At 70.0% G+C, this 55251-nt stretch carries 52 protein-coding genes and 2 pseudogenes; 18 read left to right on the forward strand and 36 right to left on the reverse strand.

Going from position 1 to position 55251, the window contains the following annotated elements; all coding sequences use genetic code 11:
• Positions 1–98 precede the first annotated feature (98 nt).
• From ACH4K4_RS35870 to ACH4K4_RS35885, 4 genes are all read left to right on the forward strand, one after another.
• The gene (locus ACH4K4_RS35870) at positions 99–488 is read left to right on the forward strand and encodes a hypothetical protein (protein WP_398173585.1); all 390 of its coding nucleotides are present in this window, start codon (positions 99–101) and stop codon (positions 486–488) included.
• On the forward strand, positions 485–943 hold the full coding sequence (locus ACH4K4_RS35875; protein WP_398173587.1) for a DUF5994 family protein: 459 nt from the start codon (positions 485–487) through the stop codon (positions 941–943). Before ACH4K4_RS35870 ends, ACH4K4_RS35875 begins: the two co-directional genes overlap by 4 nt.
• 111 nt (positions 944–1054) lie before the next feature.
• Positions 1055–2056, forward strand: a complete 1002-nt coding sequence (locus ACH4K4_RS35880; protein ID WP_398173589.1) for an acyl-CoA desaturase — start codon at positions 1055–1057, stop codon at positions 2054–2056.
• 204 nt (positions 2057–2260) lie between these two features.
• Complete coding sequence (locus tag ACH4K4_RS35885) at positions 2261–2578, forward strand: hypothetical protein (RefSeq protein WP_398173591.1); 318 nt, start codon at positions 2261–2263, stop codon at positions 2576–2578.
• Between the two features lie 141 nt (positions 2579–2719).
• Here ACH4K4_RS35885 and ACH4K4_RS35890 read toward each other — a convergent pair whose 3' ends face one another.
• The 5 genes from ACH4K4_RS35890 to ACH4K4_RS35910 all read right to left on the reverse strand — a co-directional run bounded on the left by ACH4K4_RS35890 (position 2720) and on the right by ACH4K4_RS35910 (position 6623).
• Positions 2720–2887, reverse strand: a complete 168-nt coding sequence (locus ACH4K4_RS35890; protein WP_398173593.1) for a CsbD family protein — start codon at positions 2885–2887, stop codon at positions 2720–2722.
• Between the two features lie 93 nt (positions 2888–2980).
• Positions 2981–4423, reverse strand: a complete 1443-nt coding sequence (locus ACH4K4_RS35895) for a PP2C family protein-serine/threonine phosphatase (RefSeq protein ID WP_398173595.1) — start codon at positions 4421–4423, stop codon at positions 2981–2983.
• 19 nt (positions 4424–4442) lie between these two features.
• Positions 4443–5069, reverse strand: a complete 627-nt coding sequence (locus ACH4K4_RS35900; protein ID WP_398173597.1) for a hypothetical protein — start codon at positions 5067–5069, stop codon at positions 4443–4445.
• Positions 5066–5446 carry an STAS domain-containing protein gene (locus tag ACH4K4_RS35905; protein ID WP_398173599.1) on the reverse strand — a complete coding sequence of 127 codons (381 nt, stop codon included), beginning with the start codon at positions 5444–5446 and terminating at the stop codon, positions 5066–5068. The genes ACH4K4_RS35900 and ACH4K4_RS35905 overlap by 4 nt, the downstream gene beginning before the upstream one ends.
• Before the next feature lie 616 nt (positions 5447–6062).
• Complete coding sequence (locus ACH4K4_RS35910; protein WP_398173601.1) at positions 6063–6623, reverse strand: DUF5994 family protein; 561 nt, start codon at positions 6621–6623, stop codon at positions 6063–6065.
• Positions 6624–7011: 388 nt separating this feature from the next.
• Here ACH4K4_RS35910 and ACH4K4_RS35915 point away from each other — a divergent pair, with 388 nt between their 5' ends.
• Entirely contained in the window at positions 7012–7482 is a 471-nt protein-coding gene (locus tag ACH4K4_RS35915) for a DUF5994 family protein (protein ID WP_398173603.1), read from the forward strand.
• A 115-nt stretch (positions 7483–7597) separates the two neighbouring features.
• Here the strand turns inward: ACH4K4_RS35915 and ACH4K4_RS35920 are convergent, their stop codons facing one another.
• Positions 7598–7780 carry a hypothetical protein gene (locus tag ACH4K4_RS35920; protein ID WP_398173605.1) on the reverse strand — a complete coding sequence of 61 codons (183 nt, stop codon included), beginning with the start codon at positions 7778–7780 and terminating at the stop codon, positions 7598–7600.
• 373 nt (positions 7781–8153) lie between these two features.
• Positions 8154–9080 (reverse strand): phosphotransferase family protein, encoded by a 927-nt coding sequence (locus tag ACH4K4_RS35925; protein WP_398173607.1) that lies wholly within the window; start codon positions 9078–9080, stop codon positions 8154–8156.
• 178 nt (positions 9081–9258) lie between these two features.
• On the opposite strand from ACH4K4_RS35925, the gene ACH4K4_RS35930 reads away from it, so the two are divergent.
• A complete protein-coding gene (locus ACH4K4_RS35930; protein ID WP_398173609.1) occupies positions 9259–9561 on the forward strand; it encodes an ArsR/SmtB family transcription factor in 303 nt (100 codons plus the stop codon).
• Positions 9558–9950, forward strand: a complete 393-nt coding sequence (locus ACH4K4_RS35935; protein WP_398173611.1) for a VOC family protein — start codon at positions 9558–9560, stop codon at positions 9948–9950. The genes ACH4K4_RS35930 and ACH4K4_RS35935 overlap by 4 nt, the downstream gene beginning before the upstream one ends.
• A gap of 483 nt (positions 9951–10433) precedes the next feature.
• Here the strand turns inward: ACH4K4_RS35935 and ACH4K4_RS35940 are convergent, their stop codons facing one another.
• A complete protein-coding gene (locus ACH4K4_RS35940; protein ID WP_398173613.1) occupies positions 10434–11279 on the reverse strand; it encodes a helix-turn-helix domain-containing protein in 846 nt (281 codons plus the stop codon).
• Positions 11280–11372: 93 nt separating this feature from the next.
• Between ACH4K4_RS35940 and ACH4K4_RS35945 the strand changes: the two genes are divergently transcribed.
• Complete coding sequence (locus ACH4K4_RS35945) at positions 11373–12149, forward strand: alpha/beta fold hydrolase (RefSeq protein ID WP_398173615.1); 777 nt, start codon at positions 11373–11375, stop codon at positions 12147–12149.
• Between the two features lie 487 nt (positions 12150–12636).
• Here ACH4K4_RS35945 and ACH4K4_RS35950 read toward each other — a convergent pair whose 3' ends face one another.
• Positions 12637–13047 (reverse strand): four-helix bundle copper-binding protein, encoded by a 411-nt coding sequence (locus ACH4K4_RS35950; protein WP_398173617.1) that lies wholly within the window; start codon positions 13045–13047, stop codon positions 12637–12639.
• A gap of 322 nt (positions 13048–13369) precedes the next feature.
• Here ACH4K4_RS35950 and ACH4K4_RS35955 point away from each other — a divergent pair, with 322 nt between their 5' ends.
• Both ACH4K4_RS35955 and ACH4K4_RS35960 read left to right on the forward strand, forming a co-directional pair.
• Positions 13370–13480 carry a MerR family transcriptional regulator gene (locus tag ACH4K4_RS35955; RefSeq protein WP_398173692.1) on the forward strand — a complete coding sequence of 37 codons (111 nt, stop codon included), beginning with the start codon at positions 13370–13372 and terminating at the stop codon, positions 13478–13480.
• Complete coding sequence (locus ACH4K4_RS35960; RefSeq protein ID WP_398173694.1) at positions 13477–13866, forward strand: MerR family transcriptional regulator; 390 nt, start codon at positions 13477–13479, stop codon at positions 13864–13866. Before ACH4K4_RS35955 ends, ACH4K4_RS35960 begins: the two co-directional genes overlap by 4 nt.
• Positions 13867–14186: 320 nt before the next feature.
• Here the strand turns inward: ACH4K4_RS35960 and ACH4K4_RS35965 are convergent.
• A pseudogene (locus ACH4K4_RS35965) lies at positions 14187–14421 on the reverse strand (SGNH/GDSL hydrolase family protein); the annotation flags it as partial.
• Positions 14422–14624: 203 nt separating this feature from the next.
• On the opposite strand from ACH4K4_RS35965, the pseudogene ACH4K4_RS35970 reads away from it, so the two are divergent.
• Positions 14625–14735, forward strand: a pseudogene (locus tag ACH4K4_RS35970) (IS5/IS1182 family transposase); the annotation flags it as partial.
• A gap of 180 nt (positions 14736–14915) precedes the next feature.
• Here the strand turns inward: ACH4K4_RS35970 and ACH4K4_RS35975 are convergent.
• The 4 genes from ACH4K4_RS35975 to ACH4K4_RS35990 all read right to left on the reverse strand — a co-directional run bounded on the left by ACH4K4_RS35975 (position 14916) and on the right by ACH4K4_RS35990 (position 19983).
• On the reverse strand, positions 14916–15419 hold the full coding sequence (locus ACH4K4_RS35975; protein WP_398173619.1) for a ricin-type beta-trefoil lectin domain protein: 504 nt from the start codon (positions 15417–15419) through the stop codon (positions 14916–14918).
• Positions 15420–16578: 1159 nt separating this feature from the next.
• Positions 16579–17067 (reverse strand): Asp23/Gls24 family envelope stress response protein, encoded by a 489-nt coding sequence (locus ACH4K4_RS35980; protein WP_398173621.1) that lies wholly within the window; start codon positions 17065–17067, stop codon positions 16579–16581.
• 193 nt (positions 17068–17260) lie between these two features.
• Complete coding sequence (locus ACH4K4_RS35985; RefSeq protein WP_398173623.1) at positions 17261–18334, reverse strand: fatty acid desaturase family protein; 1074 nt, start codon at positions 18332–18334, stop codon at positions 17261–17263.
• A gap of 659 nt (positions 18335–18993) precedes the next feature.
• Complete coding sequence (locus tag ACH4K4_RS35990; protein WP_398173625.1) at positions 18994–19983, reverse strand: alpha/beta fold hydrolase; 990 nt, start codon at positions 19981–19983, stop codon at positions 18994–18996.
• A 141-nt stretch (positions 19984–20124) separates the two neighbouring features.
• On the opposite strand from ACH4K4_RS35990, the gene ACH4K4_RS35995 reads away from it, so the two are divergent.
• Complete coding sequence (locus tag ACH4K4_RS35995; RefSeq protein ID WP_398173627.1) at positions 20125–20775, forward strand: helix-turn-helix domain-containing protein; 651 nt, start codon at positions 20125–20127, stop codon at positions 20773–20775.
• Between the two features lie 746 nt (positions 20776–21521).
• Here ACH4K4_RS35995 and ACH4K4_RS36000 read toward each other — a convergent pair.
• The 3 genes from ACH4K4_RS36000 to ACH4K4_RS36010 all read right to left on the reverse strand — a co-directional run bounded on the left by ACH4K4_RS36000 (position 21522) and on the right by ACH4K4_RS36010 (position 24788).
• Complete coding sequence (locus tag ACH4K4_RS36000) at positions 21522–22400, reverse strand: carbohydrate ABC transporter permease (RefSeq protein ID WP_398173629.1); 879 nt, start codon at positions 22398–22400, stop codon at positions 21522–21524.
• A complete protein-coding gene (locus ACH4K4_RS36005) occupies positions 22397–23374 on the reverse strand; it encodes a carbohydrate ABC transporter permease (protein ID WP_398173696.1) in 978 nt (325 codons plus the stop codon). Before ACH4K4_RS36005 ends, ACH4K4_RS36000 begins: the two co-directional genes overlap by 4 nt.
• Before the next feature lie 94 nt (positions 23375–23468).
• Complete coding sequence (locus ACH4K4_RS36010) at positions 23469–24788, reverse strand: ABC transporter substrate-binding protein (RefSeq protein ID WP_398173630.1); 1320 nt, start codon at positions 24786–24788, stop codon at positions 23469–23471.
• 267 nt (positions 24789–25055) lie between these two features.
• On the opposite strand from ACH4K4_RS36010, the gene ACH4K4_RS36015 reads away from it, so the two are divergent.
• From ACH4K4_RS36015 to ACH4K4_RS36025, 3 genes are all read left to right on the forward strand, one after another.
• Entirely contained in the window at positions 25056–27539 is a 2484-nt protein-coding gene (locus tag ACH4K4_RS36015) for a glycoside hydrolase family 2 protein (protein WP_398173631.1), read from the forward strand.
• Positions 27536–28561, forward strand: a complete 1026-nt coding sequence (locus ACH4K4_RS36020; protein WP_398173632.1) for a LacI family DNA-binding transcriptional regulator — start codon at positions 27536–27538, stop codon at positions 28559–28561. The genes ACH4K4_RS36015 and ACH4K4_RS36020 overlap by 4 nt, the downstream gene beginning before the upstream one ends.
• Before the next feature lie 281 nt (positions 28562–28842).
• Positions 28843–29853 (forward strand): glycoside hydrolase family 5 protein, encoded by a 1011-nt coding sequence (locus ACH4K4_RS36025; RefSeq protein ID WP_398173634.1) that lies wholly within the window; start codon positions 28843–28845, stop codon positions 29851–29853.
• Between the two features lie 624 nt (positions 29854–30477).
• On the opposite strand, the gene ACH4K4_RS36030 is transcribed toward ACH4K4_RS36025, so the two are convergent.
• Entirely contained in the window at positions 30478–31353 is an 876-nt protein-coding gene (locus ACH4K4_RS36030; RefSeq protein ID WP_398173636.1) for a PaaX family transcriptional regulator C-terminal domain-containing protein, read from the reverse strand.
• On the reverse strand, positions 31350–31994 hold the full coding sequence (locus ACH4K4_RS36035) for a GNAT family N-acetyltransferase (protein ID WP_398173638.1): 645 nt from the start codon (positions 31992–31994) through the stop codon (positions 31350–31352). The genes ACH4K4_RS36030 and ACH4K4_RS36035 overlap by 4 nt, the downstream gene beginning before the upstream one ends.
• A gap of 124 nt (positions 31995–32118) precedes the next feature.
• Here ACH4K4_RS36035 and ACH4K4_RS36040 point away from each other — a divergent pair, with 124 nt between their 5' ends.
• Together ACH4K4_RS36040 and ACH4K4_RS36045 are read left to right on the forward strand one after the other, a co-directional pair.
• A complete protein-coding gene (locus ACH4K4_RS36040; protein WP_398173640.1) occupies positions 32119–33183 on the forward strand; it encodes an alpha/beta hydrolase family protein in 1065 nt (354 codons plus the stop codon).
• Between the two features lie 255 nt (positions 33184–33438).
• A complete protein-coding gene (locus ACH4K4_RS36045; RefSeq protein WP_398173642.1) occupies positions 33439–34140 on the forward strand; it encodes a class I SAM-dependent methyltransferase in 702 nt (233 codons plus the stop codon).
• 14 nt (positions 34141–34154) lie between these two features.
• On the opposite strand, the gene ACH4K4_RS36050 is transcribed toward ACH4K4_RS36045, so the two are convergent.
• The 6 genes from ACH4K4_RS36050 to ACH4K4_RS36075 form a co-directional block, all read right to left on the reverse strand.
• Complete coding sequence (locus ACH4K4_RS36050) at positions 34155–34844, reverse strand: DUF5825 family protein (protein ID WP_398173644.1); 690 nt, start codon at positions 34842–34844, stop codon at positions 34155–34157.
• Positions 34841–36751: a RiPP maturation radical SAM C-methyltransferase gene (locus tag ACH4K4_RS36055; RefSeq protein WP_398173646.1), complete on the reverse strand. Its 1911-nt coding sequence runs from the start codon at positions 36749–36751 to the stop codon at positions 34841–34843. The genes ACH4K4_RS36050 and ACH4K4_RS36055 overlap by 4 nt, the downstream gene beginning before the upstream one ends.
• A gap of 58 nt (positions 36752–36809) precedes the next feature.
• Positions 36810–37610 (reverse strand): hypothetical protein, encoded by an 801-nt coding sequence (locus tag ACH4K4_RS36060; RefSeq protein ID WP_398173648.1) that lies wholly within the window; start codon positions 37608–37610, stop codon positions 36810–36812.
• On the reverse strand, positions 37607–38608 hold the full coding sequence (locus ACH4K4_RS36065; protein ID WP_398173650.1) for a DUF692 family multinuclear iron-containing protein: 1002 nt from the start codon (positions 38606–38608) through the stop codon (positions 37607–37609). The genes ACH4K4_RS36060 and ACH4K4_RS36065 overlap by 4 nt, the downstream gene beginning before the upstream one ends.
• On the reverse strand, positions 38605–40596 hold the full coding sequence (locus tag ACH4K4_RS36070; RefSeq protein WP_398173652.1) for a B12-binding domain-containing radical SAM protein: 1992 nt from the start codon (positions 40594–40596) through the stop codon (positions 38605–38607). Before ACH4K4_RS36070 ends, ACH4K4_RS36065 begins: the two co-directional genes overlap by 4 nt.
• A 132-nt stretch (positions 40597–40728) precedes the next feature.
• Positions 40729–40881 carry a hypothetical protein gene (locus tag ACH4K4_RS36075; RefSeq protein WP_398173654.1) on the reverse strand — a complete coding sequence of 51 codons (153 nt, stop codon included), beginning with the start codon at positions 40879–40881 and terminating at the stop codon, positions 40729–40731.
• A 372-nt stretch (positions 40882–41253) separates the two neighbouring features.
• Between ACH4K4_RS36075 and ACH4K4_RS36080 the strand changes: the two genes are divergently transcribed.
• The gene (locus ACH4K4_RS36080; protein ID WP_398173656.1) at positions 41254–42030 is read left to right on the forward strand and encodes a class I SAM-dependent methyltransferase; all 777 of its coding nucleotides are present in this window, start codon (positions 41254–41256) and stop codon (positions 42028–42030) included.
• A gap of 435 nt (positions 42031–42465) precedes the next feature.
• Here ACH4K4_RS36080 and ACH4K4_RS36085 read toward each other — a convergent pair whose 3' ends face one another.
• From ACH4K4_RS36085 to ACH4K4_RS36135, 11 genes are all read right to left on the reverse strand, one after another.
• Positions 42466–44994: an ABC transporter permease gene (locus ACH4K4_RS36085; protein ID WP_398173658.1), complete on the reverse strand. Its 2529-nt coding sequence runs from the start codon at positions 44992–44994 to the stop codon at positions 42466–42468.
• A gap of 85 nt (positions 44995–45079) precedes the next feature.
• A complete protein-coding gene (locus ACH4K4_RS36090; protein ID WP_398173698.1) occupies positions 45080–45835 on the reverse strand; it encodes an ABC transporter ATP-binding protein in 756 nt (251 codons plus the stop codon).
• A gap of 431 nt (positions 45836–46266) precedes the next feature.
• Positions 46267–46545 (reverse strand): hypothetical protein, encoded by a 279-nt coding sequence (locus ACH4K4_RS36095; protein WP_398173660.1) that lies wholly within the window; start codon positions 46543–46545, stop codon positions 46267–46269.
• Between the two features lie 199 nt (positions 46546–46744).
• Positions 46745–48043 carry a sensor histidine kinase gene (locus ACH4K4_RS36100; RefSeq protein WP_398173662.1) on the reverse strand — a complete coding sequence of 433 codons (1299 nt, stop codon included), beginning with the start codon at positions 48041–48043 and terminating at the stop codon, positions 46745–46747.
• On the reverse strand, positions 48040–48822 hold the full coding sequence (gene cseB / locus ACH4K4_RS36105; protein WP_398173664.1) for a two-component system response regulator CseB: 783 nt from the start codon (positions 48820–48822) through the stop codon (positions 48040–48042). The genes ACH4K4_RS36100 and cseB overlap by 4 nt, the downstream gene beginning before the upstream one ends.
• A 693-nt stretch (positions 48823–49515) precedes the next feature.
• Entirely contained in the window at positions 49516–49773 is a 258-nt protein-coding gene (locus tag ACH4K4_RS36110; protein WP_398173666.1) for a DUF4190 domain-containing protein, read from the reverse strand.
• Positions 49770–49928 (reverse strand): hypothetical protein, encoded by a 159-nt coding sequence (locus ACH4K4_RS36115; RefSeq protein WP_398173668.1) that lies wholly within the window; start codon positions 49926–49928, stop codon positions 49770–49772. The genes ACH4K4_RS36110 and ACH4K4_RS36115 overlap by 4 nt, the downstream gene beginning before the upstream one ends.
• A 60-nt stretch (positions 49929–49988) precedes the next feature.
• Entirely contained in the window at positions 49989–51647 is a 1659-nt protein-coding gene (locus tag ACH4K4_RS36120; protein WP_398173670.1) for an MFS transporter, read from the reverse strand.
• A gap of 284 nt (positions 51648–51931) precedes the next feature.
• On the reverse strand, positions 51932–52990 hold the full coding sequence (locus ACH4K4_RS36125; RefSeq protein WP_398173672.1) for a carboxymuconolactone decarboxylase family protein: 1059 nt from the start codon (positions 52988–52990) through the stop codon (positions 51932–51934).
• Positions 52991–53023: 33 nt separating this feature from the next.
• The gene (locus ACH4K4_RS36130) at positions 53024–54685 is read right to left on the reverse strand and encodes an FAD-dependent oxidoreductase (protein WP_398173674.1); all 1662 of its coding nucleotides are present in this window, start codon (positions 54683–54685) and stop codon (positions 53024–53026) included.
• Complete coding sequence (locus ACH4K4_RS36135; protein ID WP_398173676.1) at positions 54682–55251, reverse strand: DUF5987 family protein; 570 nt, start codon at positions 55249–55251, stop codon at positions 54682–54684. Before ACH4K4_RS36135 ends, ACH4K4_RS36130 begins: the two co-directional genes overlap by 4 nt.

Consider the following 55251-nt stretch of genomic DNA (forward strand, 5'->3'; position numbering starts at 1 on the left):
ATCAACTGGGTCGAAACCATGACAGCCATGCCCAGAGCCCCTGGGCCCTCCGATCTTACGAATGACCAGAGCAACCACGCTTGAAAGGTAGGACACTCATGACATATCGACGCCCGCTGTCCGACCGCCCCGAGCGCACCACCCCACGGCCGACGGCCGCCACGGCGGCCGAGGAGCCGTCGCCCGGGCCGGGCCACGCCGAGGTCCGCATCGTGGCGGCGTCACCCGAAGCGGCCCGTCTCGTCGCCCAGACGCTGCGCGACCACTATGCCGCCGCCGAGCAGCGCAGTTATCCCGCCGAAGCGCCCGACGGCGGTACCAGGCTCCACCTCACGGTCGACACCACCCGCACTTCCGGTGCCGTGGAGCCGCCACGACCGTGGCCGGTCGCCGGCCGGCCCCACCACGACGAACTCGCGAACGCCGTCCCGCGGCGGACCGCACCCACCACCCCGGACGAACCGTCCGGAGACAGGCTGACCCCATGACCACCACCGGCGTGCCCCCGACCGCCCCTCAACGGTCCCTTCCCGCCCGGTTCGCTCTCCTCCCCCAGGGCACCGGCTTGCACCGCATCGACGGCGCGTGGTGGCCGCGCACCCGCCACCTCGCCACCGAACTTCCGCCCCTGCTGGATGCGTTGGCCCCCCGCTGGGGCCGTATCACCCGGGTCACCGTCGACAACTTGATGTGGAACACCGGCCCCCACCGCCTGGTGCTCGGCCGTCGGGTGATCCACATCAGCCGGTCCATCGGCATGGGGCACCGGCACACCGTATGCCTGCTCTCCCTCGGCACCGGACGATGTGACCTGCTCGTCATACCGCCCGACACCCCGGCGGAGCGGGCCGGCCGCCTCATGGCCAACGCCTCCCGCACAGGCGGGGGAGGCGGACGGCAATTCGGCGCAGCGGGCCACGGCACGCACACCACGGTCGACTGAAGGCCCCGCGGCGGCGCAGGACGTCTCCTCCCGCCATTCTGAAACCCCCTGTCTCGCAGGCCCGAGCCCCCGGCCGCACCGGAACCCTCCGACCAGGCCGAGGAGCCACGCATGACCACGACCACCGCACCCCAGGCACCACCCGAACGGCCCGGGAGCCCACCCGCCTATGACGGGACCTCCCCCTTCCCGTCCCCCGGGCATCCCGCTCCCCGTACCGGCGCCCAACGCCTCCAGATGGTTCTGACGGGGACCATCGTGGCGTTTCCCCTGCTGGCCGTGGTCCTGGCCGGATGGCTGCTGTGGGGACGACTGCTCGGCCCGGCCGACATCCTCATCGCCCTCACCTTCTACGTCGTCACCGGCCTGGGCGTCACCGCCGGATTCCACCGGGGCCTGACCCACCGCAGCTTCACCGCCACCCGGCCGCTGCGCCTGGCTTTGGGGGTGGCCGGCTCGATGAGCTTCCAGGGTGACGTCATCGGCTGGGTCGCCACCCACCGGCGCCACCACGCCTTCACCGACCGCCCCGGCGATCCCCACTCACCGTTCCGCTACGGCACCAGCCTGCGCGGGCAACTCCGCGGCCTGGCCCACGCCCACGTCGGCTGGCTCTTCCACCGCGAAACCAGCGTCTCGGCCCCCGCCGAACGCTACGCTCCCGACCTGCTCGCCGACCGCGGGCTGCGTACCGTCTCCCGCGCCTTTCCCGCTCTGTGCGTCCTCAGCCTCGCGCTGCCGTTCGCCATCGGCTGGGCCGTCGGCGGCACCCTGAACGGCGCGCTCACGGCACTGCTGTGGGCCGGGCTGGTACGCGTCGCCCTGCTCCAGCACGTGACGTGGAGCGTGAACTCGCTGTGCCACATGGTGGGCAGCCGCCCGTTCCGTACCCGCCGCCACGACCGCGCCACCAATCTGTGGCCACTGGCCCTGATCTCCTTCGGCGAGAGCTGGCACAACCTCCACCACGCCGACCCCACCTGCGCCCGCCACGGCGTCGACCGCGGCCAGCTCGACCCGACCGCCGCCGTCATCCGCCTCTTCGAACGCCTCGGCTGGGCCACCGACGTCCGCTGGCCCATCCCCGCCCGCCTCGACCACTGCCGCAAGTGAGCCACGCGGCGCGCGGTGACCGGGCGCCGGCGTCATCGACCGCTCCGGCCGGACCTGCCGGTCGGAGCGGGTGGCGAGGCGCCGGTCGTGTACCGGAGTACGGTGGCAGTACCGGGCGTATCTCGTATGCCGTCATTCCTTTCGGTGTCGCTCTCGGCGAACGACAAGCCTGGGGGCCCGTCGGCTCCCGAGGACGTGGGACCGATGTATTCACAATCCTCCATCTACAGCCGCTGCAACAGCCGCTCGGCACCGACCGAAGAGATGCTCTTCGGTCTGACCTGCGTTATCTGCGGCATCGACTACCGGAGCGCACCGACCGCGGACGCCCTGGTGGTCTCCCGCAGCGCTGATGGGCCCACGCTGGCCTGCCGGGGCGTGTGTGCCCGGCTGGCCAGCGGGTCCGCCAACGGCCTGGACGAGACCCCACTGTCCCTGACCGAGCGCGTACGCCGGTACGAGGCGCGCGTCCGGAAGCACGCCGATCAGGCGCAGGGCGACCAGCGGGGAAGCGCTGCATGAGCCTGGTGGCTCTGGGCGTTGGGCGTACTCTCCTCCCGCCGCAAGGAGAATGAGTTCCGCCTTCCGCTGCACCCGCCGATGCGCGCGACAACGTGATCGCGGCGCGGGAGCGATTTTTCGGGGCCTCACCGCACCCACCGGTCAGCGCTTGAATGCCTTCCTGGCCTTGGCGGCGGCTTGCTTCAGGTTCCCCATCGAGCGGTCCGCCCTGCCTTCGCGCTGTGTCTGCCTGTCATGGGTGGTTCGGCCGATGGCCTCCTTGATCCTGCCTTTGGCTGTCTGTGCTGTGTTCCTGATGGCTTGTCCCATGTTCATGGTGGTCCTCGTCTCGTGGTGTGGCGACTGTCGCTTCGGTGGTTGTGGGTTGCGGGAGATGGACCGCGGCCTCGTCCGGTGGCGAGATCATGCGCGGTCCTGTGGGCGGGGGCCGCTGGTGTGGGTGGTGCCCGACGCGCCGGCGGCGGTTCCGTCGGCCCCCGGGAGGGTGGCGCTGAGCGCGAGAAGGGCCACGTCGTCCGCCGGGCCGACGGGGAAGGTGGCCAGCAGGGCGGTGAGGTCTTCGATGATGGCGGCTGCATGGGGTGCCGTACTGGTGGCCGCGTGGTGGGTGAGGTGTGCCGCCAGGCTTTTCTCGTCGAATTCGGCGCCGTGGGAGGTGCGCGAGGCGGTGAGGCCGTCGCTGTGGAGCAGGAGTGCCTCGCCCGGTGCCAGGCGAAAGGTTCGGGAGGCGATCGGGGCTTCGGCGAGTACACCGAGAAGCATGCCGCCGGACAAGTGCATCGGCTCGGCACGGGCGCGCAGCCCCCGGCGGGCCGGACGCAGGTGGTACGCGGGAGGGTGGCCGCCACCGGCCAGGGTGATGACGAACCCGCCGGCGGGGTCGGGGACAAAGGTGCCGAAGATCAGGGTGCACAGGTGGACGTCGGCGGCCGGGTCCGCCAGCAGGGCCGAGTTGAGCGTCTCCAGCACGGTGTGAGGGTCGGGCTCCAGCAGCGCTGTGCAGCGGAGGTTGTGGCGGATCATGGAGGTGAGCGCGGCCGCCGTCGTACCTCTGCCGCTCACGTCACCGAGGCAGAAGGCCCACCGGTCGGTGCCGAGGGGGAAGATGTCGTAGAAGTCGCCGCCGATGTCGTGGATGGAGGCAGTCGTGTAGTGGCAGGCTGCCTGGAGGCCCGGCACGTGGGGGAGGGCCGGCGGCAGCAGGGAACTCTGCAGGGCAGCGGCGAATGCGGCGGTCCGGGCCTGGTCCTGCTCGGCCCGGTCGCGTGCCGCGCGTGCGACCTCCAGCAGTTCGCGTTCCCTGCGCAGCATGCGCAGCGCGGACAGCCGCAGTTCCAGTTGGTCCATGACCAGCGTGGCCAGGTCGGTCAGCGCGGCGGCCTGCTCGGGTCTGATCCGGCGGGGCCGGGTGTCCAGGACGTCGACGGCGCCGAGCCGGTGGCCGTCGGGAGTGGTGATCGGTGCGGCGGCATAGAAGCGGATGCCGGCCGGGCCGGCCACCATCGGGTGCGCGCGGGTCAGGGCATCGCGATGGGTGTCGGGGATGACCAGGGGAGTGTCGGAGAGGATCGCCGAGGTGCTCAGGCATGCCTCCCGGCCGGTCTGGGTAGCGCCTTCCAGCCCATAGGCGGCCTTGAACCAGACCCGGTCGGAGTCGACAATCGTCACCGTCGCCATCGGGGCGTCGAAGAGACGTCCGGCCAGCGCGGCGATCCGGTCGAACGCCCCGTCCGGCGGGATACCCAGGATGTCGTAACGGCGTACCGCCGCGATACGTCGCGCTTCCCGTTCCCGGCTGCCCTCGGAGGCGGCTCCGGGCTCCCCGCCCTGTTCGTCGTCCGGCATGCGCCCACCTCGCTCCGGGTTACTCGGGACGCTGCGTACGGGCGTCGTGCGCGAGGCCGTGGCGCTCCCCCAGGGGGAGCACCAGTGCTCGCAGCGCCGCGGGGCCGGACGGCCTGCGGACCTGCCCGATGTCCTGCCAACCCCACGCCCGAAAGGCACTGTGGGCGGCGTGGTCGGCCTGATCCACCAAAGTCGCGCCGAGCGAGGCGTGGTTGTCCGCAAGCAGCTGTGTTTGCAGCCGCCGGGCGAGGCCGGAAGCGTGTTCGTGCGGGTGGACCACGATCTCCGTGACGGCGAAGGTGTGCCCGGAGGAGGTCAACTGCTCGACGGACCGGGGGAGACCGCCCTCGAAGCCGGTCCACCAAGCCCCGTCGCGTGCGACGGGGAAGCCGAAGGCGCAGCCTGCCAGGGTGGGCGTCTCGGCGACCAGTAGGGAAAAGCCCGGGCGCCGCACGGAGTCCGCGAGGCGGCGAAGGAAATCCTCCCTACGGCGGTAGGTCTCGCCGGACGCGGCCTCCGCAGACTCCACGTACAGGTCCGCCAGGTCCTCCCGGAGTGCCTCGGCCTGCCAGCGGTGCAGGCGGCGCAGGCGGACCGCCTCCGGGGCGGGCCGCTCCTGGCCTGGCCCGGGGCCGGTGCCCGTCACGGTGCGCCTGCCGAAAGGGGAGCGGGCCATGGTGCCGGCGCGCTCTCGCGGTGACTCGCGGGAACGCCGCTCAGCAGCAGGGCGGAGTCACTGTGCGAGAGGATGCGTAGCAGAGCGAGCGGCGGGTAGTGCAGTCGCAGGATTCCGCCTTTCCGCGTGGCCTGCGCGGCGGCGTGCAGGAAGGCGTTGAGGCCGCTCACGTCACAGAAGGTGACGGCAGTCAGGTCGACGTCGATGACGCGCATCCCGCCGTACAGGCACTCCCGCAGGGACGCGCTGACCAAAGGTGCCGTCGCCAAGTCGATCTCACCGGCCAAAGTGATCAGCGTACGGCTTCGCTTGTCGTGCCGGTAAACGTTCAGGTCGGGCAGGGACATGGCGCCTCCGGTTCCGGGCGACCGGGCCGGGACAGGGCGGTTCGGGCCGAGGTCCCGGCAGGTATGTGCGCTCAGCAGCAACGCGCCGTCGGGGTCTGGAACGTCGACGTCCTGATGTGAGGGTAGCCCCGGGCCCAGCGGTCCGGGAGCGGGGAGAGGCATCGAAATCCGTACGGCCGAGAGGAGTTCGGGTACGGCGGTAACGGGGCGGTCAAGGCCGGGGAAGCGGTCGAGGGCACGACAGCGCACGAGCCGTGGGCCCGGCCGGGCCGTGCGCGAACGGCACGGCAGGCCCGGTCACAGGCCCGCCGCGGCGCGCTGTTCTCCCTGTCAGGACCTCCGGCCCTTGAAGGAGCCGGTGGTCCTGCGCCGCGGGCGCAGGCGTCCGCGGCCTCCGTCCCTGTGGTCCCGGCGGGTGTGAACGGGGGGAGGGGCGGCGGTGACCGGCTGCGGACGGGCCGGGCTGCGGGAAGCGTGGCGGTCCGGAAGGCGGCGGCTGTATCGGTGCAGCGCGATCCGTTCGTCGTGCTGGGCGTTCAGAAGATGGATCACGAATGCTCCCAGAGCGATCATCGCGAGTATGACGGTGACGGTGAGGCCGGTGCCCATGGCCGCGTCACCTCCCGTCGAGCGTGGAAGCGGGTGCGGCGGTGGCGCCGCCCTCCGCTTCCCATGTCTCGGTGCGGCCCGGCGTGTCCGCCTCGGCCGCGAGGTGACGGGCCGACTCGGCCCCCATGAGTTCGCTGCCCGTTCGGGCGGTGTGCGGATCCGAAGCGGCGTCCATGAGCCGTGCTGCGGCGGCCGCGCCGGTCTCCGGAGGGACGATCAGCAGGTCCCAGCGCCCTACGCGGTAGGAGAGCAACAGGAGTTGATGCGGGTCCTGCTCGTCGGCGAACCAACCCACCTTGATCACACGGCCGTTGGTAGGGATAGCGCGTGGCACGACCGGCCAGTGCGTCGGGTTGACCGTGATGCGCGTGATGCGGCCCCACAGCGGTTCCAGCCGTTCGGTGAGGGCGGGAAGCTCACGTGCGAGGTCACGCGAGCGTGGCCACCAGGCGCCGTCGAGCAACCCGGTCTGCGAGCCCGAGGGCTTGAGAGAGAGCCGGACCGGCGGATGGCCGGAAGGGCTGACGTCCGGCGCGGCCGGCGGGGGTCGTTCGGTGATCACCGTCATGGTGTCGACCCGTCCCCGGACCTGGCGTGCCCGGCCCGGTGCTTGGAACCGAGAGAGATACCGGCAAGGAAGCCGGTCAGGAAATGCTCTCGGTACCACCAGCGTACTCTCCCGGGCAGTGCCGACCACGACTGCCGACGGCTGGTTCCCTGGGCAGCGAGCTGACCAGGGAATCGGTGGTTCAAGAGTAGGCTGGTGACACCGAGGGCTCCTCGTACGCGGGCTCCGTTGCCCGTGTCGTTCTCGGCGAAGCACCACACCGGGGCCGCCCCGGGCGAGGTCGCGTGATGACCACGAACACTCTCGGTCCGCCGGTGATCGGCAAACGGGCCTTCCGGCCATGGACGCCTCAGCAACTGCTGCCGCACTCAAGCGCGGACGGTGCGCCATGACCGTTGATCCTCTGCTGCCCGTGATGTTGCCGGACGGCGCCCGAGCCCATCAGGCGGGCCCAGGGGTGGCCGTACTGAGGATGGAGACGACTCCTCGCCGCGACGGGACCTTCGACGGCGCGTGGTGGCCGAGATCCCGGGATCTCGAAACCGAACTGCCCGGCTTGATGCGCGTGCTGACCGAGCGGCTGGGTTCCCTCGCACGTCTCGGACTGGATGCGAGTGCCTGGGACGCGCACCCGCACCACTTGGTCGTCGACGGTCACCTGATCCGTATCGACTGGTCCGAGGTCGGCGACGGCACGATGCTCGTCACCCGCGGGCGGCAGGACATCTTCTCCTTTCTGATGCTCCCACCACAGGCCGACGCGTCCGCCGCACGCGCAGCCATGGCCATGGCTGTCCAGGACGGCAACAGCGCATCGGCCGAGGAGATCTTCGCCGCCGCCGGAATCTTTCCCGCTTGAGGAGCGGAGCCGGCCTTGGCCTGCGACAAGGTGGACAGGCCGGGACCGAGCCGGGTGCGAGAGTGCTCGGTCCCCCTCCTGCGGAGGACCGAGCACATTTTCCGGGTGCTGCCGCTCATCCGGGGCGAGGCCGGTTCGACAGCCCGTCTTCCAGGGCCTCTCTCAGGGCCAGCAGCGCGGGGAGGTCGGCGTGGGATACGAACCGGTCGAGCAGAACGCCGATGCGCCAGTCGTGGCCGTCGTGAACGGCCTGCACGATGGCTTCGATGTTCTGTAGCCGGTCGTATGAGACGCCCAAGAGAACACCTCCGATCCCGGGGGACCAGAGCCGGTCCCTGGCTCCACCCTCCTCTCTTCCGCGGAGTTTTGTTCCGCGGAGAGGCCACTGGCGCGTTTGCCGCATTCGTTGTTCACTCTCGTCGCCGAGGTAGCGCCTTTTTTGCTCCGGTGCCGGTATCGGACCGTTTCCGGTATGGGGATGATCACTCACCGGAGCTCGCTTCGCGGTCGGCGGCGGCCTGGCGCAGCGCGGCGCCGGCCCGGGAGCGGTCCCGGCCTCGATGTCCGTACGGGCGTCGTCCGGCAGCGGGTCGGCGTACAGGCGAACCCGCAGCCACCAGCGGCACAGCACGCCCAGCAGCTCGGCCTCGCCGGTGTCAGACACGGGCAGTTCAGAACGCCGTGCCGAACCATGCCTCTGCGAGCGAAAGCAGCGTTCCTTCGGCAGGTGCGCGTAGTTCGCGCATGTACCAAGGGAGGTTGCTGTACACGTGTAGCAACGTGTACGCGAGTAGTTCGGACGGCTCGAAGGTGCGGCCGTACGCCCCGGCGAGACGGGCCAGCAGATCCGGATCCCCCCGGGTGACGAACAGGCCGACGCCTACGAAGTCGTATGCGCGGTCACCGATCATGGCCGGTTCGAAGTCGAAGAGCCCGGTCAGCCGCCATCCGTCGGGATCGATCAGGAAGTGCTGCCGCATGACCTCGGTGTGCAGCAGGGAAGGGCGCGGGTCGCTCGGCAGCGGGACCGAGGCGAGGAAGTCCGGTATCTGCTCCAGCCAGGCGGCCGACAGTCCGTGGGCGCGCTGCTGCGCCACGGTATCGGCACCTTGGCGCTCCAGGAAGGCGCCCCAGTCTCCGGGGCCGAGGACGTCCCCGAGGGGATCGGGGTCGAGTGAGTGCAGCACGGCCAGGGTTTCACCGATCTCGGTGACGAGCCGTTCACGGTGGCCCGGCGGCACGTGGTCCCAGGCACGGGCGAGGCTCTCGCCGCGGAGCCGGGACATCAGGACGTACTGCCAGCCGTTCTCGTACGGGCCGAAGCCGCGTACCTGTGGTGTCGGTACCGGCAGCCGTCCCTGGACGTGGATGAGGACACGACCTTCGGCAACGCCGTCTTGGGCGGCGGCTCCGGGGAACAGCTTGAGCACGTGCTCGTCGCCCACCGCGTAGACCGGCTGCGACCCGTCCGGGAAACGAGTCAGCGGTGCGTCGGCGAGACCGAGGCGTGCACAGAGGTCCTCCGCACCGGGGCGCATCACCGTCTCGTCGGAGAGGACCGCGTCCCACTCTTCGTCCGTTTCTACCGGAGGCAGCATGATCGGGACCGTAGGCCACCGGCTGCCGGGAAGCAACGGAAACTCACGGCTCTCGCGCCCGATAGCGTTGCGCAGGGCGGGTGCCCTGTGCTCGTGGAAGCAGCTGAGTGGTGGGCCGACTCGGGGCGCGACGCACCTCGACTTGATAGGCAAGTGAATGTTTGCCTATGTTGTGGTCGTGGCCGCCGACCTTTTCAAAGCCTTGGCCGACCCCACTCGCCGTACCATCCTCGACGAGCTCGCAGAGAAGTCCGGACAGACACTGTTCGAGATCTGCTCGCGGCTGAGCATGAAGCACCAGCTCGGCATCACGCGCCAGGCGGTCTCCCAGCACCTCGCCGTGCTGGAGACCGCCGGGCTCGTCGAGACCAGGCGGGAGGGCCGCTACAAGTTCCACGACCTGAACACAGTCCCCCTGCGGCAGATCACCGAGCGATGGCTCGTGCCCGACACCTCCGGACCAGAGGAGAGCACCCCATGAAAATCCACCTGACCAGCGTCTTCGTCGACGACCAAGCCAAGGCCGAGCACTTCTACACCGAGCTCCTCGGCTTCGTGAAGAAGCACGACGTCCCCGTGGGCGAGAAGGACCGGTGGCTGACCGTCGTCTCGCCCGACGAGCCCGGCGGCACCGAACTCCTCCTTGAGCCCGCCAGCCACCCGGCCGTCAAGACCTACCGTGACACGCTCGTCAAGGACGGCATCCCGCTCGCCCAGTTCGCCGTCGACGATGTGAAAGCGGAGTACGAGCGCCTGCGCAGCCTCGGCGTCCACTTCACCCAGGAGCCCCTGGAGATGGGCCCCGTTACCACCGCCGTCTTCGACGACACCTGCGGCAACCTGATCCAGATCGCGACCGAGCCGCAGTAGGCAATTGCCCGCGCCTTCTCCCCGATGAACTTCAGCCGCCGTCACCACCCGTTTGGCCTATGCGAGTGCGACCTGAAAAGGGATGAGGAGGAAAGGCAGAAGGAGAAGCTGTACAGCTGGACGCGAGCGGCGCTTCATGGAAGAAGAACAGCCACGAAGAGTGACCTGCGGTTCACACCGACGGAGTGGCCCACCTTCCGGGATGGCGTGCGGGACGGAGAGTCCGGCTGAGCGCCGACGGCTCATGAACACCTGGCGCCGAGGACCGCGCGACGCTCCGCACTCCCGTGCGCGCCGGCCGGGACGGTATATCGCACCTGCTTGACCCGGACGCCAATGACGGCCCGGAGGCTGGCCGCTCCGCCTGCCTGCTCACTCATCTGCCGGCGACGCCTGCGCCCCACGTTGCGTTAGGAGTAGCTAAGTCTAAGAGGCCGCGCAGACAGACACGGTGGCGCCGAAGCAGCGAGGCGAGTGCACCTTCTACTCGACGGCTACCGCCGCCTGCCACGCACCCGGGCGCATGCCTGTCGCCTTTCGGAAGAACACCGAGAAGTTGGATGCGTCGGGAAAGCCGAGCGTGGCGGCGCAGCGAGCCGCGGTGAGGCGGTCGTGCGCGAGGAGTCGTTTGGCTTCCAGGACGATCCGGTCGACGATGTACGCCTTCGCGGTGCGGCCGGTGGCCTGCTGCACCGCTCGTGAGAGGGCGCGGGGCGCGTACCCCAGAGCACGGGCGTAGTAGCCGGCGTCGTGGTGTTCCCGGAAGTGCGCTTCGACGCTGGAGCGGAACGTCAGGAACAGCGGGTGGCGGGACCGTGCTTCGGAGTGGGGTGGCCGCAGCCGGGCGATGAGTGCGGAGAGCAGGATCTGGGGCAGCCCCGTCGAGAAGTTCTCGGGTGGAGCGGACGCTTCGAGGAGGAGATGGTCTCGCGCCGCGTCGATGAAGGGCCAGTCGGCGTTGGGGATACTCCAGTGCGCGACGAGGTCCGGGGAGGCAACGAGTTCCCGGGTGGCGTGGGTGACGGGCGCGGTCGGCACGAACAGCACGAGGTGTCCCGCCACACCGGCGATGTCGTCCCACTGGTGTACCGCGCCGGGTGGGATCCATACCGCGGACTGCTCCTTGAGCGGGTGGTGGAGGAAATCCACCGTGACCGAGCCGTGTCCGGTGTCGACGACGGCGAGGACATGGAAGTCGGCGCGCTGCGTGCCGCCGTCGTTCAGCTCGCGCAGGCGCTCGAACGTCATTGTCTCGACCGCGGCGGCGCGGCGCCCCGCGGGCTGGTAGGTCATCTGCCGGATCACACGCACGTGTCCAGTTTCCACCATCGGGCGACCAGTCACGCCGATGCCCCGCCTGGGTGCGGAAGTTCCAATGAACCCACAGGGAAATCGCCCATAACGCTGACCGGAAGAACCAACATGAACACGCCGCAGCAGACGCTTCTGCCCACTTACGACCACCGGCCCGGGATCGGGCTGACCCTGGTGTTCCTGCACTACTGGGGCGGTTCCGCCCGCACCTGGGATTTCGTCGTCGACCGCCTCGCCGGCCGTGCCGTGCTCACAGTCGACTTCCGCGGGTGGAGCCGGTCGAGCGCTCTGCCCGGCCCCTACATGCTCGGTCAGCTCGCCGACGACACGCTCGCCGTGCTCGCCGACGCGGGGGTCATCGACTATGTCCTGGTGGGGCATTCGATGGGAGGCAAGGTCGCACAACTGGTCGCGGCCACCCGGCCCGCCGGCCTGCGCGGCATCGTCCTCGTCGGCTCCGGCCCGGCGAAGCCCGCCGCACAGATCACCCCCGAGTACCAGGAAGCCCTCTCCCACGCCTACGACTCCACCGAATCCGTAGCCGGGGCGCGGGATCACATCCTCACCGCGACCGAGCTGCCCGCTCCGGTCAAGGCACAGATCGTGACCGATTCGCGAACCGTGACCGAAGCCGCCCGCACCGAGTGGCCGCTGCGCGGCATCGCGCAGGACATCACCGAGCACACGCGCATGGTCAGCGTTCCCGCCCTCGTGGTCGCCGGAGAGAACGATCAGGTCGAGCCCGCCGACGTGCTCCGTCACCACCTGGTGCCTTATCTCTCCCAAGCCGACTTCATGGTGATCCCGCACACCGGTCACCTGATCCCGTTGGAAGCCCCGGCCGACCTCGTCGGCGCCATCACGGCCTTCGCGCCGGCAGCCTGACCGACGGCGTCGCTGCCACCGGGTACGTACGCGACGCCATCGAGTGCGTCCCGGTGTTTCTGGCCGCCCACACCGCCGGGCTCACCGGGGCCGACGACATCACCGCCGAGCACTCCCGGCACACCGTCGATCTCCTCCTGGACCGCTCTCGGAGCCTTGCCGACCGTGCCAGCGCCAGCCATTCGGCCGTGGTCGGCCTGTCCTGCCGGCTGCCTGACGACAGCGCCTCTTTGTGGCATGTCCGCGTACTCCGAGTCTGGCGACAGGATGAGGGAGCGGCCTGTCAGGACGGCGTGGGTGGCGGCGACCGCCCTGGTCGAAGATGATCCCGGCGGCCAGGCGGGAGCCGGAACCCGCCGTCGGGCGTGGCGTTGTGTCGACGGCGGGGCGGAGCCGGCTGTCGCAGCGGGGCACGGCGGTGCCGAGTTGTTCATGAGGTGCGAGGCGCGGTCGCCGGGCCCTGGGTCGCTGCGGGCGGTCGGCGTGGTCAGTCCAGGGAGGTGATGAGGTCGTTGCAGGCCTGTTCGCAGCGGCGGCAGGCTTCGGCGCACACACGGCAGTGGTCGTGCTGTCCGGCGTGGCGTTCGCACTCGTCGGCGCAGGCTTTGCAGGCCGTCGCGCACGCCTGGAGGACCGCGCGGGTGATGTTCGCGTCGTAACCGGTGTGACGGGAGAGCACGGCGGCGGTGGCGTTGCAGATGTCGGCGCAGTCGGCATCGGTGCGGATGCATTTGGTCAGTTCGCCCACCGTCTTCTCGGACAGGCAGGCGTCCGCGCAGGCGGTGCACGCCTGTGCGCAGGCGATGCACTCCTCGATACAGCGGACGAGTTTCTCGCGGTCCACGCCGCCGAGGTCGGCGGGGTAGGTGTCGAGCATGTCCTTGACCGCAGTGGTCATGGCTGGCCTCCAGGTTCGGTGCGTACCTTCGCGCGGTGGTTGCCGCCTTGTACGCGTAACACCAAGACGGGCGCGGAAAACAGTCTGGCGGCCCTTCGCCTCCGGTGGCCGTACCCGTGGCTGACGGCGCTGAGGCCAGAACACGGGCCGATGCGAGCGGCCCGGCAACGGCGCGCCAGCCTGTAGAGCCGACGGATGCTGCTATTTGCGCGGGTGACACCGCCTTACCAGCACCGAAGACCAGCCGCTCCCCCCCCGTGGTGTCAGCCCCGTTGGGTCTCGGGTTGCGTCTCAAGCGGCTTGAGATACCACAGTGGCCCCCATGAACGACCACGAGCTGTACCCCATCGGAGACGCCGCGCGTCGCAGCGGTCTGAGCGTGAGTGCCGTCCGGTTCTACTCCGACGTTGGGATCATCGAGCCACGGGCCTGAACGGGACTGGCCACCGGATGTACGACATCGACGCCATCGCCCGGCTGGAACTCGTCCGCACCCTGCGCGAGCTGGACACCGACCTGGGCGAGATCCGCCGCCTGCTGGACGGCGGCACGACCCTGCACGGCCTGCTTACCACGCACCTGGAGGTCGTCGAACGCCAGGAGCGCACCCTGCGGGCCAGACGGGCGGTGCTCAGGACCCTGATCAAACAGGGTGGCACGACCGCTCAGGCCGACCTGATGCACAAGCTCGTCTCAATGACCGACGAGGAACGGGAACACATTATCGACGACTTCTGGCACGACGTGGGCGAGAACCTGGATGTCCACCGGGGACCCGAGCCCAGGCGACTGCGCCGTTTCAAGACTTCATGCACGTGAGCGGTGCCCCGCTGAAGGAGGAACTCCTCGCCGCGCACCGGGCCGGAGAATCTCCCCGTTCCCGTCGGACCCAGCAGGCGGTCACACGCTTCCTGGAAGCGGCCACCGCGTTGTCCGACACCCCACTCACTCCGGAAGTCCGGAATCGGATGGCCGCCGGGTTTCGGCAGATACCCGACATCATGTGCCAGATCACCGAAGAGGAAGCCACCTCAGAGATCCCCGTCTACGACGACACCCACGGCCGGCACCTCTCCCTGGTAGCGCTGATCGCCACAAGCTGCTTGGGGCCCGACCAGTTCGTGTGCGGCAGCAGGTCGGGGCGCTTCGGTGGGCAGCGGCGCGTCCCGGTCGGAGTCGGCGGGGAAGCCGAGCGCCTGCCAGACGGCCTCGGCCACCCGCTCGTACCCCGCCTTGTTCGGGTGGAGCCGGTCCTCGGCCCACATCCGGGGCGGCCAGCGGACGGGAGGAGAAGAGGTCCACCACGACCGCGCCGTGTCGTACGGCCAGTGCGTCGATGTGGGCGAAGAGCTGTTCCATACGGGGCTGGAACCGCTACAGAACCGGCCCCCACAGGACCCGGTCCGCACGACGGTCGCCGTCCTCGGCGTACGGCTCGATCCGGCTGCGGCCCACCGAGTCCGGCGAGTGCCTCGGCCGACACCGCTGGATGACCGAGAGGGCGATCTGCTGTGTCTGCGTCTACCGCCGCCTCACCGTGCGGTACGAGCGACGTGCTGACCGACAGTGGCGGCACTCTGCTGCGGGTCGCGCTCACCGGCAGCCGCCGCAACGACGTCACCCAGCTTCTGCCGCTGATCGACACCGTGCCGCCCGTCCGGGGCCGCCGCGGAGGACCGCGCCGCAAGCATGAACCTCGCCCGCAGAGCATTCTGAAAGGCCCCCTCTGCCATCCCGGCCTGCTCCGAAAGCGCATCGGCCCAGATTCACTCCGACGCTGGATGCGCCGGCCCGTCGGCGGGGCAGGCATGCCGTGCTGGGCACACCCGACGTCGCGAGGGTGCGCCTACGTGAGGCATGGCGCCCGTTCAAACGTCCAAACTGATCATGTCGCCGTTGTGCTTCTTCCACTGTTGTGACGAGTCGATGTAGTTGCACCCCTTGGTGAGGATTTTGGCGGAGCCCAGATTGTTGGCCAGACACGTCGTATTGGAGTGGATCATGGGCATGGTCTTCGAGTGGCGATCCGACAGGCCGTGCCACTGCTGTCCGCGGTCGCCTTCACTGCACTTCTTGGTCTGGATCTTGGTGGTGCCCAGCACGTTGGCGAGACACCAGTCCGGCGCCTTCACCAGGCGCCACATGCCGGTCATCCGGTTCGTGTTGTAGTTGTGGTGCTCCCAGTGCTGTCCGCCGTCGTCGGAGTTGCAGCGCTTGCTGACGATTTCGTCGGTGCCCAGATTGTTGGTGAGGCACCAGTCACCCACTGCTCTGTCGTTGCCGGGCGCGGCAGCTTCTGCGGTGACGGTCGGCGAGAAGGCTGCCGCCAGGACGAGGGCGGCGGCGGTGAGGGCTGTTCGCGGTATGGCCATCAGGTCTACCTTTCGGAGGAGGCGGCGCGGCGCGGATCGTATCGGCTGCGCATTTCGCTGGTCACTCTGGCCGTATGAACGGAGAGGTGACGCCATTTGCAGTGTCCTTGCCGCCACCCGCTGCCGCGCAGCGATATACCCCTGACCGGGTGAGTCCGGGAATCCTCTACCAGGCTCATGGGGCTGGCTGACGAGGGGCAACGACAGCCAAGGACACCACCCGGCACAACTCGCTACCTGACCGCAGCCAAGCCGGTGTGCGGATCGGGAAGCACGCGTGGAACGCGCTGCCGCTGATCAGCCATCGCCGTCCGGGCAAAGGTCTCGTCCTGGGGCCTACGCCGTCGCCGTCGAAGTGTGGTGCCTCGTCGACGCCTGACCACAGGACCGGTGGCCACGCCCTCGTACCTGCCCCCGCCCCCGCTTCGCCGACGAAACCACTGTCAACTGGCGCCACTCTCGACCTGCTGGTAACAAACACCCGTCGCAGGAACGAACGCGCCTTGATGATCTGCTGGTCGCCGCGTACTGGCGCACGAACCTGACGACACGCCAACTCGCCCCGCTCGACTACCGCTACCACCAACTTCTGGGTCGTCATCGACGCCGATACTCGCCTGGTCGTCGTCATCGGTGACCCCGTATCCGGGAACCGCTCGGAGCTGTGAATGTGCCGCTGGGGGAGTCCCCGGTGCGGTCGAAGTGCATGTCGATTCCAGAGGGTGCCAAGCAGCCACTCACCGGCGATTGCGTCATTCGTCCGTTCAGCGGCCGCGCTCCGCAGCACCGCACTGCCTGCGCCTGCGGGACGAGAACTTCCGACAAGTTGACTCTGCCGGCGACCTCGGAAGGTCTGGAAGGCGGTCGGTGCCCGTGGGGGATTCGGTCGATGCAGACCGCTGAGGCGCTCGACGTTCACGGTGATCGCCGTAAACACGTGTTGCAGGTGGGCTTTCGACTGCCCCCGGCAGCGGCACTGGCGCATGCCGCGTCCGTAGGCGAACTCGTTGGGGGCGCCGCCGCGGATCGCGTAACGGGCCTTCCAGCAGGAGCCGCAGCCGGCACCTGTCTGACGCGGAGTCGCGGAGTCGCGCAGTTGGGAGGCCTTCGGGTCTACCTTCTAGCGGAACGTTTCCCCGCAGCGGAGCTACGCCGGTTGTCAGTGGACCCGGCCTTCGGCGTCTTCCGTGGTGTCGTCGTCGGGCAGGTGGACGTCGTTGACGGAGATGTTGACCTCGACGACTTCCAGGCCGGTCATCTGTTCCAGGGCTGTTGTCACGTTGCTGCGGACGTCGGCGGCGATGGTGGGGATGCCGGCCCCGTACTCGACGACCACGTCCAGGTCGATGGCTGTCTGCCGTTCACCGACTTCGACCTTGACCCCGCGGCTGAGGTTCGAGCCGCCGCCGGGGACTTTGTCGCGCATCGCACCGAAGGTACGGGCGAGGCCGCCGCCCAGTGCGTGGATGCCGGGCACTTCGCGGGCGGCCATCCCGGCGATCTTCTCCACCACTCCGTCCGCGATGGTGGTCTTGCCCCGTGGCGAGGACAGCTGGGCGGAGCCGGTCCGCGCGGATGGTGTCGTCGCGTTGTCCGGGCGGCGGGGCTCAGCGAGTTTGTGCGTGCTCGGGCTGATCGGCTCCGTCATGCGAAGCCACCTCCTTGTGGTCCACCGGCTTTCATGTTCCAACGGTCAGGACGACGCCGTACACCCCGAGTACCGGCCATCGCCTTGCCCATGCAGGCTGGGAACGTTCCCACTGATTCGCGCCCGTTCTGGATGTCTGGGGCTGTGAAGTCCGGCCCGCTGTTGATGGCGGCGCCGGACGACAAAGTCGCCACTATCCGGTAGGCGGGTCAGGGACGGTCCGGACCTCCTGGCGGATCGGGGTGCCGGCGTGGTGCAGGCTCTTGAGGACCTGCCGGTAGGAGGCGAACAGGCCGGTCTCCAGGTAGTCGATGCCCGCCTCCTGGCAGTACCGGCGAACGATGGGCTGAGCCTTGCGCAGGTGCGGGCTGGGCATGTTCGGGAACAGGTGGTGTTCGATCTGGTAGTTCAGGCCGCCCAGTGCGATGTCGGTGAACCAGCCGCCGCGTACGTTGCGGGAGGTGAGGACCTGACGGCGCAGGAAATCGAGGCGTTCGGTGCCGCTCAGGGTGGGCATGCCCTTGTGGTTGGGAGCGAAGGTGGAGCCCAGGTAGACGCCGAACAGACACTGGTGGACCGCCAGGAAGGCCACCGCCATGCCGGGCGGGAGTGCCACGAACAGCGCCGTCAGGTAGAGCGCGAAGTGCGCGAACAACAGGGTTCCTTCGAGGCCCCGGCGCTTGAGCGAGCGGTTGGTCAGTGCCTTGACGCCGGCCACGTGCAGGTTGAAGGCTTCCAGGAGGATCAGCGGGAAGAACAGGAACGCCTGGGCGCGGCCGAGCAGCCGGGGGAGCCCGGTGGCGGCGCGTGCCTGCGTCTGGGACCAGACCAGCAGGTCCGGGACGATGTCCGGGTCCAGTTCTTCATGGTTGGGGTTGGCGTGGTGGCGGGTGTGCTTGTCCTGCCACCAGCCGTAGCCCATACCGATGCCCAGATTCGCAGCCCCCCGGCCGGAGCGTTCACTGGCCCGGCGCAGCCGGAACACCTGACGGTGGGCCACATCGTGTGTGACGAGTGCGACCTGGCCGAAGACCAAGGCCAGGAACGCGGCCACGGCCAGGCTCCACCAGCTGTCGCCGACCAGGACGAAAGCGGCCCAGCCGACGGCGTAGAGCGCGGCCACCGAGGCGACCCGCACCGCGTAGTAGGCCGGCCGCCGTTCCAAGAGGCCGGCCTCCACGATCTTCTTGGAGAGCCGGGCGAAGTCACTGCCTTCCTTACGCTGGGGCGGCGGCAGAACCGGGTGTAGCGGGATGTCAGAACTCATACAGCCAATCTCGCCGGCCCCAACGGGCCGGCTGTGCTCACGGACTACGACAGGGCCGGACGCTGCCTACGGTGACGCCCCAGTGGACAGGCGGCGGGCCGCACGGACGTGCGGCAGAAGTACCGGCAGCTCGGGCACCACGCTGAGCGAGTTCCGTGAACTCGTGGGCAGGGTGGTGATCTGTGGAGAATCGGTCCCTCCGGGCGGATTCTCGCGCGGCCGGGGGCTGGGGCCTCTGTATCCACCGTAACTCTCCCCGCTCTCCTTGAACAGACGCGACTCCGGCCAAACACTTACCGCCCACCTGTTCCGGGCGACCGAACGGCGCACTGACCCTGCTGCGGGTGTCGCTCACCGGCGGTCACCGCGACGGAGTGGACTCGGCCACGGGGTCTACCGCCGCCGTCTGCGGCAGCGGAGCATCGTTCCCAGGATCGCTCACCACGGGCCTGGATCTCTCCCGGAGTGCCCTCGAAGTCCGGCGCGGTCTGCTCCGGCACACCCTCTACCTGGAGGAGAGCTCACCCACCAAGCAGCCGAAGGCGCCGACCCGCTCAGGCTGATGCGGTTGTTCGGCATCACCGAGCAGACCGCCATGCTCTACGTCACCGTCGCCCACCCCGAACGCACCGCCAAGCTGCCCAGGTAGCCCGCCTGGTTCAGCTCTGGAGGGTGGCGAGCCAGTCGGTCAGTAGGCGGTTGACCTCGTCGGGGCGCTCCTGCTGGATCCAGTGGCCGCAGCCGTCCAAGAGGTGGGAGGCCGACAGGCCGGGGAGGGTGGTGGGGTAGGCGTCGATGGCGTCGGACATCCAGGTGGTGGAGGCGTCCAGGGCGCCGCCGATGAACAGGGACGGCTGCTTGATCGGGGCTCCGCGGTGCGGGGCGAGGTCTTCCCAGTCGCGGTCCATGTTGCGGTAGCGGTTGAGGGCGCTGGTCAGGCCGGTGCGCTCGAACTCCCCGGCGTAGACGTCGAGGTCGTCCTCGCTCAGCCAGGCCGGGAGGGCCCCCGTGGGGAAGCGGTCGCGCAGCCGGCCGCCGCCGCGGGCGACGAAGTGCGGGTCGGGCTCGCCCTGGGCGGGCATGGTGTCGGCGGACAGGGCCGCGTAGAAGCCCGCGAGCCAGCCTCGGACGTCGGGCTCGATCTCCGCCTCGGCGCGGCCGGGCTCCTGGAAGTAGGAGACGTAGAACTCCTGCTTGGGGCCGCCGATCTGGCCGAAGATGTCGGTGGGGCGCGGGCCGCCGGGCGGCGCGTAGGGGACGCTCAGCAGGCCGACGGCGCGGAAGACCTCGGGGCGGAGCAGGGCCGAGGCGGCGGCGATGTTGGAGCCCCAGTCGTGGCCGACGACCACCGCGCTCTCCTCACCGAGGGCGCGCACGACGGCGACGTTGTCCTCCACCAGGTCGAGCATCCGGTAGGCGTCGGTCGCCTCCGGTTTGGAGGAGCGGCCGTAACCGCGCACGTCGATCGCCACCGCCCGGTGGCCGGCCGCGGCGAGGGCCGGAAGCTGGCGGCGCCAGGAGTACCAGGACTCGGGGAAGCCGTGGACGAGTAGGACCAGCGGGCCGGTGCCCTGTTCGACCAGGTGCAGGCGCCCGGCCGGAGCCTCGACGGTGCGGTGGCGGAGCTCGGCGGTCGGCTCGGGCTGCATGGGCTTCTCCTCGGATCGCGGGCGGACGCGGCTACCCATCGATCATGCGGCGCGGCACCCACCCGACGCGAACAGCCTTGCCATTCTGGCAAGCTCGCAGGACAGGGCGGTTGAGCGGCACGGCAAGAAGGAGCGGGAAAGATGGCAGTCGACGACGTGGACGGCACGCTGGCCGCGATGGGGCCCCGGTTGCGGGCCGCGCGCGAGGACCACGGCGCGACGCTCGCCGGTGTCAGCTGCGCGACCGGCATCTCGACCAGCACGCTGTCCCGGATCGAGACCGGTCGGCGCAAGCCCACCCTGGAGGTGCTGCTGCAGCTGTCGAAGGAGTACGGCGTCTCCCTGGACGAACTGGCCGGCACCGCTCCCGCCCCCACGGCCGAGCCGCGCGCTACGGCGCCGCTGAGCTTCAGGGATGACAAGGCGGTGCTGCCGTTGACCCGGTACGTCGGCGGCCTGCACGCCCACAAGCACGTCCTGCCCGCTGTCGAAGGCCCGCCCGCACGGCCGCGGCAGGTCTCCCACGAGGGCTACGAGTGGCTGTGCGTTCTGTACGGGCGGCTGTGGCTCGGGCTCGGCGACCAAGACCTCGTCCTGGCTGCCGGGGACGTCGCCGAGTTCGACACCCGCACCCCGCATGGGGTGGTGAACGCCGGTTCCGGCGGGCCTGTTGAGTACCTGATCATGTTCGGGCCTCAGGGCGAGCGCCTACGGCTGCGCACCCCTCCGGCCGTCGGCCGCGGGAACCGTCAGCCGAATCGCGCCCAGGCCGGCCGCGAAACGCAGCCGTAGGCTCCGGAACCCGAACGCCTGGGCCGCCTCCCCGAGTCACCAGCCGCCGCAGCGTCCTGGGAACGCTTAACTCCGCTTCGGTCCGCGCCGGTGTGGAGCGCGCGGGACAGGCCCCGGTCCCCGCGGAACGAGTACGGCCGGGGCCGCCACCGCCGCCAGGGCGCCCACCCCAGCTCAGCGTCTGCTGACGCTGCGTTCTTGCCGTCGGCCCGTGACCATCCCGTGCGCTGCGCGCTTGTGACGGGGCTTCCGCTGGTTTCGTGATGTTGTTGTGGGTGTACTCGCCGTACAGGGAGCGCTTGCTCCCGCCGGCGGAGAGGACACCATGCACTGTCACCGGGGTGGTGCCGAGGTGATCCGGGGGTCTGACGGCCGCTGGTCCTGCAACTCTGGGGCGTCCGGATGACCGAGCCCGCTCCCGACCCACAGAACGACGCTGTCGTGGTCCCGGCGATTTACTTCACCTCGTCGTCGTGCCCGCAGTGCCAAAGCGCCATTGACGGGCTCAACGGCCGTTTCGCGTGCGACATCTGCGGCACCACCTTCACTCTGGAGCCAGCACCCAGCTGACGCAGCGCACATCGCCCAGAGGAATGCGACATGAGGAAGAAAGTCGGCGGAATGGGCCAGCCTGATCTGTGCCAATGGCCTGGCGAGCGTGCCCCGGTTCCCGGTCCGAGCAGGAGGTAAGTCCTGCCCCGGCGCAGCGCAGGTCGCAGCGGGGAAGTCAGCGGGCCGGCTCCAGGTCACTTGGTGGCGCCTTCGGCGACCCCGTTGTAGATGTACCGCTGCAGGAAGAGAAAGGCGAGCAGGGTGGGAACGATGACGAGGACGGTCCCGGCGGAGATGGTTTCCCAGTGCGCTCCGAATGGGCCTTTGAAGCGGAACAGGGCGGTGGACATCGTGCCGAGGTTTTCGGACGGCATGTAGAGGAAGGGAATGTAGAAGTCGTTGTAGACCGTGATGCCTTTGATGATGACGACGGTCGCGATGGCCGGTTTGAGCAGTGGGAGGATTATCTTGCGGTAGATGGTGAAGGCGTTCGCCCCGTCCAGTCGCGCGGCCTCGTCCAGTGAAACCGGGATGGACCTGATGAACTGCAGGAAGATGTAGACCGAGACGATGTCGGTGCCCATGTAGAGCAGCACCGGGGCCCACCGGGTGTTGAACAGACCGAAGCTGTTGACGACCTGGAAGGTGGCGACCTGGGTCGTGACGCCGGGTACGAGGGTGGCGACCAGGAAGAGTGCCAGGACCGGTTTCTTGGCCCGGAAGTCGAACCGGTCGATGGCGTAGGCGGCCATGGAGCCGATCACGACGGTGCCAGTGATCGAAAAGGCCAGGATGAAGACCGTGTTGCCGAGGGCCGTGAGCAGATGGCCGTCGTTGAAGGCCGTGGCGTAGTTGGAGAGGTTGAGCCAGTCGTGCGGCAGGGTCAGCGCGCCGCCGGCGGTGACCTCGCGGGAGGTTTTGAGCGAGGTCAGGAAGACCACAGTAAGCGGGATCAGCACCACCGCAGCGGCGGCGATCAGGGAGAGGTAGGTCAGGCCGGTGCCGAGGCGCGGGCGCCGGGGGCCGGGGGAGGCCGGGGTGCGGAGCGCGGCCGCGGTGCGGGGCATGGTCATACGGGGTCCGCCTTTTCGTCGGGTACGAGCCGGCGCTGGACCCAGGTGATCAGCACGATGATCGTGAGCAGTACGACGGCCGCCGCCGATGCCAGGCCCGTTTTGTTGAACTGGAAGGCGAGCTTGACCGTCTGGATGACGAAGGTCGAGGTGCCGGTCGCGCCGCCGGTCATGATGTACGGGATCTCGAAGACGGCGAGCGAGCCGGAGACCGCCAGAAGGACGCTCAGGGTGAGAACGGGCCTGATGCCCGGCGCGATGATGTACCGGAACTGCTGCCATCTGCTCGCCCCGTCGAGCTGCGCCGCCTCGTACAGCTCACCGGGAACCGACTGGATGGCGCCCAGGAACAGGACGAAGTTGAGCCCCGTGAAGCGCCATACGGACACCCCGGCGAGCGAGGCGTTGGCCGACTCGGGGTCGCCGAGCCAGGCGTGTCCGCTGTCGGCGCCGAACCAGGCCAGGACCGAGTCGAGGGTGCCGCCGTCCTGGAAGAAGTAGAGGAAGACGAAGCCGATGGCGACGCCGTTGATCAGGTAGGGGAAGAAGAGGATGCCCTTGAAGAGGTTCCGTAGGCGCAGGTCGAAGCTGAGGATCGTGGCGAAGTACAGCGCCGCCGCGATCTGCACCGTGGAGGCGGCGAGGTAGTAGAGGCTGACGAGGAACACGCGGAACAGTTCGGGCCGGGTGATCAGCTGTTGGTAGTTGTCCGCGCCGGTGAAGTTGCGTTCCGGGCTGATGCCGTCCCAGTCGGTGAAGCTGAAGTAGATCATGTTGCCCACGGGGACGTAAGTGAACGTGACCAGCAGCGCCAGGGGTACGGCGAGGAAGAGCCAGGGGGTGGCCCGCCGCCAGGGGTGTGAGTGCCAGGAGCGCGGTGCGGCGGCGGGGGAGCGGCATGTCTGCCGGTGCGGGGAGACGGCGTCGGCTGCTTCGGCGGCGGGCGTCGGTGTCCCGCCGGTGGTATCGGTCATCATGCGGGCCTCGGCCTTTCGTCGTCCGGGAGGGCGGTGGCCGCGTAGTACGCCGGGCCCGAGGGGGACGGACCGGGCTGCGGACGCGGTCTCGTCATGGGCGAACGCTCCGGGAGGCTTCGACCCAGCGGCGGTCGAGGTCCGCGAAGTAGTCGTGGAGACTGCCCGGTTGAGCACCGCGGGCGAGGTCGACGATCTTTTGACGGTAGTCCTGCTTGGCGAGTCCGATCTCGGAGGCGTCGTCGATGGCATTGACCTGCGCGGTTCTCGCTTCGGAGCGCTCCACCAGCTTGACATCGTTGTCAACGTACGGTTGGAGATTCGACGGCAGCGGTACGGACCGGAGGGCGGACACCGCCCCCTGCGACTGTGCGTAGCCCGACTTCTCGGTGAACCAGTCGATCCAGGCGCGGGCGGCTTCCTTGTGTGGTGAGTGGACGTTCACCGCTTGCTGGTAGTCGGAGAGCAGCATGGCGCAGAACTTTCCGCCCTTCTGCGCGGGGAACGGCATGAACCCGATGACGTCCGGGTTCATGCCTGCCTTCGTGGCGGCGTCCCGCAGCTGCGAGATTGCCCAGGAGCCGAGCAGCATGCTGCCGACCTGCCCTTTGGCGAGGAGATTCTTGGAGTTCTCCCAGTTGGTGGTGGTCGGGTCCTTTTCGGCAAGGCCGCCGTGGACGATGTCGTACAGCAGGGAGTCGATGACGCCGAGGTCGCTGCCGGGGGACCAGGGGCGGGTGGCGGTGGCCAGCACGTCGCCGGCCTTCGCGTCACAGCTGACCGAGCCGACGCTGTTGGACCAGGGCGTACCGAGCGGCCAGCCGTCCTTGAAGTTGGTGTAGTACGGCACCGCGCCCGTCCTGGCCTGCACCGTACGCAGTGCGGCGAGGAACTCCGCCGGGCTGGTGGGCCATTCGGTCACCCCGGCCTTCTGCCAGACGGCCTTGTTGTAGGCGAACCCGTTGGCGGAGCCGAAGGTGGCGATGCCGTACGTCTTGCCGCCGACGTCCGTCCTGCCGGTGAAGCGGTACTGCTTGCTCATCGCCGTGGTGTTCCCCAAGGGGGCAAAGAATTTGGGGTAGTTCTCCTTGGCGATCGCGGAGGGGATCATCAGGACGTCCCCATAGTCCTCCGTGTTCATCCGGATCCTGACTTCGCCTTCGTAGTCGGTGATGCCCTCGAACTCGACCTCGGCCTTGGGGTAGGCCCGGTGGAACTCGGCCGCGTACCGCTTCAGTACGCCGTTCTGGACGAGGTCGGTGCGGTGCGTCAGGACCGTGATGCGGCCCGATACAGCGTTCGGGTCCGAGGGGGCTGTCGCGGTTTCGCCCGAGGGCGCGCCTACGCCGCCGCAGCCCGCGACGGCCAGCGCCGCCGTGGCGACGAGTGCGCAGGCAAGCGTCTTCCTCCCCATGGGCCCAACTCCTTCCGGGGGTCCGGTTCATGTCTTCGGTGGGATGCCGGAACTATGACAGCGACAGCTGAACCGGTAAAGCTGATGTTTCGTTCACGATGCGCAATCGTTACCGTCGATCGGCGCGTACGCCAAGTGGACAGGTAGAGCGTGCAGTTGACGGATCCGTTTCTTGGAAGCAACGACTAGACCGGTTTACCTGACACGGGCTAGGTTGGCTCCGCATTCGCCTCAACCGGGCTCGCGCCCGCTGATTGGAGCCGCGCCATGAAGGACGTCACCCCGCTCACCGAGGGCTGGAGGCTGAGGCACGACGGGGCGTCACTCGCAGCCGAGGTCCCCGGCTGCGTGCACACCGACCTGCTGGCCGCCGGGCTGATCCCCGACCCGTTCCTCGGACGAAACGAGCGCGACGTGGCCTGGGTCGGGCGGCGCGCATGGACGTACACGACCGACCTCCCGACCGCCCCGGCCGTCCACGAACGTACGGACCTGGTCTTCGGCGGGCTGGACACCGCGGCGCGGATCACGCTGGCCGGTGAAGAACTCGGACGTACACGGAACATGCACCGCAGCTACCGCTTCGATGTCACCGGGCGCGCCGGGGAACTCCGCGTGGAGTTCGCCTCCGCCTACGACGAGGCGGCAGCCGTGCGGGCGGTCACCGGAGAGCGGCCCAACGTCTATCCCGAACCCTTCCAGTACATCCGCAAGATGGCGTGCAGCTTTGGCTGGGACTGGGGTCCCACCCTCGTCACCGCCGGCATCTGGCGCCCGGTCCGGCTGGAGCACTGGTCGACGGCCCGCCTGGCGCGGGTCCGCCCCTTGGTGACCGTCGAGGGGACGACCGGCCGGGTGGAACTGCGGATCGAGGTGGAGCGCACGCGACAGGCTGCGGCGCGCGAACTCGTGGCTCACGCCGTGGTCGCCGGGACGGAAGCGTGGGGAGCGGCCGTCGTCGAGGACGATGAGGCCGTCATCGTTCTTGAGGCGCCCGACGTCGAACTGTGGTGGCCACGTGGCAATGGTGACCAGGCGTTGTACGAGGTGGAAGTCACGCTGTACGAGGTGTCCGGGGCGCCTGCGCCGCCGGCAGCGTCTGAGGCGCCGGCTTCCGCACCTGGGCAGCACCCCCTCGACACATGGCGGCGCCGTATCGGTTTCCGCACCGTGGAGGTGGACCGCGGCGCCGACGAGCACGGCACCGGGTTCACGTTCGTCGTCAACGGCATCCGCGTCTTCGCCCGTGGCGTCAACTGGGTCCCCGACGACGTCCTGCCCTCCCGTGTCACCCCGGACCGCTACCGCTCCCAACTCGCCCGGGCCGCCGACGCCAATGCCGATCTCGTACGGGTGTGGGGCGGTGGCATCTACGAGGACGACGCCTTCTACGACGTCTGTGACGAGCTGGGCCTCATGGTCTGGCAGGACTTCCCCTTCGCCTGCTCCGCGTACCCCGAGGAGCAGCCGCTGCGTGGCGAGGTGGAGGCCGAGGCCCGGGACAACGTCGTACGCCTCATGCACCACCCCAGCCTCGTGCTGTGGAACGGCGGCAACGAGAACCTTTGGGGCTTCCGCGACTGGGGGTGGGAGACCGAACTCGCCGGGAACTCCTGGGGAGAGGGCTACTACCTCGGTCTGCTGCCCCGCGTGGTCGCCGAACTCGACCCCACCCGCCCCTATACGGCAAGCAGCCCCTGGTCCGGTTCCTGGGACCACCACCCGAACGACCCGTCCCACGGCACGCACCACTCGTGGGAGGTGTGGAACCGCAAGGACTACGCCGAGTACCGCGCCGACGTGCCACGCTTCGTCTCCGAATTCGGCTGGCAGGCGCCCCCGAACCTGGCCACCCTGCGGCGCGCCCTGCCAGGTGAGACACTGGCGCCGGACTCACCCGGGATGCTCCACCACCAGAAGGCCGAAGACGGCAACGACAAGTTGAATCGCGGCGTGGCGCGGCATTTCACCCTCCCCGACGGGGACTTCGACCGCTGGCACTACCTCGCCCAGGTCGTCCAGGCCCGTGCCGTGGCCGCCGGAATCGAGCACTGGCGCTCCCACTGGCCCGTCTGCGCGGGCACCGTCGTCTGGCAGCTCAACGACTGCTGGCCCGTCAGCTCCTGGTCGGCCATCGACGGCGACGGCCGCCTCAAACCCCTCTACCACGAACTGCGTCGCGTCTATGCCGATCGGCTGCTCACCCTGCAGCCCGGCCCTGACAGACCGGTCCTCGCCCTGGTGAACCAGAGCGCGGACCCCTGGCGCACGCCGGTCACCCTGCGCCGTATGGAAGCCGTCGGTGATGCGGCCGCGGCAGAGAGGCTCGCCGCCTACGAGGCGACGCTCGACCTGACCGTCGAGCCACGGGCCGTACTGCGCCTCCCCGTACCGAGGGACCTCGTCCCCGCCGAGGGCTCCAAAACCGAGTACCTGGTCGCGGACGCCGGGGACCTGCGCGCGGTGTTCTTCGCCGTACGGGACCGGGACTTCGCCTACCCGGGCCCCCGGTTCGATCTCGCGCTGGAGCCCGTCGCCGGCGCGGCGGATACAGTCGACCTCGTGGTGACAGCACACACCTTGATACGCGACCTCCTGCTCCAGGCCGACCGACTGGCACCCGACGCCGTCGCCGACCGGGGCCTGGTGACCCTGCTGCCCGGCGAGCGGACGCGCATCCGGGTACGTGGTGCGGCCGATGCCGGGAGCGAGGAGTTCCGCGCCGCCCTCTTCTGCCTCGGGTCCTCGTGAGCGCCACACCCCGGCGGGCCACCATCAAGGACGTCGCCGCCCGGGCCGGTGTGTCCAAAGGGGCCGTCTCCCTGGCCTTCAACGACAGACCGGGGCTGTCACAGGCCACCCGGGACCGCATCTTCACGGTCGCCCGCGAACTCGGCTGGGAACCGGACTCCACCGCGCGCAGCCTCTCCAGCCGACGGGTGGACGCCGTGGGACTCGCCATCTGCCGGCCGGCCCGGCTGCTCGGGCTCGAACCGTTCTACATGGAGTTCATCTCGGGCATCGAAGGCGTCCTGGCCGAACGGTCCTGCTCACTCCTGCTGCGCCTGGTGCGCGACCTGGACGAGGAGGTCGCGCTCCAGGAGAGCTGGTGGCGCGCCCGTCTGATCGGCGGCTCCGTCCTGGTGGACTTCCACGAGGACGACCCCCGCGTGGAGCCGCTGCGGGCCCTGGGACTGCCTGCCGTCGCGGTCGGGCACCCGTCACTCACCGGCGGGCTGCCCTCCCTGTGGACGGACGACGCCACCGCCGTCGCCGAAGCCGTCCGCTACCTCGCCGCCCTCGGACACCGCCGTATCGCCCGGGTGGGCGGACCCGCCGGCCTGGGACACAGCATGATCCGCGCCACCGCGTTCGAGACCACGCTGCGCGAACTCGGACTCGACGGCACCCGGCAGATCGCCACCGGTTTCGCGGGCGAGGAAGGGGCCCGCGCCACCCGCTCCCTGCTGCTCGCCCCCGACCGTCCGACCGCGATCCTGTACGACAACGACATCATGGCGGTGGCCGGCGTCGGCGTCGCCGCCGAACTGGGCATCTCCGTACCCGATGACCTGTCTCTCCTGGCCTGGGACGACTCGCAGTTGTGCCGTCTCACCCACCCCGCACTCTCGGCGATGAGCCATGACGTGCACGCCTTCGGCGCCGAAGTGGCCCGGGCCCTCTTCGACGTGATCGCCGGCAAGGACGTCGCATCACGCCCGGTCCCGCGGCCGGCCCTCACCCCACGCGGTTCCACCGCGCCGCCGCCGTAGTGAGTGTCGGCAAGGGTGGTGGCGCTTACGCACCCCCGATATCGCGCCCACTCGGCGCCTTCGTAGGCGGCCGAAAAGGGCCTGGTGTCCGTTTCGCCGCCAGTTGATCCATCGCAGGAGACCTCCACGCCGCATCGTCGGCTCAGGCAATTCGCCGTCCGGCCGCCGACCGCCGAAAAGGTTGCCGCGCTGGCCGAACCTGGCGGAATCCGACGGTCGTTCCCTGGCGGGCATATCGAATGCCTCTCGCCACCACCCATCGACATGAAGGAAGCGTTGCCGTGAAATCCCATCTGTCCACTCTCGCCGCGACGGTGAGCATTTTCCTCCTGGCTCCGTCCCCGGCCCTGTCCAACGCCGTGGACACCCAGCCCCGCGTGCTCGCCGCCACCGGCCTTCATGTGAAGAACGGCCGGCTCGTCGAGAAGAACGGCGCCGATTTCGTCTTCCGCGGTGTCAATCATTCCCACGCCTGGCACGCCGACCGGACCGACCTGGCCCTGTCCGACATCAAGCGTTTGGGAGCCAACAGCGTCCGCGTGGTGCTGAGCAGCGGCGACCGCTGGACGAAGAACGACATCGCCGATGTCCGCGCGGTCATCTCCCGGTGCAAGGCGAACCGACTGATCTGCGTACTGGAAGTCCACGACACCACCGGTTACGGCGAACAGGCGGGAGCCGTTTCCCTCGCCCGCGCCGCTGATTACTGGATAAGCGTCCGCGGTGCCCTGCGGGGCCAGGAGAACCACGTCGTGGTCAACCTCGGCAACGAGCCGCACGGCAATAACAACACCGGCCACTGGGCCGCGGACACCAAAGCCGCCATCGCCCGGCTGCGCGCGGCCGGCCTGCGTCACGCCCTGATGGCCGACGGCCCCAACTGGGGCCAGGACTGGTCGGGAACCATGCGGCGCCAGGCGCGCTCCGTGCTCGACGCCGACCCCGACCACAACACCGTCTTCTCCGTCCATATGTACGGGGTCTACAACACCGCCGACAAGGTCAGGAATTACCTCGAAGCCTTCACCCGGGCCAAGCTGCCTCTTGTCGTGGGGGAATTCGGTCACTACCACCCGAGTGGTGACACGGACGAGGACACCATCATGGCGCGGACCCAGGCCGCACGCATCGGCTACCTCGGCTGGTCCTGGAGCGGAAACAGCGGCGAGGACAGCCACCTGGACCTCAGCAACCACTTCGACGCCAAGTCGCTGACCCCGTGGGGACAGCGCCTCTTCAACGGCGCCAACGGCATCAAGCAGACCGCCAAGGAAGCAACGGTCTACCGCTGATCACGGAGCAGCGCGCCCAGCGGACCCGGTATGGCACGCCGACGGCGATCCGGTCGATCGGCGGGAGCGTGCCATCGGGCAACGGCCATGACATACGGCCCGCGGTCCGTCGCCTTCTCTCGGTCCGGTGCCTGAACTCTCGGAGGGCACCGTGACGGCCGGGCCGGCGGCTGCCGGGACGCTGGGTGTCGATCGAAGACGGCGGTCGGTTACGAGGAACGCCGTTCCCCCGATATCCAGTTGTCGAGCTTCGTCTGGATGGCGCGGCGCAACGGCCTGGAACCGGACCCCCGGCTGGTAGCCCTGCATCGCGAGCCACTCCTTATCGACCCTCCCCGGAACGCTGCCACGCGATGACGAACTGACCGGCCTTCGGCGCATACTTTGGCCGCGCGGACCGGACCGACAGGTCGTCGGAAGTGAATGCGTGAGCCGCGTACTCGGCGCTCTCCAGGTCGGGTACCGGCGGCGAGCGGGCAAAACCGCCGGGGGCATGCATCAACATCTGGCACCGGCCGGTACGGATCTCAGTGCTCAACCTTGGCCCGGTGCGCGTCTGTCCGCAGGGTGGGTGCTTCCGGTGCCTGACGACCATAGGAATGGCCTGCGTCGTCTGTTGTGCTCTCAGTGCGTGGCTCGCTCTGCTGCTTCTCGGGTGATGTCGGTGTAGAGGTGGAAGAGCGCCGGGCGGGTTTCGCCGTGGTCGCGTTCGTGCAGGGCTGCCCAGCACCGGGCGACGAGGTGTCTGGCGTGGGTGCCGGGCCAGGGGTGGGGCAGGAGTTGAGGGGGCAGCAGTGGTTCGGGCTCCATGGCGCGGGTGAGTTCGGCGGCCAGCTCGACCGCGATGGTGAGGAGCGTGGAGGGGGAGAGCGCGGCGGGGCCGGTGAGTCGGGCGAGGCGGGGCTGGGCGATACGGGTGAGGCGGTGGTAGCGGTCGGCGATCTCCTGCAGGGGCCACAGGCAGCGGGCGAGTTCGGCAGGCTCTTGGGTGGTTCCCTTGCGCAGGTCCGTCGTGGTGAGGAGGGTGAGCGCGTCATGGGCGCCGAGGCGGTGGGCCGCTTCTTCGACGTACGGCTCCCAGGCGTTGGCGCACACGTACAGCCCGCCCTGGAGTGGGGCGCCGCCGAGGTGGACGAGCGTCTCGCGCAGGGAGTCCCGTGCCGTGCGCGCCGATTCGGGCAGCGCGAAGCCGGCCAGATGCCAGACGCCGTCCCAGGGCGTGTGTCCGGCGTCCTGCCGGAAGGCGTGCCGCAGGAAGTCGGCGTTGGGGGCGAGGGTGCGTGTGGTGTCCGCGGTCGCGTGCAGCCGCGCCTTGCGGCCTCGGCCCTCGTGGGTGAACCGGCCCTCGGTCACGAGGCGTTTGACGCACAGCCGCACCTGCTGATCGCTCATGCCCAGGGTGTTGGCGACGGTGTACAGCTCGTCCGCGTCGACGGAGCCGTCCTCGCGGATCAGCGCGTGGACGAGCATGCGGGTGGGGATCTCGATGTGGTCGGTCATGGTGTGCGCGGTCCTGTCGTCCCGTTCGCCTCGGCAGGGCGGAGCATGGTGGTCACGGCGCCGAATCCCAGCAGCCGGCGCAGGTAGGGCGTGCGCTCGGTCCGTACGGCCGTGAAGCCGCGGCGCTCGTACAGGGCCCTGGCGCGCGGGTTGGTGTCGATGACGTCCAGTCTGATCTCCCGGCAGTCCTGCTCCGCGGCGATGGCGGCCACTTCCTCGATGAGCAGGCTGCCGACGCCGCGGCCGCGTATGCCCGGGTCCACGGCGATGCCGTCCATGACGAGCTGCCCGGGGGCCGGGTGGCGTTCGAACAGGGCGAGGAGCGGGAGTCGGCGCAGTCCTCGCAGGTGCCCGTACGTGCGCAGTACGGCGCGGGCCGATCCCCCGGTGAGGGCCCGGCCGCCGAGCTGGTAGCCGGCGAGGCCGACGAGCTGCCTGTCGAGGAGCGCGCACACCGCGCGATCGGTGTTCAGGTGGGCGGCCAGGAAGGGCACCGCCTTGTCCGGCGGGTTCAGGGCGGGGCCGAGTTTGCGACCGAAGGCTTCCCAGTACAGCTCGGCCGCCCGCCGCTCGGATCCGGCCGGGACGCCCCGTCGGACGGTCACCGGTCCAGTGCCGGCGCCTGTGGTGTCCAGTTCCATGCCGTGCCCCTCTCTCGATCCTCGCGCCGTAACCTCAACCCAAATCTATCATTCTCTTGACGGTCGTGCGTGTGGTGATAGTTTCGGTGCTGCGTAAGCCACCTAGCAGAGGCGGTCAGATCTCATGCGTCCCAAGGTCCAACCCCGACGGCGCGGGCTCCGCATCGCCGTGTGGTCACTCGTCACGGCCCTGGTCATGGCCGCAGGTCTCCTCGGTGTGGTGCTGTGGCAGAACTCCTACGACATGGACGAGCAGCGCGTCACGATCCGCCACGGCGGCCACACCCTCAACGGTGTACTGGCCACCCCCAAGGACGGCCGCAAGCGCCACGGGCTGGTCGTGAACATCCATGGCGACGGGCCCGTCAACGCCACTCACGACGACGGCTACAAGCCCCTGTGGGAAGCGAACGCCAAGGCCGGGTACGCCACCCTGTCCTGGGACAAGCCCGGCGTCACGGGCGCACCCGGCAACTGGCTCGACCAATCCATGGACGACCGGGCCGACGAGGCGGCCGCCGCCGTCGCCTGGGCGCGCGCCCGACCGGACATCGACGGTGACCGGATCGGGCTCTGGGGCGCCAGCCAGGCGGGCTGGGTGCTGCCGAAGGTCGCCGCCAAGACGCCCGTCAGCTTCGTCATCGCCGTCTCACCCGCGATCAACTGGCTCCGGCAGGGCCGCTACAACCTCCTCGCCTCACTGCGTGCCGACGGCGCGTCACCGGCCCGCATCAAGGCCGAGATCGCCAAGAGCGACGCCACCCGTCGGCTGCTGGCACGCCATGCGACCTTCGAGGAGTACGTCAGGGCGAAGGGTGGCGACGCCGGCGGCATGACCGCCGATCGCTGGGGCTTCATCTCCAGGAACTACACCGCGGACGCCACACAGGACCTCCGTTTCCTGCGCGGCGTCCCGGTACTGCTGACGCTCGCAGGCCATGACATCAACGTGGACACCGCCGACACGGAGCGCACCTACCGCAAGGTGCTCAACGCCGACGGCGCGTTGGCGGTCAAGCGTTACCCGGACGCGGCCCATTCGCTGCTCAAGCAGTCCATCGAGCAATCCGACATCAAGACCACGCTGACCGCGCTTTTCGCCCCCCGCGCGCTCTTCGCGGACGGCTTCCTGGATGACCAGCGACAGTTTCTGAAGAATCTCGGCCGAGACGGCAACGCCACTCCCTGACACTTCCGCAGGATCGGCCGCGGCGCGTGGGCACGTCCGCGCGTACCGTCCGGTGCGTCTCGGAGCGAACACCGGCATCCGGTGCCGTCGTCGGTGATGCGCTGTTCGGCGAGCTGCGTCGAATGAGACATGGTGTGTGAGGCGGCGGTGATTTTGCCACGGTCGTATCGCACACCGGCCTCGGGTGCCCTTATGGTGGTGGCTCCGATCCGGCCCCGCACCGCTGCTCAATGCGGCTCGACACGGGAGCTTCAGATGGGCGAGAGGGCATACGGACCCGCACATCGTGGCGAGGGCAGCGGTCCTGGGGCGTTCACGCCGGACGGGAACGCGGTGGAGCTGTACTCCAGGCTTCCTGCCGGAGCCGAGCCGGAGGTCATTGCTCGGGTCGTTCCGCCAGGGGCCTCGATACTCGAACTGGGTGCGGGGGCCGGGCGACTGACCCATGTGCTGCTGGAGCGCGGATATCGCGTGGTGGCCGTGGACGAGTCGGAGGAGATGCTCCGCCGAATCAAGGGTGCCCGTACAGTGCACAGTTCCATCGAGGGACTGAACCTCGGTGAGCAGTTCGACGTCGTACTGCTTGCTTCACACCTACTCAACACCGCCGAGCCGACCTCACGCGACGCGATGTTGCGAAGCTGTCGTCGGCATGTGGCGGACGCGGGGCAGGTGTTGGTGGAGCGTCAGGGCGAGGACTGGTACGGCCCCCGCAAGGCACCGGTCGGCAGGGAGCGGGCGGGCATCCGCATGCGGATCGTCTCCGCGGACCGCTCGGTGCCCGGCGTCTCCGACGTACGCATCGAGTACGAGATCGACGGCATGCGGTGGACCCACTCCTTCCGCGCCCGGGATGTCCCGGACGCGATGCTGGAGCGCATGCTGGCGGCGGCCGGGCTTCGTCTGGTCCGGTACCTCACCGAGGACCACAGTTGGGTGGAAGCGGTTCCCGTTTGAGCTTCCTCGTCCGCCTACGGGATGGTGGTGCTCAGCGGCCAGCGGCGGATCCGGTACGGCGTCCACCACAGGAAACGTCCCGCCCGGTGGATCAGGCCGGGTGGCAGATACCTCGCGACGACCGAAGAGGGCACGCCGGTTTCCGGCAGACCGCGCAAAAGCGCCTGGAACAGGTCGTCATGCTGGTGGGTGCGGATGACGAGGCGCTTGAACGAGCCGCTGCGGCGGTCACGGATCTCGATGAAACCGGGGCCACGGCGGTAACCGCACTTCGCGGCGTGGAACGAGTCGCGCCACTGGACGACGATATCGTCGCCGGAGCCGCTGAGACCGCCGGCCCCGTCCCGGATCACGGCGGTGGGCGGGTGGAGGTGGCTGAGCGGCTGCCAGTCGTCCGGCGTGCCCGTGCCGGGCTCGGGCAGGCGCAGCGTCCAGTCGACGGCGATGCCGAAGGCGGTGAGTTCGCGGACGGCTACAAGGGCTGTCACCGCGGCGGCGCCGTCTCGATCCGTCAGGTCGACGGTCCGGGACAGCCGGGCGAACTGGACATGACGGGCGGCAAGGTCCGCGATGGTGCCCACTTGGTCGCCGATCAGGTCGAGGGTGCCGGCATACACCCCTGGGATGTTCCTGGCCGCCGGGTCGCGTTCCCTCCACAGGTCCAGGGCCACTGGCGCGGGGGGCCGTGCGGCAAGCGGGCTCATCGGATCCCTCCGGTGGCGGCGAGGGCCGGGGCGAGGGGCTCGGCGCTGTGCAGGCGGCTGCCGTCCAGGCGCATCAGGTCCTGGTTGGCGACCTCCGGGGCGACATGAATGTACTGGCCGCCGTCGGTGAAGACGAGACCGAGGGAGCGCCAGCGGGCGAGGATCTCATTGATCCGGGTCTCGGTCGCGTCCTCGTGGCGGGCAGCGGCCTTGTGCAGCACGGCCGCGGGGGAGTGCGGCATGTCGAGGAGGCGGAAGACGGTCATCTCCAGCGGGTCCGTCAGGTCGAGGAGGTGCCAGGCGAATCCGGGGCGGGTGTCGACGAGGACGATGTGGTCTCCGAGGTCGCAGTGGGTCAGACGGCAGTGCACATAGGCGTCCTTCCAGCCGTTCACGGCCCGCTTCAGACGGTCCAGGCAGGACGGGGAGATGCCGCGTTTGGGGGAGTCGAAGAGGTAGACCAGGTCGGCGAGTTCGGAGTCGGGCAGGTCGTAGATGTGGTGGTAGTGGGAGGCGGGGCGCAGCTGGTCGAAGCCGAGTTCGGGCCGGTCGAAGTAGGGGCTGAAGCGTTCGACTTTGATGCGGGTGGCGTTGAAGGGCGGGGTGAGGTGATGCAGGGCGGGGACCTGGTCGGAAATCTCGTCGTAGTCCTCCTCCAGCTCGCCGGGGAAACCGTAGAGGTAATTCCAGTTCAGGTTCATGCCGACGGTCTCCGCGTCGCGCAGCAGCCGGACGTTCTGGCAGCCGGTCACGCCCTTGTCCATGATTTTCAGGACCCGGCTGCTGAGATTCTCGACACCGGCCTGGATGTAGCCGATGCCGGCCGCGTCGAGGGTCCGGAGCTGTTCGCGCCGCAGGTTCGACTTGATCTCGTAGCACAGGCGCAGGTCGTAGCCGGACTCCTGAAGCAGGGGTGCCATCGAGGTGAGGTAGGCCATGTCGAGGATGTTGTCGGTGACCCACACGTCGAGGATGCGGTATCGCTCGACCAAGCCGAGGATCTCGTCGACGAATCGCTGCGGGTTCTTGCTGCGGAACTCCATGAACGAGCCGTTGAGCCCACAGAACGTGCAGTGGTGCTTCTCTCCCCACCAGCAACCGCGCGAGCCCTCCACGACGATGCGGGGCTCCACCCAGCTGCCCGCGGTGGACCGTGCGTGGCGGTCGAAGTAGTCGCCGTACTCGGGGGTGACCAGCGCCGCCGGGGGCAGGGGCTTGTCCTCCATGGGATTGGTGACGCAGCGGCCGTCGGTGTCACGCCAGCACAGGCCGGAGATTTCCGAGAGGTCGCCACTGTCCCGGAGCGCGGCCAGCAGCTGGGGGAACGTCGCCTCACCCTCACCGCGTACGACGAAGTCGACGAACGGGAAGTTCCGGTGCAGTGCCGCGCCCTGCGGGCCGTCGCAGTTCGCGCCGCCGAACACGGTCATGGCGTGCGGAGCGCGGACCTTGACCGCACGGGCGGCGGCAAGGGCGGCGGCGTTCTGTGCGAACGTCGTGGTGAAACCGACGACGTCGGGCGCACCGGCGGCGATCCCGGCGGCGGTCTCCTGCACGAACAGCGGGGCGAGTTCGTGCAGTTCCTGTGCCTTGGCGAGCAGCGGCTCGGGTGCCCGTTCCCCCAGTGACCCGCTGAACTCCGTGACGTTCCAGCGGGGATGCCCGTTGAGGGCGGCCGAGAAGATCCACTCGCTGTGTCCGGAGAAGTACGAGCTCGCGCAGAAGTCGTACTCCTCGAAGGTGAAGCCGGTACGTGCCGTCAGCCAGTCGACGTAGTCGAGGTTGGCGTGCACGACATCGACCCGGGCGTCCGGGAAGACGTCGAGGACCCGGCGTTTGAGGATGCCCAGGGCCAGCGACGGGGCGTCGATCGCCGACCACGGCATGTCCACCAATACGATGCGCATGACAGTTCGTCCCCTTTCTCACCGAGGCCGTTCGGCGTGCCCGCCGAAGTGGGCGGCGTCACCAGAGCCCGCGCCCGGACAGCGCGCGGCGGGCTGCGTCACCCTCGGCCGATGGGGTGGTCTCGAATGCCGCGGTGATGTGCGCGGAGACGGCTCCGCGCGTGACCCCGGCGGGTGTGGCGAAGTACGCGTAGGCCACCGGACTCCCGTTCTCCAGCCGGGCGGCGGCCGTCGGGCGATCCGCCCAGGAAGCGACGGAGCGGGGCGTATAGCGGCGCAGGGCCGCATGGCCGCGGCCGGTCGTGACGATTCCCCCGACGGCGATGTCGAACGACAGCGGCTGTTCGCAGACCAGCGCCGTGAACAGGGCCGTCATCAGTTCGTGCGTCACGGTTTCGCGCAGCACGACGGGCGCGTCCACGTCTGCGCTCGCGAGCCGCTCCGGGTGCCCGGCGACGAAGCCGAGCAGATACGAGGCGAATGCCTCCTCCACGGACAGCCCGCGCCCGGTGTAGGGAACAAGCCGGAACCTGCCGAACTCCTCGGAGTGGAGGAACCCGGTGAGCAGTTCCGCGTCCTGGACGCCCGCCGCCGCGAGTATGCGCAGGCTGCCCGGGAACGCGGAAGCGATGCCGCCATTCCTGCCCAGCTTCCAGATCGCCGTGCGGAACTGGCGCGCGGCGCTGTCGAGTTCGGTGAGATCGACCGTTTCCAGGCACTCCAGCTCACCGGCTCCCGAGGCGACCGCTGCGGCGCCCTCGACGGCCAGGCGCTGCCTGAGGCGTTCGTCCAGCAACAGCCGCATCAGCAGGTCGGTGAGCTGCTGACCGTCCAGCCGGCGACCGGGGTGTGCCCTCATAGGGGCCCCTGACCTTGCCACTCGGCGACCAGCGCCTTGAGCCGGTCGTAATTGCGCCGGGACTTCTCCACCAGCCGGCCGTCCTCACGGAACACCGGGTCTTCGTAGGTGACGCCGGTGAGATGCGGACAGCGGGACAGCAGATGGGCGGTGAGGTCGATCTGCTCGTCGAGGAGCACGCCGTGGTGCAGATCGCGGAACTTCCCGTTGACGACCTGGCAGCCCGACAGGTGGAGTTCGCGGCAGCGGCGCAGCGGGAGTGCCTCCATCCCGTCGAACATGTACGGGCCGGTGCGTCCGCGCAGCCACTGGTAGCTGAGCAGGTGCCCGACGTCGAGCGTCACCCACACATCGGCGTCGTCGGCCAGCCTGGCGAAGTACTCGAACGCGTCGAGGCTGCCCAGCGCGAACGAGCCGCCCTCGGTGAAGCCGGGGAACTCGACGTGCAACGGCGGCACCAGGAGCCGCGCGGCCTGGGCCGCATTGCGGGTGGCGATCTCCAGCCCGGGCTCGGTCAGCGGCGGTGGGAGCGGATACGGCAGCGGACAGCCGCGCAGGCTCCAGATCCCCAGGTCCTCCACCACCCAGGCGAAGCCGTACCGGGCGTGGAGCTCGTTGGTGAACTCGGCGGCCGGCCGGCGGTCGTAGCGCTCGGGCGTGCCCATGTTGAGCTCGGTCTGGTGAAAGGCCCGGGGAAGACCGGCAGGCAGCGCCTGCCCGAACCGGTCGTAGGGGCGGACGTAGTCGGCTGCCCGGGGAAGAGCACGCGAGCGTGGCTGGAAGGAGTGGGCCGCGTATCCGAAGTCACCGCCATGGCGCCGGAAGAAGGCCCGCAGCCGGGGGCTGATGTCGCCACCGTCGTCCGTGTCCACGAACCCGACGCCCCGCCCGCCGACACCCTTTCCGGACCATGGCATGTCCACAAGGACACCGAGACCCAGCCGGTGTGCCGGCCCGCTGCCCGCGGTGCGCGCGGCGGTGGGAGAGGGGGTGGTCACGTCGACCTCCTGGTGCGCTGGGCGGCTGCGGGTACCACCGGATACGGCTCGGCGGCCGATACGTCGACCAGACGCGCCAGCAACCGCTGTCCACGGGCGGTGCGGGCCGTGAGCAGACCGTCGGGGTGCTGTTCGATGTCACGGCGCGGCAGCGCGTAGAACTGTTCCCACACCAGGTCGGCGACCAGGATGCGGTCGGGTACCGCGTCGAGACGGGCGGGCACGGTACGTACCCACGGGTGCGGCCGCGCGGCATCGGCCGGGTGCGAGCCGCCCCGGTCCGCTGCGCGGCGCGACGGCGGGTGGACGGTGCTCACCCGGCCGGGCCGTACCACCTGGAAGACCCGCTCCAGCCGGGCGAGGGCTTCGGTGCGCGTCGGACCGCCGTGGACCGCCAGTGGGTAGCCGACCCGGCCGGCCAGGTAGCTCAGTTCGGGGTTTCCGGCCAGCCGGCCCGAGGTGTCCAGCGAGACCCCGAAACGCTCTGGGGACTGTGCGAGCCTGCTGCCCGGTTCGGGCACCAGGAGTTCGAGTGCGTCGATGCCGATGTGCCGCTCGTTGGCGACCAGGAACCGCAGGGACTCCTCGAATTCCTCCGGACGCTCGTCCAGGACGTGGCCCATCACCGAGAACCGCAGAGTGATCCCCGCCCCGGTGACGTTGTCCACGATCCGCTGGTAGTCGGCCGCGCGCACACCCCGGTCCATCAGGTCGAGCAGGCGCTGCGAATTCCCCTCGTAACCGACGGCGATCATCGCACAGCCCGCTTCTGCCAGCGTCCGGCAGAACGCCGGGTCGGCCAGGCTGGACTCCAGCCGGCTGCGCACTCCGAACCGGACCCGCACACCGCGCTCGCGCACGGCGCGCATCGCCTTCGAGACCAGGCGCAGATTGGTGTTCTCGTCCACGATCGCCACGAACCGTGTCCCCGTGTCACGGACCACCGTCTCGACCGCATCGGCGACCTGCCTCACGGTCGCCTGCTGGTACCTGCCGGGCGGCAGCGACCGGTTGCCGTACGCGCAGAACGCGCACCGCCCCCAGTAGCAGCCGACGCAGGAGATGATCGCCACTTCCATGCCCTCGTTGAGGTACGAGCGGACCGGCAGGCCGCCGTGGTCGGGAGGCCCGAGATCGCGGAAACGCAGGGCCGGCGGCCGTCGGGAACGGCCGGCGGCCCCCGAGCGCGGCAACCAGGTCATGCCGGGCACCGCGGTCGAGGGAATCGTTCCGTCGAGGGCGTCCAGCCAGCGTTCGAGTGGCTCCTCCCCGGCGGTCCAGCACAGTGCGTCAACCGTGCGGCGGAGGCCCGGCAGGTTCGCGAGGTCCGTATCGCGGAGCATGACCTGCTGCCCACCCAGGCAGATCCTGGTGCGCGGGCGGAGCCTCCTGATCCAGGCGGCGATCAGGAGGGCGGGGCCGAGCTGGCTGAAGAAAGCCACCGACAGCCCGACCACCCGCGGCGGATGGCGGGCCAGCAGTTGGTCCACCAGTCGGTGGAGCACCTCCACCGCGGATCCGGATGCGGCGGGCGGCAGATCCGCCGCCCGCCGCACCGCACTGTCGAGTTCGTCGAGATCCCGCCAGGCCGATGTCAGGAAGGTGTTCCGCACGAACAGTTCGAGTGCCTGCCGGGCGAGTCGCACCGAGCGTGCGGCGCCGAGCTCACCCGGTGACGTCTTCCGCATGACCTGTGCGCGGACCTCGTGGATGTGCCGGTGGACGGCACGGGCCATCTCCCTGCGGTACCAGTCGCTCATACCGTCGCCAACCTCGGCACGCGCCGCGTCCTCCAACATGCCCGGGTCGCGCAGCAGTTCGTGGAGCAGGGCGATGTTGAGGTCGGCCTGATGGACCCGTCGGCCCCGGCGTCGCAGATGGCCGGTGAGATAAGGCAGGCTCAGGTACGGAAAGAACCTGGCTTCGGTCTGCGGTGGGAAGAGGAGGAGTACGTCGACGGGGTCACCGTCCACCGGTACGCGCGGCACGACCCACCTCCTCGTCCGACGGACGGCCGTACATCACGGTGTGCTCTTCGCGGACGCGTGACGCAGCGTGGGGCCCCAGGGGCGACCGGGGCAGAACCGCACTCGACCCGCAGCAACGGGGCGGGCCGGGCCTCAGTCGGCGGTCTGGTAGATGTCCTCCGCGTAGATATAGGCGTAGGCGTGGTAGGCGCCGCCGAGCTTCAGTTCCTTGGAATCAATCACTTCCAGTTCGTCGAGCTCCGAGAATTCATCTTCGACGGTCGCTTCGGAGTGCAGAGCGGTCATGATCCCTCCCTGACGGGAAAATGGCAGATTGCCGAATGGAAGATCAGTTTCGCGCTGATTTCGAGTCGCACCTCGTGTGCGTCGCCAGAGCGGCTCCCGCTCCACGGTAGTTCCGGGCCGCCGAAGTGCACAACGCCGAAGGAGTCGCGAATGTGAGACATGCTCCGGGATCTCCGCGGGCATCCGCAATCCGGAGCCCGTTGTATCGCTGACAGCGTCGACTGTGACTCCGGTGTCACCGGGCAACCCGATACGCCTTCCCGTAGCACGCACTTCCGGCTCCGCGCGGTGCGGCACTGCCACGCCGGCCTTGACGACCAGGAAGAACAAGGAGAACCTCCCGTGATGGGGAAGCCACAGGACATGAGACCCATGACGGCACAGGAATGGGATCTGACCTATCAATTCGGCGACCCGGTGTGGGACGAGCCGCCCACCGCGACCCTTGCCCGCCTGCTCACCCGCCACGCGCCGCCACCCGCAGAAGTGATCGATGTGGGATGCGGGCTGGGCGCCACGTCACGCTGGCTCGCCGAGCACGGCTATCAGGTCACCGGGTGCGATTTCTCGTCGCAGGCGATCGAACTGGCTCGCGCCCGGATCCCCGAGACGCCGGCTGTCCGATTCGCGATTGCCGACGTCATGCGCGTACCACCGCAGCTGGGCCAGTTTCCGGTAGTACTGGAGCGGGGGGTGCTGCACGCCATACCGCAAACGACGGACAGACGTCGCTTCGTCGAGGCGATGGCGCGTGTCTGCCTCACAGGGGGGCTCTGGGTCCATGTAGGCGCGAGCGCCACGACGCTGGAAGCGGAGCGTTGCGTGGCGCGGGGCCCCTCCCGCATGGCCGAACAGACCTTCCTCACCCTGGTCGAACCCTATTTCACCGTTCTGGCGATCGACTACGCGCCGTTCGGCAGCCGCTCGGCCACATGGCAGGCGCGGCACGCCGTACTCCGCTGCCAGGCGCCTCCCGATCAGCCCTCGCCTGAGCCCCGGCCACCTCGCGAATCGACTACCGCGCCACCACAGTCGGCCCCGGCCTCATCGTCCGCGCCAGCCGCCCTCCCACCCTCGCAGAAGGCGGCGTCCCGGCCGTTCCCAGCGGGTCTCTCACCGACACCCACGTCTCCCCGCAGCGCTGTGTGACGGGCGTTCGCCACCTCCGGACGCCGGAAAACCCCCGGGAATTCCGGCGCCCGAGCACCGTCCGCCTCCTAGGAGGGCCCGTGCGTAAAACGTTCTTCGATTCGTTTCCGCTCGGATGCCAGGGGAGTTGGCGCGGGTGTCGGCGCACGGGCGCGCTGGCTCGTCGCGGAAGGCGCGCCCGTCAAGCCACCTTGGGAGGCGGGTAGGTATGCCGACATCTGTTGTGCAATTGCTGCGCGGAGGGGCGCCGGGTGTTTGCCATGGCGCCACGCGAATTGGCAGGCGCGGAATTCCATCGCCGAGTATGAGGGCTGGGAGGTCATCTGTTCCCGACTCACCTCGGGCAGTCTCGTCACCATGGACGCGGGACTGCGCAACTTCGTCCCGGGGCGCCCGTTGAGAGTGCCCTCCCGGCGGGGCAGGCCGCGGCGGGGTCTACTGGGCTGCTGTCGCGGAGGGGATGTCGACGCGGGCGGCCCTGCGGGCGGGCCAGAGCGAGGCGAGCAGCGAGCCTGTCAGGGCGATCAGGATGGTGAGGGCGAGGCGGCCCCAGGGCAGGACCAACTCGTAGCCTGCGACGTTCGCTTGGAGGGTGCGTCCCACTGCCCAGCCGAGGAAGACGCCCATGACCGTGCCGAGGGTCGCGCCGAGCGCGCCGATGAGCAGGGCTTCCAGGCGGATCATCCGGATTACTCCGGCGCGGTCCAGACCGAGGGCGCGCAGCGTGCCGAGTTCCTTGCGGCGTTCGAGGACGGACATGGCGAGGGTGTTGGCGATGCCCAGTGCGGCGATCATCAGGGCCATGCTCAGCAGGGCGTAGAAGACGTTGAGCTGATCGCCGATGCCACGGCTGTCCTGGGCGCGGATGTCTGCCTGGTCGAGGACGCTCAGCGTGGGGTTGTCGCCGAGGGCGTGGGTGACGCCTGCGCGCGCGGCCCGGCTGGTTCCGCCGTCCGTGGCGACGAGGATCCCGGCGGTGCTCGGGGCGGAGTCGTAGCGGGCGACGAGGGAGTCGGGTGCGGTGATGCTGGGCATCAGGTCGCTCTGCTCGTCCGCCTGGTAGATGGCGCCGATGGTGACGCTGCCGCGCTGGTCGTTCCGCTTCTCCAGGGGCAGGGTCTGCCCGACGTGCCAGCCTGCCTGCTCGGCCTTGAAGTCGGCCACGGCGATCTGGCCCTCGGCCAGGCTGTCGAGGGAGCCCTCGACCACGTCGTACCGCAGCAGTTTGCCGATGGTGTCGGGGTTGACGCCGGTCAGGACGGCGTCGCTGCCGCCCAGGCGGTATCCGGTGGACTGATTGAGCGGGCTGTACGTGGCGCCGGCCAGCTTCTTCAGGGGCGCGGCGGTGGTGGGGGTCATCCGCTGGCCGCCCGCGGACTTCACCACGTAGTCGGCGCTGAGGGCGTGGGTGGTCGCGCGGTCGAGGTACTGGGTGGCCGAGGCCCCCAGGACGGACAGGCCCGAAGCGAGGGTGAGGGCGATGGCGAGCGCGGCGGCAGTGGCGCCGGTGCGGCGCGGGTCGCGCACGGTGTTACGGACGGCGAGGTCACCGTGTACCGGGGCCAGACGGGTCAGCAGCGGCCGGAACAGGGTGACGACCGGCCGGGACAGCAGCGGGATGAGGCCGATGGTCCCGGTCAGGGTGAGGGCCGCGCCGAGGCCGATGACGGTCCGGGCGTCCTTCCCGGTGCCGAGGGCTCCGTACAGGACGGCGGCGGTGCCGGTGAGTACCAGTGCGGCGCCGAGGCCGGTACGCAGGGAGCCGGGGCGTGCGGGGGCCGTGTGCTCGGCGGCGCTGAGCGCGGCGACGGGCGGGATGGCCATGGCCCGGCGGATCGGGAGCCATGCGGCGATCATGGGCAGGAGGGTGCCGACCAGCATGGAGATGATCACGGTGGTCGGGGTGAGGACGAGCGGCGCGGCCGGGGTGTCGGCGAAGAGCGTCCGGAGCAGGGCGGCGACCCCGGTGCCGACGGCGAGGCCGGCCACGGAGGCGATCGCGCCGACGAGGAGGGACTCGGTGAGCAGGATGCGCCGCACCTGCTCGCGGGTGGCTCCGACGGCCCGCATCAGGGCCAGTTCCCTGGTGCGCCGGGCGACCAGCATGGTGAAGGTGTTGGAGATGAGGAAGGTGGCGACGAACAGGGCGACCGCGGCGAAACCGACCAGGATCTGGCTCATGGTGCTGGTGCCGCTGGTGGCGAGGTTCGCCTTGATCTGGGCGAGCCGGGCCCCGGTGACCGCGCTGGTGCTCTTGGGCAGCACCGGTTCGACGCGGCTGAGGAGTTGCGTCACGTCAGTGCCGGGTGTGGCCGTGAGTTCGATGTTCTGGTAGCGGCCGGGTTCGAGGAAGAACTTCTGGGCGGTGGTGTCGGCGAACAGCGTCAGGCTGCCCCCGGCGGGGAGCTTGGTCCCGTCGGTGCGGAAGATGCCGCTGAGGGTGTAGGAGGAGGCGCCCTTGTTCGTGCCGACGCGTACGGTGTCACCGACGCGGTAGCCGCCCTTGGCGGCGGTGGCCTCGTCGAGGGCGATCGTGCCCTTGCCGGTCGGGCCGGAACCCTCGGTGAAGCGGTACGCGGGGTCCTTGCCGTCCGCCGCCGGAGCGAAGTTGCCGCCCCGGGCGTCCTTGGCGTTGCCGAGGGGCTTGCCTTCGCGGTCGGCGACGGCGGCGAAGCCGTCGACCCGGCCCGCGGCGGCGGCGACGCCGGGGAGCTTGGCCAGCGCGGTCGCGGTGCGGGCGTCGAGGTTGCCCGGTCGGCCGTGGTGTGCGGGGTCGGCCTCGGCGGAGACGTTGACGGCGATCCGCTCGTAGCCGTCGGTTGCCTTGGCGGTGGTGGCCTGGTTCAGGCTGTCGCCGTAGACGAGGCTGCCGGTGATGAAGGTGACGCCGAGCATGACCGCGAACGCGGTCATCAGCAGGCGGGCCTTGTGCGCGAACACGTTGCGCAGGGCGGTACGGAACATGGGTGTGGAGTCCTGGGAGGCCGGCTCGACGGAGGCGAGCGGATGGGCTGGCTGGCTGGTGCGGTGCCGGTGTACGAGCCGGTCGTCAGCTGGTGCGCGAACGGGTGTCGAAGGCCTTCATCCGGTCCAGGACCTGGTCCGGGGTGGGGGCTGTCATCTCGTCGACCAGGCGGCCGTCGGCGAGGAAGACCACGCGGTCCGCGTAGCCGGCGGCGACCGGGTCGTGGGTGACCATGACCACGGTCTGGCCCAGCTCGCGCACCGATTCGCGCAGGAAGCCGAGGATCTCGGCGCCGGAGCGGGAGTCGAGGTTGCCGGTGGGCTCGTCGCCGAAGATGATCGCGGGCCGGGAGGCCAGGGCGCGGGCCACCGCGACGCGCTGCTGCTGCCCGCCGGACAGCTGCGCGGGCCGGTGGCCGAGGCGCTGGGAGAGGCCGACCATGGAGATCACACGGTCCAGCCACTGCTGGTCGGGGCGACGACCGGCGATGGTCAGCGGCAGCGTGACGTTCTCCAGGGCGGTCAGCGTCGGCAGCAGGTTGAACGCCTGGAAGATGAAGCCGATCCGGTCGCGGCGCAGCGCGGTGAGCTGCCGGTCGCCCAGCGTGCTCAGTTCGGTGGTGCCGACGCGCACGGAGCCGGAGCTGGGCGAGTCGAGCCCGGCGGCGCAGTGCATCAGGGTGGTCTTGCCGCAGCCGGAAGGCCCCATGATCGCGGTGAACTCGCCCTCCCGGAACTCGATGCTGACCCGGTCCAGGGCGACGACACGGGTGTCGCCGCTGCCGTAGACCTTCGTCAGGTCGGAGGCGGCGGCCGCGATCCCGGGCGCCGTGTGCTGCATGCGCGGGGTGGCGGGGGCGACGGGCATGGGGACTCCTCTTCGGGTGCGGAACGGTGCACTTCGAAGGGTGTCCGGGGAACGTATCGGGGTCTGAGCCGCTGTGTATCGGCGACCGCGCCGCTTCGTAGCAGTTCTGTAGGGGTGGGCGCCCTGGTACGCCGGGCGGGCCGGCGCGTGCGCGGTGTCCGAGGCGGTGGGGCGGCCGCATCCGTGCCGGGCGAGCGTGCCCGAAGCGGCGGGCCGTACGTCCGTGCCTCACACGGCCCGGGTGACAGCGGCGGGAGCGGGGACGTACACATACACAAACTGACAGGACCCCTCGGCGCACCTGTGCATGGACAGCACGGGTGCTACCGAGAGGTCCTGGCCCGTCGGAGTACTTCTCCCACCTTCCACCCCGACCGCTGAGCGATCAGCTCATTCACGCGTTCTTACGGGCGCTCCGGCTTCTTCACGACGCCTCGGGTCAGCATTCCGACGGCCAGGAGCGTCCCGCCGAAGCACATCGCGATCAGGCCGAGCAAGGCGGCGGGCTGCCCCACCTCGCCCTTCATCGGATCCATGCTGAGGGCAGCGATGAACAGCAGCACGGACGTGATGACGGCGAGTGCGCCGACGCCCCACACGCCGATGGACGTGGCGGTCTGCGCGCGGGAGGCGACGCCGCTGCGGCGCGGCTGAACAGGGGATGCGTTGTCGGACGTGTTCACGGTTTTCTCCTCGGGATTCGTGTGACCCCTTCGGTCGCGCACAGCGGTGACCGACCGGTCACAGGGGCTCCGTTCCAGGTGCGGAAAGGCACACTTCAAAGGATGCCGAGGGAACGTATCGGGGTCTGAGCCGCCGCGTATCGACGGCCGCGCCGCTTCGTAGCACTTCTGTAGCAGCGGATCCGTGGGCGGCGGGCCGTCATGCCGACGCGGCGGTTCCACCGGAGCCGGGCGGACGGGGCGGCAGGCGCAGGGTGGCGACGGCGCCGCCGTCCGGGGCGTTTTCCAGGTGCAGCCCGGCATCGAGCAGCCGGGCCTGGCCCAGGGCGATGGTCAGGCCCAGGCCGTGGCCCGTGCCGCGCTCCGTCGCACCCGTCTGGAACCGGCGGGGACCGTGGCGCAGCAGGTCCGCCGGGAAGCCGGGGCCGTGGTCGCGCACGACGACCGTACGGCCCTCGACGGTGACCTCCACCGGGAGCCCTCCGTGCCGGTGCGCGTTGATGACGAGGTTGCCGACGATCCGCTCCAGGCGGCGCGGGTCGGTCTCCACGGTCCGGTCGGCTTCCGCCTCGGCGACGGTGACCTCGGTGCGCAGACCGGTGCGTGCCACGGCCTCGGAGACGACGGCGCCGAGCGGCACCCGGGCGCGGACCGGCTGCTCGGCCCCGGCGTCCAGCCGGGAGATCTCCAGCAGGTCCTCGACCAGGCCGCGCAGATCCCGCACCCTGGCCCGCAGCAGGTCCTCCGTCTCACCGGCCGGCAGCAGGTCGGCGGTGGCCAGCAGACCGCCGACGGGGGTACGCAGCTCATGGGCCACGTCCGCGGTGAACTGCCGCTCGGCGCGCAGCAGCTGGCCGAGACTGTCGGCCATCCGGTCGACGGTGGCGGCGATCTCGGCCACCTCGTCGCGGCCCTTGGTGGCGCCGGTACGGGCGTCCAGGTCCCCGGCGGAGATCCGGCCCGCGGTCTCGGAGACCCGCCGCAGCCTGCGGGCGAGCAACCCGGCCCCGTAGACCACCAGCGGCACGGCCGCCGCGAGCGCGACCAGCGAGGCCACCGCCATGGTCACATCGAGTTGGCGCAGATTGTGGAGCTCCGAGCTCATGTTGACCCGGACGGCCAGCACCTGGTTGTCCGGACCGTCGACCCGCTGGGCGCCCCAGACGCTCGGGCCCACATTCCCCTCGACGCGCCCGTCGTAGGCCGTGTGCCGATTGCTGTCGGCCGGGTGCCGCAGTGCGGCGGGAAGGTCGGCCGGATCGAGCTCGGCACCGTCGGTGAGGGTTCCGGTGCGCCGGTAGACGTCCATGGCCGAGGGCAGGGCGTTGAAGGCTCGCATTTCGGCCCGGTCACGGATGTCCCGCGCGGTCCACACGTGCATGAGCACGCCCACAGCCGCCGCGACCAGGCAAGCCGTGGCCGCGGCCAGCGCGGCGATCTTCCAGCGCAGGGAAGCGCGGGCCGGACGCAGCCGGTGGAACGGACGCACCGGCCTCAACGCCTGAGCTTGTAGCCGAAGCCGCGGACCGTCTCGATCCGGTCCCGGCCCAGCTTCCGGCGCAGCCGCTGCACACACAGGTCCACCACCCGGCTGTCACCGTCCCAGCCGTACTCCCACACATCCCGCAGCAGGGTGTGCCGCTCAAGGACGATTCCCGGGTGGGCGGCGAACTCCAGGAGCAGCTTCAGCTCGGTCGGGGTCAGTGCCACCGGGCTTCCCGAGACGGACACCTCCAGGCCGCCGGTGTCGATGGTCAGGTCCCCGAAGACCAGCACCTCTTCCTCAGCCGGTGGCAGCTCGTCGCCCCCGGCCCGACCGGGTTCCGGTGCGGGTGGTGCGTAGGTCGCCCGCCGCAGCAGTGAGCGGATGCGCGCCACCAGCACGTACGTGTCCACCGGCTTGACCACATAGTCGTCCGCTCCGGCCTCCAGACCGGCGACGACATCGAGCCCGTCCCCGCGCGCGGACATCATCAGCACCGGAACCAGGCTGGTCTCCCGGACTCTGCGGCACAAACCGATCCCGTCCAGACCGGGCAGCATCACGTCCAGAATCAGCAGGTCGAAGCTCTCCTCGCGGAAGAGCTCAAGGCCCGAGAGACCGTCGGCCGCGGCTGCCACCTCGTAGCCGTAGCGCTCCAAGGCGACGGTGAAGGACCGGCGCATCAAGTCGTCGTCCTCCACCAGCAACACGCGGACAGGGCGCGAAAAGGCCGGAGCCGGGGCGGACGAGGTCACGGGCGGATCACTCCTGCTCAGACGATTCAGGTGAGGCATCGGTCCCGTACGCACTGAACGCGCGATCGGCGACCTGAAAGGAACGATAAGGCAGACACCGGGCCCGGCAACCGCGTCACACAGCGGACCCGCATCGCACCCTCACCACCCCTTCCACCCGTTAAACCTCCAGGCCAGATGGGGTGGAACGGCTCCGGCCCGTGCCGGGTCCACGGCGTGTCGGCTGCGGCCTCTCTTCGCCGCGGCCAGGCTCACCGACCGATTCGATGGGCAATGAAGCGCTCACTGATACCCGCCCGATACAAATCCCGAGTTCAGTCCGTGACGACCTGCCGGCCGGGCGACGGACAGGCCGGGACGTCCGGCACCGAGACGTACGCCCCGGCGCCAGGATCACACTTACGTAAGTCCGGCTTGGCCGCGCCGCTCGTCAGTCACCAGGTGCACCGGTGCGGGATTGCGGAGGGGGCGGTGAAGGCCGTGCCCGCACCGCGCAAGCCTGGCGCGGGATGCATGCGGGTGTTCGAGCGGGCTCTGGCTGGTTCCGCCTGCGCAGTGGCGCCGCGCCGCGGGAGGAGTCGTACGTCGGCGTAGGGAGCCTGTGACGATCGCGTGTCGTCGACGAAGGCCACCCGTGCGGTCGTGTCGTCGGTGTCGGCGGGACGCTGTCTGTCTGTCGGTGCCCGCGCCCCGTCCGGCGCGGGGTGTCCGTGCCGGACAGGTGAAGGCTGGTCAGAGATTGATGTGCCAGCTCAGGGTGTGGTCCAGGGAGCCGATGGTGGCCAGGACGAGGAGGTCGGTGAGGCCGAGGGTGAGGCCCAGAGTGGCCAGGAGCGGGCGGTGGGTGCGGCGGGTCAGTGACAGGGAGGCGAGCGTGACGGCGCAGGGGCCCAGGAGGAGGTTGAACACCAGGAGGCCGGTCACGCCCAGGATGAAGGACGCGGCGGCCGCGTCGTCGCCCCGGTGGCGGGTGGCAGGGTGTCCGGTCATCGCCGGGACCGCTTCGTCCGGTGTTCCCTGGTGGCGAAGGCGAGCAGGACCGTGCTGATCGCGGCTCCGGCGGCGAGCGCGGCGGGGACGGAGAGGTGCGCGACGGTGCCGATCAGGATGCCGGAGAACAGGATGAACAGGTCGAGCAGGAGCATGCGCGCGTCCTTTCCCGGTGGGCGGGTGCGGCGTGGGAGGAGCGTGAGCTGCCGGGCCGGTCAGCGTGGGGCGGCCGGGGAGTTGGTGTCCTCGGCCAGGAGAGTGTCGCTGATGTCCTCCAGGTCGCGGTTCTTCGTCTCGGGAGCGAGCCGGACGAGGGCGAGTGCCGCGGCGAGCAGGGGCACCGCCCCGATCAGGGCCGTTGAGGCGATGGAGGGTACGGTCGCGGCGGCGACCGTGAGCGCAAGGATCAGTACGCCTCCCACCTTCGTCATCCCGGCCGCCAGGCCCGCGCCGCGCGAGCGCACCACCGTCGGGTAGACCTCCGCCGCGTACCCCATGACGGCGGCGGCCACCGAGCTGATCCCGGACAACGGGACGACCAGCAAAAGGGACAGCAGCAGCTCACGGTGGGCCAGGGCGTCACCGGCGATCACGAATCCGAACAGCGTCACGCCCGTGAGGCCGCTGAGGGTGATGAGCGTCCGGCGGCTGCCGAGCGTTCCGTACATCCAGGCGGTCAGGACGGTGAGGGGCAGGCCGAGGAGCGCCGCGTTGCGCACCACGTACGCCGAGTTGACGCCCGACAAGCCCATCCGCTCAAGGTTGGTGGGCACCCATTGCTGGAACCCGTAGGTCGTCAGGCCGACCCCGATGCCGAGCAGGGTGATGGCCAGTGTCGGCCCGGCGAGGCCACGGCGCAGCAGGGTGCGGAAACCGTGCGGGGCGTCCGAGGCGGAGGCGGTGCGCGGGGCGTTCTTCTCGCGGACCACCGCGGCTCCGTAACGGGCCATCACCGCCTCCGCCTCCGCCAGCCGTCCCCGCGCCAGGAGGTAGCGCGGCGACTCCGGTATCCAGCGGTTCAGCGCGAGGAACACCAGGCCGGTGGGGAGGCCGATCAGCCAGAGGATCCGCCAGCTGAACGTCGGTGTGAGTTCCGCGGCGAGCCAGCTGGTGATGACGTACGCCCCGGCGATGTCACCCCCGACCAGCACCATCAGCCAGCCGCGGTGGCGGGCCGGGATGGTCTCCGCCAGCAGGGTGAAGGTGATGGGCAGCATGCCGCCGGCCCCCATGCCCATCACCAGGCACATGACGATGTTCCAGGTGAAGCTCGGCATGGTGCCGCAGATGGAGGTCGTCACGAACAGCATTCCGGCGAATAGGATCGACGCCCGCCGTCCGATGCGGTCGCCGAGCCAGCCCCACATCCACGATCCCAGTACCGTTCCGGTGATCCCGGAGAGGGGCAGCCAGGCGACGCTGATGCTCCCGTCGGGATGGGTGGGGGAGCGCAGCCCGTACTCCTCTGCCGCGCCGGAGGCGACGAACGCCAGCGAGGTGGGCTTCATGACGTCGATGGTCACCGCGACGGCCATGACGATCAGCAGCAGGACGTGCGGGGTGCGGATCGGCGCATCGTCCAGGGCCCGGATGCGGATGCCGTCGGCAGCTCTCCGGATCTGCCGGCTGCCTCGGGGGAGCAGTCCGTAGAGCGTCACGACCAGGCCGACGCCGATCAGTGCCATCCCGAAGATCATCGCGGGGTCGGGGCGCATTCCGGCGAGGTGGTAGTGCATGTGCCGGGCGCCGAAGTACATCGGGAGGTGGAGGACGACGCCCGCGGTGCAGATCGCCGTGCCGAGCCAGAAGGCGACCGGGCGCTGGAAGCCGCGGGGCGCGTCGGCGCGGGTGGCGGTGGGGAGATGAGGGGACATGGCAGCCTTCCGTCTCGCGGGCCGGGGGAGGAACCGAGGGGGAGTCGGCGCGGTCACGACATCGTGGGCGTGCGCGCTCGCCGGAGTCTTCTCGCAACGTGCTCGACCGTCCGATGCCGGTCCGGGTGCGGTAGTACGCCGGACCGGCGGTGCCCCCGGCCGCCGGGCCGCGGAACCGGTGGTGGTCCACCGTGCCGGGCGGGCCGCGGCAGGGCGGCGGAGGCGGCCGAGGACGGTCAGGGCACCGGTCGGCTACCGGCGCGCGCGTGGGCCGGGTGCCGTCGTCACAGGCCGGGGGAGGGGGCCGCGGCATGGTCCGCGGGCGGCGCGAGTCCGGACCCGGCCCGGCGTGCGGCGGCGAACGCGGCCCAGGCGACCAGGGCGACGAGCTCACGGTCCCCGTACCCGGCCCGGCGCAGCGGGGCCACCGTACGCTCGTCCACCCGGTACGACGCGAGGGCCGTGAGGAGGGCCAGGCGGCCGGCGGGCCGGTCTTCCGGGGGCAGGCAGGCCAGAGCTTCGTCGAGCCAGGTGAGGCCGAGGCCCGTGGGCGCGCCGTCCCAGCGGTCGACGTGGTCGTGCACCAGGCCGCGGACCGGCTCGGGGACGGCACCGTCGGCCGCTGCCCCGATCGCGGCGGCCGCACGGGCGAACGCTCCGGCCACGGTGGGGGTCGGGGCCGCCCAGGCGAGGTCCTCGGGGAGCGCGGCCGCGGGCAGCAGGTCCAGGGAGCGCCCGGGCTCGTGGTGGCGGCCGGCCCGTGCGCGCAGGAGTCGGCCCAGTACCAGGCGGCTCGCCCGCCGGGCCGATTCCGGTGCCGAGGACGGGACCGGCGGCTCTCCGAGGAAGACGTTGACGACGCGGTTGAGGTAGTGGAAGGTGACCGCCACGCCGACGGCTTCCGGTGAATGGGCGGAAGGGACCGGGACGCCCCAGGGCGGGGCTGGGCCGACCGCCCGGACGGCGGGTCCGCCCGGCCCGGTGGGTGAGCTGCCGTTTCCGGCGCCTCCGGCCAGCAGCCCGTGGAGCGTCGCGCCGTGCACCTCGGAGCAGTACGGGCAGTGGTTGGCCTCCGAGACGGCTGTGGCGACGGCCTCCTTGTCCGCGCGCGCCATGCGTCCGGTGGCGACCAGCGTCTCACGGAGCAACATCCAGGCGGCGGCCAGCAGGCGGGGGTCGGGCGAGTGGAGGGCGACGGGGGGCGCGAGGAGCCCGAAATCGCGCTCCGCCGCGTCGTACACCGCGGCCACCAGCCCGTCCGCGGACGCGGGCAGAACGGGGGACACGTGACGCACTCGCGACAGGGAGGTGCGCAGGGCTCGGCGCACGAGCACGTTCGTCATCGGTCGGTCTCCTTGCCGACGGGCGCAACGGGCCTAGCCACGCGTCAGATAGGGGAGCTGGCGGCGGGTGCCGCGGTGTGCCGAGCCGTCACCGTCCGGCGTCGGCGCACCGTAGGTGACGGTCACGCCACGCTCCCGGGCCGCCGCGACGATACCGGGGACCGCGCGCTCGGCGAGGGCGGAGATGGTGAGCGCGGGGTTCACGGTGAGCGCGCCGGGGACGGCCGAGCCGTCGGTGACGAAGATCCCCGGGTGGCCGCGGAGTTCATGGCGGTCGTCCAGCGCCGAGGTGTGCGGGTCGTCACCGATGCGGCAGGAGGCGAGGGGGTGGACTGTGTAGGCACCGACGACGTCGTTGGTCCACGGCATCACGCGGGAGAGGCCGTCGCGCTCCAGGATGTCCTTGACCACCGCGTCCGACTCCGCCCAGCCCCGCAGGGTGTTGGCGCTGGGCCGGTACTGGATGGGGCCGTGGCCGAGCATCTGCTGGGAGATGCGCGTGGCGTTGCCGGTGGGCGGCGGCGGCCCGAAGACGCCCTCGTTGTCGTCCTCGACCATCGTGAAGATCGTCAGCCAGGAGCGCCACCGGCTGACGAGGTCCTTCTTCTCGGCGCCGAACCAGCTGGGGCCCGGCACGCCGGGAACCTGGGCGAGAATGGTGCCGAAACCGGGCGGGAAGTACAACTGCTCCAGCGAGAAGCGCGAGTGCTCCGGAAGGCTCGCGTCGAGGTTGTCCCAGCTGGCGACGACGGGGCCCTTGCCGATCTGGTTGGCGAGGTACGCGATGCCGTCCCCGCGGTCCAGGCCGAGCAGGTCCCGGGCCTTGTCCTCGTCGACGACCGCGGTGTTGAGGCGTTCGCCGTTACCGGAGAAGTAGCGGCCGACGGCGTGCGGCATGGTGCCGAGGCCGGCCGCCGAGCGCTGCAGGATCACCGGTGTCGCTCCGGCACCCGCGGCCATGACCACGATCTTGGCGTCGATGGTGCCACTGCCGGTGTGCACGCGGTAGTCGGTCTCGTCGATGGTGGTGTAGTGGACACGGTAGCCGCCGTCTTCGGTACGGGTGAGCTTCTGCACCTCGTGCAGCGGGCGGATCTCGGCGCCGTACGCGCGGGCGGCCGGCAGGTAGTTCAGGAGCAGTGACCGCTTGGCGTCGAAGCGGCAGCCGGCCATCATCCAGTTGCAGTTGGTGCACTTGGTGTTGTCGACGGCGGTGGGGACGGGGTTGGCGGTACGGCCGGCGTGGTCGCAGGCCGCGGCGAACAGGCCGCCGGCGTAGCTGACGTCATCCCAGTCCTGGGTGGTGACGGGCAGGGCGTCGCTGACCACGTCGTACCACGGGTCCAGGGAGTCCCGGTCGACGGCGGCGGGCCACATGCGGCGGCCGATCGAGCCGGTGCGCTCGAAGACGAACCGCGGGGCGCGGGGCATGGCGGCGAAGTAGACCACGCTGCCGCCGCCGACGCAGTTGCCGCCGAGCAGGCTCATGCCGTCGCCGACGACGAAGTCGAAGATCCGGGTGTAGGAGGAGCCGAGGAGGAAGTCGTGCTCGAAGTCCCGCGACTCCAGCCAGGGGCCGCGCTCCAGGATCGTCACCTTCGCCCCGCCCGCGGCGAGGTGGTAGGCGGCGATCGCGCCGCCGAATCCGCTGCCCACGACGAGGACGTCGGTGCGCTCGCTGGTCGAGGTGTTCATGCCAGGCTCCCGGAGGGTGCGGTGTCGGGGTGGACGCGGGCGAGGGGCCGGCCATAGGAGAAGGCGGGGAACCTCCACAGGCCGTCGCTGTCCGGGTCGGCGAAGCCCATGGCCTGGAGCCCCGGGTGCCCGGCTTCGAGCGCGTCGGTGGTGTGCAGGTGGGCCCCGGTGTCGAAGGCCATGTTGCTGAACAGGGCCAGCAGCACCCACAGGTCCCGTTCCGGGTGCCCGGGGGCGACGAGCGCGGTGACGAGCGCGGTGCGGTCGTCGAACGAGAGGGCGACGAACGGGGGCACGGTGGGGTCGAGGGACAGGGCGTGCCGGGCGGCATGGGCCTCGGCGTGCTCGTCGAGCAGGCGGGCGTACTCGTCGAGGGAGTCGGCGATCCCCGTGGCGGGAGTTTCGAGAAGCGCGACGGCACCGGCCGCGACGGCACCGGGTCCGGAGGCGGCACCGGCGACGGCGCGTTCGTCGGGGAAGCGCCGTTCGCCCGGGACGATGGTGTCGGCGAACGCTTCGAGGGTGAGAGACCGGTTCGCGGTGCTGTCCGGCCGGGGGGCTCTCAT

Source organism: Streptomyces sp. NPDC017529 (assembly GCF_044329785.1).
GTDB lineage: Bacteria > Actinomycetota > Actinomycetes > Streptomycetales > Streptomycetaceae > Streptomyces.

What these genes read in the sequence shown, in the direction of transcription:
- ACH4K4_RS35870 (WP_398173585.1), top strand. Translation starts at nt 99, where the DNA reads ATGACATATCGACGCCCGCTGTCCGACCGCCCCGAGCGCACCACCCCA.
- ACH4K4_RS35875 (WP_398173587.1), top strand. Translation starts at nt 485, where the DNA reads ATGACCACCACCGGCGTGCCCCCGACCGCCCCTCAACGGTCCCTTCCC.
- ACH4K4_RS35880 (WP_398173589.1), top strand. Translation starts at nt 1,055, where the DNA reads ATGACCACGACCACCGCACCCCAGGCACCACCCGAACGGCCCGGGAGC.
- ACH4K4_RS35885 (WP_398173591.1), top strand. Translation starts at nt 2,261, where the DNA reads ATGTATTCACAATCCTCCATCTACAGCCGCTGCAACAGCCGCTCGGCA.
- ACH4K4_RS35890 (WP_398173593.1), bottom strand. Translation starts at nt 2,887, where the DNA reads ATGGGACAAGCCATCAGGAACACAGCACAGACAGCCAAAGGCAGGATC.
- ACH4K4_RS35895 (WP_398173595.1), bottom strand. Translation starts at nt 4,423, where the DNA reads ATGCCGGACGACGAACAGGGCGGGGAGCCCGGAGCCGCCTCCGAGGGC.
- ACH4K4_RS35905 (WP_398173599.1), bottom strand. Translation starts at nt 5,446, where the DNA reads ATGTCCCTGCCCGACCTGAACGTTTACCGGCACGACAAGCGAAGCCGT.
- ACH4K4_RS35910 (WP_398173601.1), bottom strand. Translation starts at nt 6,623, where the DNA reads ATGACGGTGATCACCGAACGACCCCCGCCGGCCGCGCCGGACGTCAGC.
- ACH4K4_RS35915 (WP_398173603.1), top strand. Translation starts at nt 7,012, where the DNA reads ATGACCGTTGATCCTCTGCTGCCCGTGATGTTGCCGGACGGCGCCCGA.
- ACH4K4_RS35925 (WP_398173607.1), bottom strand. Translation starts at nt 9,080, where the DNA reads ATGCTGCCTCCGGTAGAAACGGACGAAGAGTGGGACGCGGTCCTCTCC.
- ACH4K4_RS35935 (WP_398173611.1), top strand. Translation starts at nt 9,558, where the DNA reads ATGAAAATCCACCTGACCAGCGTCTTCGTCGACGACCAAGCCAAGGCC.
- ACH4K4_RS35940 (WP_398173613.1), bottom strand. Translation starts at nt 11,279, where the DNA reads ATGGTGGAAACTGGACACGTGCGTGTGATCCGGCAGATGACCTACCAG.
- ACH4K4_RS35945 (WP_398173615.1), top strand. Translation starts at nt 11,373, where the DNA reads ATGAACACGCCGCAGCAGACGCTTCTGCCCACTTACGACCACCGGCCC.
- ACH4K4_RS35950 (WP_398173617.1), bottom strand. Translation starts at nt 13,047, where the DNA reads ATGACCACTGCGGTCAAGGACATGCTCGACACCTACCCCGCCGACCTC.
- ACH4K4_RS35955 (WP_398173692.1), top strand. Translation starts at nt 13,370, where the DNA reads ATGAACGACCACGAGCTGTACCCCATCGGAGACGCCGCGCGTCGCAGC.
- ACH4K4_RS35975 (WP_398173619.1), bottom strand. Translation starts at nt 15,419, where the DNA reads ATGGCCATACCGCGAACAGCCCTCACCGCCGCCGCCCTCGTCCTGGCG.
- ACH4K4_RS35980 (WP_398173621.1), bottom strand. Translation starts at nt 17,067, where the DNA reads ATGACGGAGCCGATCAGCCCGAGCACGCACAAACTCGCTGAGCCCCGC.
- ACH4K4_RS35985 (WP_398173623.1), bottom strand. Translation starts at nt 18,334, where the DNA reads ATGAGTTCTGACATCCCGCTACACCCGGTTCTGCCGCCGCCCCAGCGT.
- ACH4K4_RS35990 (WP_398173625.1), bottom strand. Translation starts at nt 19,983, where the DNA reads ATGCAGCCCGAGCCGACCGCCGAGCTCCGCCACCGCACCGTCGAGGCT.
- ACH4K4_RS35995 (WP_398173627.1), top strand. Translation starts at nt 20,125, where the DNA reads ATGGCAGTCGACGACGTGGACGGCACGCTGGCCGCGATGGGGCCCCGG.
- ACH4K4_RS36000 (WP_398173629.1), bottom strand. Translation starts at nt 22,400, where the DNA reads ATGACCATGCCCCGCACCGCGGCCGCGCTCCGCACCCCGGCCTCCCCC.
- ACH4K4_RS36005 (WP_398173696.1), bottom strand. Translation starts at nt 23,374, where the DNA reads ATGACCGATACCACCGGCGGGACACCGACGCCCGCCGCCGAAGCAGCC.
- ACH4K4_RS36010 (WP_398173630.1), bottom strand. Translation starts at nt 24,788, where the DNA reads ATGGGGAGGAAGACGCTTGCCTGCGCACTCGTCGCCACGGCGGCGCTG.
- ACH4K4_RS36015 (WP_398173631.1), top strand. Translation starts at nt 25,056, where the DNA reads ATGAAGGACGTCACCCCGCTCACCGAGGGCTGGAGGCTGAGGCACGAC.
- ACH4K4_RS36030 (WP_398173636.1), bottom strand. Translation starts at nt 31,353, where the DNA reads ATGACCGACCACATCGAGATCCCCACCCGCATGCTCGTCCACGCGCTG.
- ACH4K4_RS36035 (WP_398173638.1), bottom strand. Translation starts at nt 31,994, where the DNA reads ATGGAACTGGACACCACAGGCGCCGGCACTGGACCGGTGACCGTCCGA.
- ACH4K4_RS36040 (WP_398173640.1), top strand. Translation starts at nt 32,119, where the DNA reads ATGCGTCCCAAGGTCCAACCCCGACGGCGCGGGCTCCGCATCGCCGTG.
- ACH4K4_RS36045 (WP_398173642.1), top strand. Translation starts at nt 33,439, where the DNA reads ATGGGCGAGAGGGCATACGGACCCGCACATCGTGGCGAGGGCAGCGGT.
- ACH4K4_RS36050 (WP_398173644.1), bottom strand. Translation starts at nt 34,844, where the DNA reads ATGAGCCCGCTTGCCGCACGGCCCCCCGCGCCAGTGGCCCTGGACCTG.
- ACH4K4_RS36055 (WP_398173646.1), bottom strand. Translation starts at nt 36,751, where the DNA reads ATGCGCATCGTATTGGTGGACATGCCGTGGTCGGCGATCGACGCCCCG.
- ACH4K4_RS36060 (WP_398173648.1), bottom strand. Translation starts at nt 37,610, where the DNA reads ATGAGGGCACACCCCGGTCGCCGGCTGGACGGTCAGCAGCTCACCGAC.
- ACH4K4_RS36075 (WP_398173654.1), bottom strand. Translation starts at nt 40,881, where the DNA reads ATGACCGCTCTGCACTCCGAAGCGACCGTCGAAGATGAATTCTCGGAG.
- ACH4K4_RS36080 (WP_398173656.1), top strand. Translation starts at nt 41,254, where the DNA reads ATGACGGCACAGGAATGGGATCTGACCTATCAATTCGGCGACCCGGTG.
- ACH4K4_RS36085 (WP_398173658.1), bottom strand. Translation starts at nt 44,994, where the DNA reads ATGTTCCGTACCGCCCTGCGCAACGTGTTCGCGCACAAGGCCCGCCTG.
- ACH4K4_RS36090 (WP_398173698.1), bottom strand. Translation starts at nt 45,835, where the DNA reads ATGCAGCACACGGCGCCCGGGATCGCGGCCGCCGCCTCCGACCTGACG.
- cseB (WP_398173664.1), bottom strand. Translation starts at nt 48,822, where the DNA reads ATGCCTCACCTGAATCGTCTGAGCAGGAGTGATCCGCCCGTGACCTCG.
- ACH4K4_RS36110 (WP_398173666.1), bottom strand. Translation starts at nt 49,773, where the DNA reads ATGACCGGACACCCTGCCACCCGCCACCGGGGCGACGACGCGGCCGCC.
- ACH4K4_RS36115 (WP_398173668.1), bottom strand. Translation starts at nt 49,928, where the DNA reads ATGCTCCTGCTCGACCTGTTCATCCTGTTCTCCGGCATCCTGATCGGC.
- ACH4K4_RS36120 (WP_398173670.1), bottom strand. Translation starts at nt 51,647, where the DNA reads ATGTCCCCTCATCTCCCCACCGCCACCCGCGCCGACGCGCCCCGCGGC.
- ACH4K4_RS36125 (WP_398173672.1), bottom strand. Translation starts at nt 52,990, where the DNA reads ATGACGAACGTGCTCGTGCGCCGAGCCCTGCGCACCTCCCTGTCGCGA.
- ACH4K4_RS36130 (WP_398173674.1), bottom strand. Translation starts at nt 54,685, where the DNA reads ATGAACACCTCGACCAGCGAGCGCACCGACGTCCTCGTCGTGGGCAGC.
- ACH4K4_RS36135 (WP_398173676.1), bottom strand. Translation starts at nt 55,251, where the DNA reads ATGAGAGCCCCCCGGCCGGACAGCACCGCGAACCGGTCTCTCACCCTC.